We start from the raw sequence: 56,519 nt of genomic DNA, 5'->3' as shown, positions 1-56,519 counted from the left end.
CCGGCCACGTCAGGCAGTCACCGCTCGCCGCCTTGTTGAATGCGGCGTCGCTCTTGTTTCCGGTGGTGGGCACCGGGTTGCCGTCCAGGTAGCCGGACAACCGGCCGGGGCCGGTGCCGCCGACCGGCAGCGCGGTGACCACCCCGGCGATCAACAGGCCGCCCAGCGCGGTCAGCAGCAGGGCGCGCCGGGTGGCCTGCGCCTGCAGGCTGCGCGGCCACCGCAGGCCCGCCGCGAACCGTGGCGGCTTGGCGGCGGGGGCGTCGGCCTCCGGGGCTTCCGGAAGGTCGGTCTCGGGCGCTTGCGACATCGGCTCCATTCTGACAGGAGCGCCTGTGTGGTGTGACAAAAGTTACTGATGTGAGTCCTGGGAGGGTTGTAGGTGGGACGCTCTGCCAGGCGGGCGGAGCCGAAAAAGTAGTGTCAGGGCCGTGATCGACCTGAAGTTGCTCCGGGAAGACCCCGACGCCGTGCGCCGCTCCCAACTCGACCGGGGCGAGGATCCGGCGCTGGTCGACGCCTTGCTGGCGGCCGACGCCACCCGCCGGGCGGCGATTTCGTCCGCCGACGCGTTGCGCGCGGAACAGAAGTCCGCCAGCAAGAGCGTGGGCTCCGCGTCCGCCGAGGAGCGACCGGCCAGGCTGGCACGCGCCAAGGAACTGGCCGAGCGGGTGAAGGCCGCCGAGGCTGAGCAGGCCGAGGCCGAGGCGGCGTTCACCGCGGCGCACATGGCGATCTCCAACATCGTGATCGAGGGCGTGCCCGCCGGCGGCGAAGACGACTACCGCGTCCTGGACGTGGTGGGCGAACCCGCTGACCTGAAGAACCCGAAGGACCACCTCGAGCTCGGCGAATCACTGGGCCTCATCGACATGCAGCGCGGCGCGAAGGTGTCCGGCTCGCGCTTCTATTTTCTGACCGGGCATGGTGCCTTGCTGCAGCTGGGGCTGCTGCAGCTGGCCTTGCGCCTGGCCGTCGAGAACGGCTTCATCCCGATGATTCCGCCGGTGTTGGTGCGCCCCGAGGTCATGGCCGGCACCGGATTCCTCGGCGCCCACGCCGACGAGATCTATCGAGTCGAGGCCGACGATCTCTACCTCGTCGGCACCTCCGAGGTGCCGCTGGCCGGCTATCACGCCGACGAGATTCTCGACCTGTCCGGTGGGCCGCTGCGGTACGCGGGCTGGTCGTCGTGCTTCCGGCGCGAGGCGGGCAGCTACGGCAAGGACACCCGGGGCATCATCCGGGTGCACCAGTTCGACAAGGTCGAGGGGTTCGTCTACTGCAAGCCGGGCGACGCGGAGGCCGAACACGAACGGCTGCTGGGCTGGCAGCGCGAGATGCTGGCCCGCATCGAGGTCCCGTATCGCGTAATCGACGTCGCCGCAGGCGATCTCGGATCGTCGGCCGCGCGCAAATTCGACTGTGAGGCTTGGATTCCCACGCAGGGCGCCTACCGCGAGCTGACGTCGACGTCGAACTGCACCACGTTTCAGGCGCGCCGGCTTTCCACGCGCTACCGCGACGACAACGGCAAGCCGCAGACCGCCGCCACCCTCAACGGCACGCTGGGGACCACCCGGTGGTTGGTGGCGATCCTGGAAAACCACCAGCAGCCCGACGGCAGCGTGCGGGTGCCCGACGCGCTGGTGCCCTACGTGGGAGCCGAGCTGCTCGAGCCCACCAACCGCTAGGGCGTCCTGGCGATTGCCCGCCCCGGCGTGTGCCCGAAGGCCCGGCGGTAGGTGTCGATGAAGGCACTCGCTGTGGCCCAACCACATTCGGACGCCACCGAGGTGACGTCGCGGCGCTCGGCGAGCAGCACCAGTGCGCGTTGCAACCGGAGCTGGGTGCGCCATTGCGGAAAGGTCATCGCCAGCTCGTCGCGGAACAGGCGGCTCAGGGTGCGTTGGCCGATGCCGATCCGACGGCCGATCTGCTGCAACGTCAACGGGTCACGCAGGTTGTCGGCGATCAACGCGCACGCGTCCCGGAGCCGGCCGTCGACCGGCGTCGGAAGCCACAGTGGCTCACCGGGAATGGCCGTCTGCACCTGGTCATGCAGCACCTCGAGCATCCGGTGGTGCGCGTCGGTGTCGGTTCCGTCGGCCCGTGAGCACGCGATGATGAGTTCCCGCATCAACGGGTTGACCGCCAGCACCGCCGGCGCCGCGGGGCCGCGACGGTAGCGGCGGGGGTCCAGCGCGACGCCGTGAAACTGCGTGTGGCCGTGGAACGTGTGTTCATGCCAGCAACCCGCCGGTATCCAGATCGCCCGATTCGCCGGTGTGATCCAGGTGCCCGCCGGGGTAGTGACCGAGACCGCGCCCGAAGACGGATAGACGATTTGGTGCAAGGGGTGTCGGTGCCGCTCGATCCGTGCTCCCGGCGCCAGGGCCTGCGACGAGGTCGCCGGCCCGTGATGGCTTATTCCCGACATAACACGGCAGAATATCGAAAGCGCGCAGGGCCCGCGGCGGCCTAGCGTGGCCGTCATGGCGATGAATCTCTTGCACCGGCGCCGGTGCAGCTCGGCGGGCTGGGAGAAGGCGGTGGCCGAGCAGCTGCTGCCGTGGGCACTGGACGGAGTCGAATTGGGTTCCCGCACTTTGGAAATCGGACCGGGGTACGGAGCGACGACGCGCGCCTTGCTGGACAGGGCCAGTTCGCTCACCGCCGTCGAGGTCGATGCCGCGATGGCCGAGCGTTTGCAGCGCCGCTACGGCGACCGGGCCCGCATCATCCACGGCGACGGCACCGCCACCGGGCTGCCCCACGACCACTTCAGCTCGGTGGTGTGCTTCACGATGCTGCACCACGTTCCAAGCACCGAATTGCAGGACCGGCTTTTCACCGAGGCGTTCCGGGTGCTGCAACCGGGCGGGACCTTCGCCGGTAGCGACGGCGTCCCGTCACTGACCTTCCGGCTGCTCCACGTCGCCGACACTTACAACCCGATCGCGCCGGAGGATCTGAGCGCGCGGTTGCTCAAGGCGGGCTTCGCGGACGTGCGGGTCGAGACGTCCGGGGGGCGGCAGCGGTGGCGCGCCGGCAAACCGACCTGAGCGCGAACGGCCGCCCGCGGGCTAATCAGTGACCGATGCCGGCGAAGGTGGGGCTGCCGGGCTCGAGCGGCACCCGGGCGGCACGTGCGGTGAAGCTGATCGCGTGGTACCAGCCGCACAGCATCGTGAGGTCGAGAATCTCGGATTCGCCGAACTCGCCGCGCAGCGCCGCCCACAGGGCGTCGTCGATGTCGCGACGGTCGCAGAGCGAGTCCACGGCCCGCACGAGGAGGCGATCCCGTTCGGCCGTCCAGCAGGAATCGTCGGCGCCGCCGTGGGTCAAGGAGCCGACCTGCTCGCGATCGAGGCCCGCCTTCTCTGCGAAAAACGCGACGTGCACGCCCCATTCGTACTCACAGCCGCAGCGAGCGCAGGTGCGGTCGATCACGATCTCGCGATCACGCAGCGACAGCGACAACGAGCGGCTCAGCTCGTAGCCGCCCCAGAGCGTCATGGCCTCGACCATGGGCATGTTGCGCACCAGGGTGCGAAACAGGGCGATCGGCGGAACGTTCGGCGGCATCATCTTCTGAAGTTGTGCCGCCACGGCGTCCTCGTACGGCGGTTCGAGGGCACCGATGCGAGGCGTTACTATTTCCGTAACCATGGACAAGGAAGCTACGTTACGAAATCCGAAACGTCAATCGGCGGCTCGGCCGGGTCGGCCGGTGCGGGGGTCGACAACCGGGCGCCCGCTCATGGCGGCCCTCGATCTGCTCGGCCGGCGCTGGTCGTTGCGGATCCTGTGGGAGCTTCGCGATGGGCCCCTGGGGGCGCGGGCTTTGCGGGAGCGCTGCGACGGCATGTCCCCCAGCGTTTTGTATGACCGGCTCGGCGAACTGACGGACGCGGGCCTGGTGCTCCAGCGCGCCGACCAGTGCTACGAGCTCAGTGAGGCCGGCCTTTCGCTGGGCGAGGCCCTCGATCCGCTGGACCGGTGGGCCCGCCGCTGGGCGAAGGGGAGCTAGGCGTCCACCGTTTGGCGGGCCTGCTCGTGCCGGCGCTGCCGCTCGATGGTGGCGAAGTAGAAGGCGAACGCGAACGCGAAGCTGGTGAACAGGCTGGAGACGAAGTACAGCCACGGGTGTTTGAGCCCGCGGCGGTAGCCGTCCACGACCGTAAACAGCGGCAGCAGAACCACATTCGCGATCGTGTAGTCCTGGCTCGCGGAGTCCGCGGCCGGATTGGTGAACATCAGCCTGATGTATTCGGCCCAGCTCCCGTGCTCGCCCCAGAGCGGGTTGGTGGATCCGTGCGAGTACTCCTGCACGTAGGTGACGTTGAAGTACCAGCCCAACGCGACCGAAGCGATGCCGACGACGTAATACACGCATTCCAGCGGGGAAAACAACGGTCCGCCGGCCGGGCGGGCGAAGACCTTCGGGTTGGCGGCGACGATCCAGCCGATGACACTGAGCCCGAGAACTGCATGCACAAGAAGCGAGACCATGGCCGCAGTCTGACCCGGCGTCCAAAGTTTTGTCAATACTGACAAAAGCGGGGTGGGGTACCTTACTTGCATGGTCAGGCCGGCGCAGACGGCGCGCAGCGAGCGCACCCGTGAGGCGTTGCGCCAGGCCGCCATGGTGCGCTTCCTGGCCCAGGGGGTCGAGGACACCTCGGCCGAACAGATCGCTGCCGACGCCGGAGTCTCGCTGCGCACCTTCTATCGCCACTTCAGCTCCAAGCACGATCTGCTGTTTGCCGACTACACCGGACTGAACTGGTTTCGCGCGGCGCTGGACGCCAGACCTGCCGACGAACCGGTCATCGATTCCGTTCAGTCGGCCATCTTCGCGTTCCCCTATGACGTTGAGGCGGTTGCGAAAATCGCCGCAATGCGCGGCGGTGAGTTGGACCAGGACCGCATCCATCGCCACATCCGCGACGTCCAGGCCGACCTCGCCGACGCGATCGAGGCGCAACTGGAGAGGCGTAGCTGCAAGGCGCAACGGAAGCCCGACGCGCGGTTACGGATCACGGTGACCGCCCGTTGCATCGCCGCCGCGGTATTCGGCGCGATGGAGGCCTGGATGGTTGGCGAGGAGCGATCCCTCGGGGAGCTGGCGCGAATGTCGCATGTCGCGCTGGAATCGCTGCGGGAGGGCATCTCCGGTACCTGGGTCACCACAGTTTCGTCATAATTGACAAAACTTTGGCCGCATGCCAGCCTGCTGTGCGGGAGGTCATATGTCTGATTACGACGCGATAGTTATCGGTGCCGGGCACAACGGCTTGGCGGCGGCGGTGCTGCTGCAGAAGGCGGGATTGCGCACGGTGTGCCTGGATTCCAAGCTGTACGCCGGCGGAATGGCATCCACGGTGGAGCTGTTCGACGGGTACCGGTTCGAGATCGCCGGATCGGTGCAGTTCCCCACCTCGACGGTGGTCGTCGAGGAGCTCGGCCTGGACACCTTGCCGACGATCGACCTCGACGTGATGTCGGTGGCGGTGCGCGGCGTCGGCGACGACCCGCTGATTCAGTACAGCGACCCCATCAAGCTGTTCACCCACCTCAACGAGGTGCACGGGGCGGACGCGGTCAACGGGATGGCGGGGCTGATGGCGTGGAGCCAGGCGCCCACCAGGGCGCTGGGCCGGTTCGAGGCGGGAACCCAACCCAAGACCTACGACGAGATGTATGCCTGCGCCACAAACGAATTCGAACGCTCGGCGATCGACGACATGTTGTTCGGTTCGGTCACCGACGTGTTGGACCGCTACCTTCCCGACCGGGAGAAGCACGGGGCGCTGCGCGGCTCGATGACCGTGCTGGCCGTCAACACCCTCTATCGCGGGCCCGCCACACCGGGCAGCGCGGCCGCGCTGGCCTTCGGGCTGGGTGTTCCCGACGGGGACACCATGCAGATGAAGAAGCTGCGCGGCGGCATCGGTGCGCTCACCTCGCACCTGGGCGAGCTGCTGGAAAGCCACGGCGGCGAGGTCCGCCTGCGGAGCAAGGTGACCGAGATCCTGGTCGACGAGGGGCGGGTGAGCGGGGTGCGCACCGAGGGCGGTGACACCTTGACCGCCCCGATCGTGGTCTCCGGTATTGCGCCCGACATCACCCTCAACGAACTGATCGACCCGGCGCTGCTGCCCGGCGACATCCGGGAGCGCTACGCCCGGACCGACCATCGCGGCAGCTATCTGCAGATGCACTTCGCGCTGGAGGAGGCCCCGCAGTTCGCCGCGCCCTACGAGGCGCTCAACGACCCGGCCATGCAGGCATCGATCGGCCTGTTCTGCACGCCGGAGGAAGTCCAGCAGCAGTGGGAGGACTGCCGCCGCGGAATCGTCCCGGCCGACCCGACGGTGGTGTTGCAGATTCCCACGCAGAACGACCCGGACCTGGCGCCGGCGGGCAAGCACGCCGCCTCTGCCTTCGCCTTGTGGTTCCCGATCGAAGGCGGCGCCGACTACGGCGACGCGAAGGTCGAAATGGGTCAGCGGGTGATCGACAAGATCACCCGGCTGGCGCCGAACTTCGAGCGCAGCATCATCCGGCACACCACCTTCACGCCCAAGCACATGGGCGTGATGTTCGGCGCCCCCGGCGGCGATTACTGCCATGGTTTGCTGAACCCCAATCAGATCGGGCCGAATCGGCCGGGCCCCAGGGGTTTTCGCGGTCAAACCATCCCGATCGAGGGTCTGTATCTCGGCAGCGCGGGTTGCCACGGCGGGCCGGGCATCACGTTCATCCCCGGCTACAACGCGGCCCGGCAGGCGCTCGAAGAACGCACGGGCTGATCTTCGAGCCGCCGGGCGGGTGGCACGTCGTTCCAAGCGGCGCGCCGCGACGCGGGCTACGCTACCGGGGAACCTCAGCACCACCGGTGTTTGGCGGGTCCCCCGGGTGAGCACGCTTTCTCCACGCACCGCCGTCGGTGCCACGTACGGGAGGCAGCGGTGCGGATCGGGCCATTGGAAGTCTCAACGGTCAAGGACTGGGCGCCTGCGCCCGGCGCCCTGTTCTCGTGGCACCCATCGCCAGCGGCCCGCGCCAAGGCCCTCGCGGCGCCGGCCAGCCCGATTCCCCCCAGCTACGTCCAGGCCCGGCACCTGCGCAGCTTGCGCGAACAAGCCGCCCGCGGCCTGGATCACTCCCGGCTGCTGATCGCTTCGGTCGAGGTCTCGGGGCGCTGCGACCTGCGCGCCATGACGTACGTCATCAACGCGCATCTGCGCCGGCACGACACCTACCGCAGCTGGTTCGAATACTTCGACGCCGACCACATCGTGCGGCACACCATCCCCGACCCGGCGGACATCGAGCTGGCACTCACCGAGCACGGCGAGCTGTCCAGCGCCCAACTGCAGGACCACGTCGTGGCCACACCCGACTCGCTGCAGTGGGATTGCTTCCGCTTCGGCGTGATTCAGCGGCCCGACCGCTTCACCTTCTATGCCAGCATCGATCACCTGCACGCCGACGGACAATTCGTCGGGATGGGACTCATGGAGTTCCAGACGATGTACGCGGAGCTGACCGGTGGCAACCCGCCGGTGGAGCTGCCGCCGGCCGGCAGCTACGCCGACCACTGCGTCCGGCAGCGGGAGTACACCTCCGCGCTGACCGAAGGCTCGGCGGAGGTGCGCGCCTGGGCCGACTTCGCCGAACGCAACGACGGGACGTTCCCGCCGTTCCCGCTCCCCCTCGGGGACCAGTCGGTGCCCTATGGCGGCGACCTGCTGGGCCTGACCTTGCTCGACGAGGAACAGACGCATCGATTCGAGGCTGCCTGCGTCGGGGCGGGCGCCCGTTTCGTGGGCGGCATGTTCGCCTGCCTCGCGCTGGCGGTGCACGAATTGACCGGCGCCGAAACCTATTTCGGCATAACCCCGAGAGACACGCGCAGCACGCAGGACGACTTCACGACGCAGGGCTGGTTCACCGGCCAGATCCCGGTCACCGTTCCCGTCGCCGGACTGCCCTTCAACCACATCGCCCGAAGCGCCCAGGAGTCCTTCGATGCGGGCGCGGACCTCGCAAGGGTGCCATTCGAGCGGGTCGTCGAATTGGTGCCGTCGCTGCGCAGGCCCCCGCCGCTGTTCAACTTGGTGAATTTCTTTGACGCCCAAGCTAACCCGCTATCGCTGATGACCCAACTGTTCGAGGGCCTGACCGTGGGCGCGCACAGCGACGGCAGGGTCACCTACCCGTTGAGCACCATGGTGGGGCGGTTCGACGAGACCGCGGCCAGCGTGTTGTTCCCCAGCCAACCGGTGGCCCGAAATTCCGTGACCCGATACCTGGATGCCCTAAAATCCGTGTGCGTCCGCATCGCCGACGGCGGCGCGGCCGAGCGTGCAGGTAACGCTGCCCAGCGCCACCGGCAGGCCGCCTACTAACGCCAACAAGAATCCGGTTCTCAAATGGCACTAGCGAACACCCGCCGGGAGGACGCCCCGGGCATCTTCCCCCGGCTCGGGCGCCTGATAGGGCGACGGCCGTGGCTGGTCATCGGTCTCTGGATCGCACTCGCGGGTGCCCTATCGCTGACTGCGCCCTCGCTGGAGGAGATCTCCCAGCGACACCCCGTAGCGATCCTGCCAACCGATGCCCCGGTGCTGGCCGCGACCCGAAACATGAACGCCGCGTTCGGCGAAGCCGGGTTGCAGAGCATCGCGGTGGTGGTGCTCAGCGACACCAAGGGGCTGACACCCGCCGACGAAGACACCTACCGCAAACTCGTCGAAACTCTCCGCCGCGACCCCCAAAGCGTGGCGATGCTGCAAGATTTCGTCAGCACGCCACCGCTGCGTGAGCTGATGACCAGCAAGGACCACCAGGCCTGGATGCTGCCCGTCGGGCTGCCCGGCGACCTCGGCTCACCGCAATCCAAACAGGCGTACGCGCGGGTCGCCGACACCGTGAAGCAAACCGTGGCGGGATCCACGCTGACGGCCAACCTGACCGGCCCCGCGGCTACGGTTGCCGACCTCAACCTCACCGGCCAGCGCGACCGCGCGCGCATCGAATTGGCGATCGTCGTGCTGTTGTTCGTCATCCTGCTGGTGATCTACCGCAACCCGGTCACAATGGTGCTGCCGCTGTTGACGATCGGGATGTCGGCGGTGGTGGCCCAGCGGTTGGTGGCCCTGGTCGCGTCGGCGGGACTGGGCATCGCCAACCAGACCGTCATCTTCATGAGCGGGATGATGGTCGGCGCCGGAACGGATTACGCGGTCTTCCTGATCAGCCGATATCACGACTACGTGCGTCAGGGCGTGGACTCCGATCAGGCGGTGGTCAAGGCGCTGGCGTCCATCGGCAAAGTGATCGCGGCGTCGGCGGCGACCGTCGCGGTCACGTTCCTCGGGATGATCTTCACCCGGTTGGGAATCCTGCGGACGGTCGGGCCGGTGCTGGGCATCTCGGTGGCCGTCGTCTTCTTCGCCGCGATCACCTTGCTGCCGGCGCTGTTGGTGCTCGCCGGGCGCCGGGGCTGGATCGCACCCCGCAGCGACCTCAGCCGGCGCTTCTGGCGGCGATCAGGCGCCAATATCGTGCGCAGGCCCAAGACCCACCTGCTGGCCAGCGCGCTGGTGCTGGTGATCCTGGCCGGCTGCGCGGGCCTGGCCCGCTACAACTACGACGATCGCAAGGCCCTGCCCGGCAGCGTCGAAAGCTCGATCGGATACGCCGCGCTGGACAAACACTTCTCGACCAACCTGATCATCCCGGAGTACCTGTTCATCTCCTCGCCGCATGACCTGCGCAGCGCGAGGGCCCTCGCCGACCTCGAACAGATGGCACAGCGCGTCAGCCAGGTGCCGGGCGTCGCGATGGTCCGGGGCATCACCCGGCCCACCGGACAGTCCCTGGAGCAGGCCAAGACGTCATGGCAGGCCGGTGAAGTCGGCGACAAACTGGACGCGGGCTCCAAGCAGATCGTCGACCACACCGGCGATCTGGACCGGTTGGCGGGCGGCGCGAACACGATGGCGGGCAAGCTCGGCGACGTGCGCACCCAGGTCAATCAGGCCGTGACCGCCGTCGGCGGCCTGGTCGACGCCCTGGCGACGCTGCAGAACATCTTCGGGGGTAACCGGGCGCTGGCCGAGCTCGAGGGCGCCGAACGGCTGGTCAACGGGATGCGTTCGCTCGGTGACGCCATCGGCGCCAACGCCAATTTCGTTGCCAACAACTCCGATTGGGCCAACCCCGTCCTGGGTGCACTCGACAACAGCCCGATGTGCAGCGCGGAGCCCGCCTGCGTCAACGCGCGCGAGGAACTGCAGCGGCTGGTGACCGCGCGCGACGACGGAACGCTGGGCAAGATATCGGAACTGGCGCGGGAGCTGCGGGCGACCGAGGCCGTACACACGCTCGCGGCAACGGTTTCCGGGTTGCGCCGGGCGCTGTCGACCGTCATCGGTGCGATGGGGTCCCTGGGGATGGGCAGCCCGGGCGGCATGCGGGCCAAGATCACCTTCTTGCAGCAGGGGACCAACACGCTGGCGGACGGCAGCAGGCAGTTGGCCGACGGCGTGCAGCAATTGGTCGACCAGGTCAAGAAGATGGGTTTCGGGCTGGGGGAGGCGTCGGCGTTCTTGCTGTCGATGAAGAAGGAGGCGACGACGCCGGCGATGGCGGGTTTCTACATTCCCGCACAAGCGCTGTCGTACGCCACCGGTGAGGGCGGCAAACCGGCGCAATTGCCGGGCGGAATGCAGGACTTGATGGGCGGAATGACCACCGACCAGTTGAAAAGGCTTGCCGGCGCGTTTGTTTCACCCGACGGACACGCGATGCGATACCTGATTCAGACCGCGCTGAATCCGTTCAGTACCGCGGCGATGGATCAGGTGGACGCGATCGCGGCCGCAGCGCAAGGCGCCCAACCGAATACCACGCTGGCCGACGCCAAGATCTCGGTGGTGGGGCTGCCCGTGGTGCTCAAGGAGACGCGCGATTACTCCGATCACGATCTGGTCTTCATCATCGCGATGACGATCTGCGTGGTGCTGCTCATTCTCATTGCACTGCTGCGCGCGGTCGTTGCCCCGTTGTACCTGATCGGCACGGTGATCGTGTCGTACATGTCGGCCCTCGGCATCGGCGTCATCGTGTTTCAGTTCGTCCTCGGTGAGCAGATGCATTGGAGTGTCCCGGGATTGACGTTCGTCATATTGGTCGCGGTGGGCGCCGATTACAACATGCTGCTCATTTCCCGGCTGCGGGACGAATCCGCGTCGGGAATTCGTTCCGGGGTCGTCCGGACCGTGTCGTCCACGGGCGGTGTGATCACGGCGGCGGGCCTCATCATGGCCGCCTCGATGTACGGCCTGGTATTCGCCAGCCTGTCGACGGTGATTCAGGCCGGCTTCGTTCTCGGGACGGGCCTGCTGCTGGATACGTTCTTGCTGCGCACGGTGACCGTGCCGGCAATCGCCGTGCTGGTCGGGCGGGCGAACTGGTGGTGGCCGTCCGGCTGGGCGTCCGTGAGCTTGCCGCTGCGCCGCCGCCGGCCTCTCGGACGCAAGCCGCTGCTGCCCGATGAAGAGAAGTCACCGGCGTCGATACCGCCAGAGCTGATTGGCTTTTCGCCGCGCGACGGGCTGCGGCTCTAGCGCCTACTTCTTGGCTTTGACGACCACGCGGACGACCTTGCGCAGCACGCCGCCCTTGCCGAGCCCGGGGCCGGGGGTCAGGGTTCGGGCCAGGCTGGCGACGGCCAGGGAGTCGGTTGCCAGGCCGATGCCGGCGCGGGCGCCGCGGATGGGCCAGGAGACGGCCGAGAAGATCGTCGGGATGTGGGTGATGCCGTTGACGATGTGGACCGGATTGTGCGCCGGGCCCGGGTCGTAGGCACGGTCCACCATCGGGCGCAGCACCGCGTCGATCGGTCCCACCGCCTCGCGCGGCATCCCCGCGCCGTCGACCAACGCGCGGGCCAGCGGCAGCTCGGAGTTTCGGATGAAATAGGTCGTGGAGGTGCCGCCCAGGTCGTTGGTGGTCCTCCTGACGTCCCACGGCGCGACGCGGGCCGGGTCCGAGAACGCGGTGGCGCTGTGACCGTAATATCCGCCCGCCGCAATCGCATTCAGGTCGGCCAGTAGATTGCCGGGATGGTTGGGCGGGTCGGAGAAGGGATCGTACTGGCCCACGATATTGACCGTGTCGTATTGGCTCTCCACGGGAGCGGGGACGGTGTAGTCGATGATCGGCACGTGCGTCCCGGGCCCGAACACCTTGTAGAGGAGGTTGTCGGGGTTACCGGCCTTGATGAAGGTGAGCTGACCGGGCGGCGGCGCGGTCGGGTCGTGGGCCAGGCGCGCCTGCTCGCGGTCCAGCGCCAGCGAGCCCTGGGACAGGCCGGCCACCGAGATGGGCCCGCCGGTGCTGCGGATCGCGGCGTCGAGGTTGTTGGCGCCGGTGTCCACGGAGCTGTTGACGGTCGGCGAGTTGAGGCCGGTGACCGGCCAGAAGCTCCCCGGGTAGGGGACCACACGGCGCACGGCCGCGGGACTGTAATAGTTCGCGTCGATCTGCGGCTGCATCGCGGGGTCGAAGTGATACAGCGACCTCAGCGGCCCGTACGGGGACGGGGCCGTGCCGGGCACTATCAGGGCGGTGTCGGCGGCGGCACTACCGGCGTCGAAAAGGATTGCGCACGTGAATGTTCCAACGGTGATCGCCGAGGTGAGCAGTTTGTTCACGAACTCTCCTCACGGCCTACCGAAAGAGCTATAGCAGGGATGCTACCGCGCACCGAGGCTGGTCAGGCCGAGCACGAGCATGAGACAACCCGCGGCGGCCACCAACGCGGCGATGTCGCGGGGCCCGCGGGAGCGCAACCAACTCTGCAGCCGGGCCATGACGGCGCGCGTCTGATGGGGCGCCGCGAGATACCCGATCAGCGGCAGCTCCGCCACGGTGAAGGCCACCAGATTGAAGGCCACCAGCGCCTGAACCTGCGCCAGAGGCGCGGCGTGCGAGGCGAGGATGGCGGCCATCGAGCCCAGGTAGTTCGCCGACGGCAAGGCCGCGCCCATGCCGCTAACCGCTGCGACACCTAAAGAATCGCGCCGCAAGAAGATGCGGGCACGGTCGGCAAGTCGACGGCGACCGGTCGGCGCCGGCCGCTCCAGCAGCGCAACGCCGGCGCCGACCGGCCCGACGGTCGCCTCGGCCGGGCGGGCACGGCCGCGTGCCGAAACGCCGGTGGCCAACGTGGCGGCGATCAGCAAAGCGACCAGCCCCGAAGCGATCTGCACTTGAGCCACGCTGAGGTGGCCGACCGCAGGCGCCGTCCGTAGCAGGAAGAGCACGATCAGGCCCACGCCGACGCCCATCGTGAAGCCGCCGCACAAGAACGCCAGCAGCTGCATAAGCGGGCGCCGCCGACTGAGCAGCAGGACAACCAGGCCGAGGCGTATCGGTTCGAAAATCACCGAGCCGGCCAATACCAGGACGGTGATCCACATGCTGGGCAACCGTACCGCACCCGGCCCCGGCGCGGCGCCCAAACTCGCCCGGACAAGCCGGTACCCGCTGACCACGTCAGAGGGATGGCGAATGTCGTCGGGTGCCGTTCAGGCGGGCGTAACCCAAACGTCACGCGCACACGGGATGTCGCAGGGCGGACCCCGCCCAAAGCGGATATGCTGAAGATTCCCGCAGCACCACTTGCGGCTGGAGAGATCCTGGGCGGCTGGTCCTGCCGGTCCGGCGGCGCCATTGTTGGTGCCCATCAAGGGGTTTCGTGTAGAAGCGTGAACACGCCTGGCCGCGGGATGACTGCGGGGCGCCCTGGCGGGCTCGGCTCCGTGGTGACAGCGCGGATGGCAGGTCGCCTGAGCATCGCCCGGCGGGCGCGCGGCCACGCCGAGCCGAATAGCGCGGAGGTGCAGGGTATTCAGTGTTCGGCATAACAACGCTTCGAGACTGGACACCGCAGGCGCGCTCCGTCATCTGTTGGCACGCTTCACCCGCAACAAAGGCCAAAGCGGAAGCGGCGCCGTCCAGTATGGTTCCGCCCAGTTACCAGCAAACCCAACACCTCCGGCGCTACAGCGATCACGCGGCGCGGGGTCTGGACATGTCCCGCCTGATGATCTTCACCTGGGAGGTCCCGGGCCGCTGTGACGTCCGCGCCATGAATTACGCGATCAATGCGCACATTCGCCGGCACGACACCTACCACAGCTGGTTCGAGTACCGCGACGCGCAACACATCGTCCGCCACACCATCGCGAACCCCGACGACATCGAACTCGTCCCGGTCGAGCACGGGGCGCTGACGCCCCGGGAATTGCGCGACCACATTTCGACCCCGCATCCGCTGCAATGGGATTGTTTCTTCTTCGGAGTGGTGCAAAGCGATGATCACTTCACCTTCTACGCGAGCATCGCCCACCTCTGCGTCGACCCGATGATCGTCGGCGTGCTCTTCACGGAGATCCACCTGATGTACGCCACTCTGATCGGGGGCGGCGCACCCGTCGAACTCCCGGAGGCCGGGCGCTACGGCGACTACTGCGTGCAGCAATGGAACGAGATGGCCGCGTTGACCGCGGACTCCCCCGAGGTGCGGGCGTGGATCGACTTCGCCGCCGCCAACGATGGAACCCTGCCGTACTTCCCGCTGCCACTCGGCGACCTGACGGTGCCGTATGCCGGCAAGCTCGTCACCGAGACGTTGCTGGACGAGCGGCAGACGGAACGGTTCGAGCGGGCCTGCGTCGCCGCGGGTGCTCGCTTCAGCGGCGGTGTGTTCGGCTGCGCGGGCCTCGCGCACCGTGAATTGACCGGCGCCGACACGTTTTCCGCGGTAACGACCACGGACACTCGAAGGACGCCAACGGAATTGATGACGACGGGCTGGTTCACCGGCCTGGTTCCGGTCACCGTCGACGTCGACGCCGGGCTTTTCGAGCGCGCGGCGAACTCCGCGCAGGCGTCGTTCGATTCAGGCATCGAGTTGGCCGCCGTTCCGTTCGACCGGGTGCTGGAGTTGGCGCCCCCTGCGGCGGGTCTGGGCCGGCCCCGGCCCGGCAACTTCGTGATGTCGTTTTTGGACGCCAGCATCGCCCCGCTGTCCTCGGTCGCGAACTCCGACTTGAACTTCCGGATCTACGACGAGGGCAGGGTATCCCACCAAGTCTCGCTCTGGGTCATCCGGCTACAACACGAGACCAAGGTGACGGTCCTGTTTCCCGACAACCCCATCGCTCGCGAATCGGTGGGCCGGTACATCGACGCGTTGAAGTCGGCGTATCTCCGGGTTGCCGACGGCAGACGCGGCCACGTCCTCGCGCACTCGCGGCTAACCGCGCTGACTTAGCAGCTCGTCCAGGAGCGCGGTGAACTCCTCGGGCCGCGCCGGTGTGAAGGCCGGACTGGGCGAGATGCCCGGCACGTCCAGCGTGATCAGCGTCGACTTGAACGGCCGGCTCACGTCCAGCGGCAGCCAGCGGCGCAAGTCCGAGCTGCCCCAGATCCGGAAGCGATGCGTGAGCAGGCCCAGCCCCTCGGCCTTGTACCCGCGAACCGCGTTCAGCGCGATGACTTTGGACGTGCCGGAGGGAAAGTGGTAGCGGCGCAGCGTGATCGCCGCACGATCCAGCTGAACCAGGCCGTCGTCGTAACACTGGCCGTGGGCGCCGGTCATGCCCGTGAACTTCTCAGTTCGTGGCCCCGCGCCGTCAGGCAGCGACCGTCGTCCAACCGCCAGTGCCAGCCATGCAGGTTGCAGGTCAGCGTGTTGCCCTCCACCACACCGAATTTCGACAGGTCCGCCTTGAGGTGGGGGCATCGGCGCTGAATCTCCCAGCCGTCCAGCGTGACCGACGAAGAATCGTCATGCGTCTCGGCGAACCAGCCATCGGCGTAGGCGATTCGCTCGTCGGTGAGGCATTTGAAGAAGGTGTACAGGTACTCGTTATAGCCGCCGACGCGCCACGCCCTGAATCGGGTGGACAAGAAGATCGTGTTCACCCAATCCGGTTCCCGGTCGCGCAACACGGTGCGGACCAACTCCGGCGCTATGGCGAACCCGTAGCGGACCTTCTCATCGGGAATGCGTTCGCGCACAGTGCGTTTAGGGAAGTCCAGAATGACGGTCTCGGGTCCGATCACGAGCTCGACCGGATAACCGATACCGTCGCAGATCTCGTCGCTTTGCGACATGATCGGTTCGAACAGCGCACGCAGCGGCTCCAGCAGCGGTTCCCCGGTGGGCGGGGCCCACCGCGACTTCTCGGCGGCCAGCACGGGCGCCATGCGCTCGGCGTAGTCGGCGATGTAGGCCTGCTTCCCGGTGGTGAAGATCGCTTCGACCTGGTCGTCGGGCAGCGGGTGGCTCAGCGAGTTCAGGGTGGTTCCGGTGAAGTCCGCGGTCGAGCCGGGGATCATCAGCAGGCCGCCGTCGTTACCGTGGCTGCGCATCTGGTCGAGGAACACCATCTGGTCCGGGAAGATGTTGGCCGGATCGCCGTGGTCGTCGTTGAGGTCGCGCAGCTCGGGGTCCAGGAAGCACGGCGGACCGGCCGATGGGATGACCCACGTCGCGCCCACCTGGGCGATGTACTGCCGGGCGCGGTCCATCTGCCGCTGCCGCTTCTGGACGCCGAACGACTCCTTGGCGCGGGCCGGCATGTCGTAGACCATCGGGTACCAGATGGCGCCGGAGTACTGCAGCATGTGCACGTCGATGTGGCCGAACGCCGATGCCAACATGTCGAGGTCGACCGGTCGGGCGTCGTTCATGTTGAAAGCCGTTGTGACGCCGTCGGAAACCACCAGTGCCGAGTCGCCGAGCGGCCCGTCGGCCGGCGCTCGCAGCGCGATGATCATGACGTCGAGCTCGCCCTTCGGGCCGCTGACGCGGTGTTTGACCGAGTTGCTGGTCTCGAAGAACCGGTAGAAACCCAGCTCCTGCAACGCATTTCGGAGGTCAGGCACCGGGAAATCCGGCAGCAGCACCATCGCGTCCTTGTTGACGTGCTCCGCCAGGTTCTTGGCGTCGAAGTGGTCCTTGTGCAGGTGCGACACGTACAGGTAGTCGCAGTCGCCCAGCCTGTCCCAGTCGAGCCGGCTGTTGTCCGGGAACGGGAACCAGGACGCGAAGTACGCGGGATTGACCCACGGGTCGCAGAGGATGCTGCCCGCTGGGGTCTCGATCAGAAATCCGGCGTGACCGACGCTGGTGACGTGCACAAACACCTTCCTGGGCCGCCGCAAGGACCTTTACCGCCCGCGGCCGGCTAACGACTTTTCAGCCCCCGAGCTTAGCGCGAGCCGGCATCATCGGCGTCCCACGTCACCGGCCTGCCGGCGGCAAACCGGCCGACCACCTCCGGCGGCGGCACGGGGGCCGCGGGGAAGCTCACGGGGGGCCTCCTTTTCGGCAGTTCGGGTCACTCACAGCCAGGAGCATTAGGCTGATCAGCTGTGGAACCGGTATACGGGACTGTCATCCAACTCGCCCGCCTGGTGTGGCGCCTTCAGGGCCTCAAGATCACCGTCTCGGGCGTCGAAAACCTGCCCAAAACCGGCGGCGCGGTCATCGCCATCAACCACACCGGCTACCTCGACTTCACCTTCGCGGGTCTGCCCGCCTACCAGCAAGGACTGGGTCGCAAGGTGCGGTTCATGGCGAAGCAGGAGGTGTTCGACCACAAGATCACCGGCCCGATCATGCGCAGCCTGCGGCACATCTCGGTGAACCGGCAGGATGGGGCCGCGTCCTACGAGGAGGCGGTCAGGAATCTCAAGGACGGCGAGCTGGTCGGCGTCTATCCGGAGGCAACCATCAGCCGCAGCTTCGAGATCAAGGAGTTCAAATCGGGCGCCGCCCGGATGGCCGTCGAGGCCGGGGTGCCGATCGTTCCGGTGATCGTCTGGGGCGCGCAGCGCATCTGGACCAAGGGGCACCCCAAGAAGCTGATGCGCCCGAAGGTGCCGATCACGGTGCTCGTCGGCGAGCCGATCGAACCGACGCTGGGTGTCGAGGAACTCAAGGGCCTGCTGCACTCGCGGATGCAACACCTGTTGGAGCAGGCCCAGGAGATGTACGGGCCGCACCCGGCGGGTGAGTTCTGGGTGCCGCGCCGGCTGGGCGGCAGTGCCCCGTCGCTGGCCGAAGCCGCCCAGATGGACGCCGAGGAGGCCGCCGCTCGCGCTGCTCGCCGGGCTCGATCCACGGGAGCTCCGGAGTAGCGAACGATGGTGGAGCCGATCTTCCGCACGCTCGAGGTTCTGGCTCGGCTGGTGGTGCTGGCCACCGCCACTCAGATCTCCTACGGCGGCGAGGAGAACATCCCGGACTCCGGCGGCGCCGTGATCGCGATCAACCACACCAGCTACGTCGACTTCCTGCCCGCCGCCCTGGCCGTGCACAGGCGCGGACGCCGGCTGCGGTTCATGATCAAGGCCGAGATGCAGCAGGTGCGGATCGTCAACTTTTTGATCAAGCACACCCGAACGATCCCGGTGGACCGCGGCGCCGGGGCCGGCGCCTACGCCGTGGCCGTGCAGCGGCTCCGCGAGGGCGAGCTGGTCGGGGTGTATCCGGAGGCCACCATCAGCCGCAGCTTCGAGCTCAAGGAATTCAAGACCGGCGCCGCCCGCATGGCCATCGAAGCCGACGTCCCGATCATCCCGGTGATCGTCTGGGGCGCCCACCGCATCTGGACCAAGGATCACCCACGCAACCTGGGCCGCGCCAAGGTGCCGATTAAAGTGCAAGCAGGCGCGCCAGTGCCGGCCGCCGGAGACATCGCGCGGACCGACGCCGCCCTGCGCGAGTCGATGACCGCACTGCTACACCACGTCCAAGAGGACTATCCGCACGAACCCGGCGCGTACTGGACGCCGCGCCGGCTCGGCGGCGGGGCACCGACCATGGCGGAGGCCGCCCGGATGGAGGCGGACGAGGCCGCGGCCCGGGCCGCGGGTCGTAGTGGACGGCCGTCGCGGTAGGCGAAGGAGAAGACATGCCCGAGGGGTTCTACCGGCTGTGCGAGTGGGTCGTGCCGCCGATGGTCGCGATGCAGGGAACCAAGTTCACCTTTCGCGGCCTGGAAAACATCCCCGAGCGGGGCGGCGCCCTGCTGGCCCAAAACCACACCAGCTACCTGGACTGGCTGCCAACGCTGCTCGCGGTGCGCGAACGCGGCCGGCGGGCGTACTTCATGATCAAGGCCGAGATGGCCGACGTGAAGGCGGTCAACTACGTGATCAACCACGCCAGGCTGATCCCGGTGGACCGCAGGACCGGCCATGACGCGCTCGAGGTCGCGGTGCAGCGCCTACGCCAGGGCGAGCTCATCGGGATGCATCCCGAAGCCACGATCAGCCGGAGTTTCGAGCTGCGCGAGTTCAAGAGCGGCGCGGCCCGCATGGCGCTGGACGCCCAGGTGCCGATCGTCCCGACGATCGTCTGGGGCGCTCACCGGATCTGGCCCAAGGATCATCCGAAGAAATTGTGGCGCAACAAGGTTCCGATCACCGTCGCCGCGGGTCGACCGCTGCAGCCGCACGGCACGCCCGAACAGCTCAACGCGGCGCTGCGCCAGGCGATGAACGCGTTGCTGTACCAGGTGCAGGACGAATACCCCCACCCGGAAGGCGAATACTGGGTCCCGCGGCGCCTGGGCGGCACCGCGCCCAGCCAGGAGGATTCACGGGCGATCCGTCTGTCGGAGCTGCAGGCGCGGATGCAGAAGTACGGCACCGACGGCGTGACCCGGCCCGGACAGGACCAGAGCGGAGTGCATTGACCACACCGGCGAGCTGCGAACGCGGAACCGTCCAGATGACTGCACAGTGACTCAGCCGGCGCTCATCGCCTGCGACGTCGACGGCACCCTGTTCGACGACAACGAAACCATCACCCCGCGCACCCGCGATGCCGTGCGCGCCGCCGTCGATGCCGGTGCGACGTTCGTCGTGGCGACCGGCCGCCCGCCGCGGTGGATCCGCCCCGTCGTCGACGCGCTCGGCTTCGCGCCGATCGCGGTGTGCGCCAACGGCGCCGTCGTCTACGACCCGGCCACCGACCGGGTGGTGTCGACGCGGACGTTGCCCGTCGACACGCTGGCCGAGCTGGCGGAGCTCGCGACGCGTGTCATCCCGGGCGCCGGCCTGGCCGTCGAGCGAATCGGCGAACGCGCCCACGACACGGCAACCCCCCAATTCATCAGCTCGCCGGGCTACGAGCACGCGTGGTTGAACCCGGACAACACCGAGGTGTCGATCGAGGACCTGCTCAGCGCGCCCGCAATCAAGTTGCTCATCCGCAAGAGTGGGGCCCGCAGCGCCGACATGGCCGCCGCGCTGGCCCGGCATGTCGGCATCGAGGGCGATATCACCTACTCCACCAACAACGGCCTCGTGGAGATCGTGCCGCTCGGCACCAGCAAGGCCACCGGCGTGGACGAGATCGCCAGGCCGTTGCAGATCTCCAGCGGCGAGGTGCTGGCTTTCGGCGACATGCCCAATGACCTGCCGATGCTGCGCTGGGCCGGTCACGGCGTGGCGATGGGCAACGCGCATCCCGACGTGCTGGCCGCGGCGGACGAGGTGACCGCCGTCAACAACGACGACGGGGTGGGCCGGGTGCTGGAGCGCTGGTGGCTAGGTGGCTGACGGGTGCGCCGGTAACGAGAAGTGTTCGGGCGGCACGGTGGGGCCGCTCGGCGATTGCGTCGAGAGCGGCGTGGTGATGCCCTCCGCGACCTCGGTCACGTTGCCGGTGAGGCGCTCGTAGTTCAGCGTCCCATGCTGAAAATTCTGCGTAATCTGCAGCGGCTCTTGAAGTTCCGCGCTGGTCGGCAAGCCGAGCGGTCCGCGTTCGTAGCTCAGTGACGCCCAGGCGTCGTAGATCGCGCCGGTGACGGGCTGCGGGCCGGTTTCCGGCGACCAGTACATCGCACCGCGGGCGAACGTGACGTACCGCGCGTCGCCCTCCGCGCTGTCCTCGGGGGACGTCGGCGCGCCCAGCACGCTGTTCATCCCGCCCATCGCCTGCCAGTGGTCGTAGATAGCACCGCCCTGCAGGGCCTTGATCAATTCCTCGGGCGGATCGTTGAAATGCGCAGCGACGTCGCGCACCTCGTCCATCAGCGCGTAGGCGGCGTTGCCCGGGCAATCGGTATTGCCGACGTCGCGGTGCGTGAAGATCGTGGGCAGCGTCGCGACGGAACCGGCCGGGAAGGTGGTGTAGTGGCTACCCGCCGACTCCAGCGACACGGTGCCCTTGGGGTCGACGCCGTCCAGGCCCAACCGCCAGCCGAGCAACCGGCCCAGGGTGCGCAGCTGGATCGGCGTCGGCGGTACGTCGTCGAAGTTGCCGATCATCGCCACGCCCCAGGTGTTGCGGTTGAATCCGCCGGTGTGGAAGGCCTCGACCGCTTTGGTCAGGCCGCCGGCGCTGCCCTCGAACACCTGGCCGTACTTGTCGACCAGGGCGTTGTAGGCGATGTCGCACCAGCCCAAGGTCTTGCTGTGATAGGTGTAGATGGCCTTGACGATGCCGGCCGATTCCAGCGGTGAGTAGTCGTTGCTGCCCGCGGTGTGGTGCACGACGGCGGCGCGAATTCCGTTGTCGTACTGCGGACTACCGCATCGCAGCGACTCGTCGGCGCCCCACTCCGCCCTGCTGATGATGGCGGGGGCCTGGCCGGGCATCAACACCCCCGACGGCGGCGTCCACTGTGCCTTCGCCGGCGCTTGCGGCGGGGAGATGAGGATGGCGGAGATGTTCTGCCCGAAGGGTTGTTCCCGGGACGCCGGTTTGTAGCCCAGGCCGGTGTCGGTGGGCGGTGCGGACGGCGCTCCGCCGCCGGCGGTTGGTGGCCCCAGGGTCAGCGGCGCATCGATCGGACGGGTGACCGCGATCTCCACCGTGGTGGTGGTGCCCACGAACACCGGGTCGGTCCCGCGCGGTCCCTCGAGCGATCCGGCCGCCGCCGCCCCGTCAGGCGCCGCCGTCTCGTACTCGGTTTGGTACCAGGGCCCCCACGAACCGTCCGGCCGCCTGGCCCGCACGCGGGTCGAGGTGCCCGCCAGGTCGCCCGTGAGCGCGACCAGGGAGAAGGGGGTCTCCTGGCTGATCTGGCGAACCGTGACGCCGCCGCCCAACCCGACGAGCGGCTGTTCGGTCAGCTGGGTGTCATGGGCCGGTGGCGAGCTGGCGGTGCCGTGGTCGCGCGCCGCGTCCGCCACCCAGGAGACGATGACGACGGTCGCCGCGATGGCGGTGAGCAACGTCGTCGGCCCACGACTACGAGACACCAGGCGATGTTACTTGTGTTTCTAATGTTAATGATGAGACGACACGACCACCGGCGCGGCTAATCTGCCAGCGAAATTCGACGGCACCGCAGAAGAACTCTGCGGTGCCGTCTGGTTGGAGGGTTCCCCGAAGGTCTAGACGGGGGGCAGGACCGGTGCCGCGCCCGCGGCAGCCGGCAACGCCCCGGCAGCGCCCGCGGCGGCCGGCAAGGCCCCCGCGGCGGCACCCGGGAGCGCACCGGCAGCACCCGGCAGCGCACCGGCGGCCGCCGGCAGGGCGCCCGCGGCGGCCGGAAGAGCACCCGCAGCGCCCGGCAGGGCACCCGCGGCGCCCGGGAGCGCACCGGCGGCGCCTGGCAGCGCACCGGCTGCACCCGCCCCGCCGTGCAGACCCTGCGTGATCGCCGGCATCACCAAGCCCTTGAGCAAGTCGATGGCCTGACCGGCGCCAAGCTGGTTGGCGGCCTGCATCACGTCGTTGACCAGGCCACCGCCGCCGCCGCTGCTGGAGCTTCCGCCGCCGCCGCCGAGGCCGGTGCCGCCGCCAATCGGTGAACCGTTACCGAAGGACGAAGGGTCGCCCAGGATCGGGTAGGTACCGTCGGCGCCCGGGTCCAGGCTGGCCGGTGCCGTGATCGGCACTTCACCGGCGGCCGTCGGACTGCCCACTCCGGGCGCGACCCCGGCCGGGCTGGTCAGCCCGGGGTTGGACAGCGCCGGGTTGAGCCCCGCACCCGGGGTCGCCACCCCGGCGCCCGGGGTGGTCGGCAGCGCGCCTGGCGCGGTCAGACCCGGCGTCGTGGGCGCCAGGCCCGGGCTGGTCAGAGCCGGGCTCGTCAGACCCGGACTGGTCAGGCCAGGGCTCGTCAGGCCGGGGCTGGTCAACCCCGGGCTCGTCAGACCCGGACTGGTCAGGCCCGGGCTGGTGAGTCCCGGAGTCCCGAGGCCCGGAGTGCCCAGGCCGGGGCTGGCCAGGCCCGGAGTGCTGGTCGCACCCCCGCTCAGCGCTGGCACCGGGGGCAGGTTGATCCCGAATTGCGACAGCCCCTGCGACAGCGCGCCCATCAGCTCGCCAGGCAGGTCGGTCATCACGGCCGCCTGCTTGAAGTCGTGGTGCTCAGGCGGCTTGCTGCCGGCCGTCGATTCGTAGACAAGGAAGTATGCGCAAGGACTCGCCACTGCCAGGGCGGCGACCGCGCTCATGGCTGTCGAAAGCTTGCGTCGGCGTCGATTCGGCACGGAAGTCTCCTCAATCTGACCAATCGTCAACTGTGTTGTGTCAGTGCGGCCTTACCGGTTCCTAGCTGGCGACAACCACACAGAGTCGATGGTACGAGTGAGATTGCTGTGACTAGAGTGGTGATATTGAATCGTGAGGTAATTGCGACCCGGACCGTGATCGCCGGGCTCAGGGGCCAGGAAAACCCGCGACGCGACCGATCGCGGACTCCCTGGCCTCGCCAAATGGGTTAGGCCCACGCGGTCGGATACCCTAAGCAACCGATGACCGCTCGCTTTGACCTCTTTGTCGTCGGCTCCGGATTCTTCGGCCTGACCATTGCCGAGCGCGTGGCTACCCAACTCGGGAAGCGCGTGCTCGTGGTGGAACGCCGCCCACACATCGGCGGCAACGCCTATTCCGAGCCCGAGCCACAGACGGGCATCGAGGTCCACAAGTACGGCGCCCACCTGTTCCACACCTCCAACAAGAGGGTGTGGGACTACGTGCGGCAGTTCACCGACTTCACCGACTACCGGCACCGGGTGTTCGCGATGCACAACGGGCAGGCCTACCAGTTCCCGATGGGCCTCGGCCTGGTGTCGCAGTTCTTCGGCAAGTACTTCACCCCGGACGAGGCGCGCCGGCTCATCGCCGAGCAGGCCGCCGAGATCAAAACCGAGGACGCGCAAAACCTCGAAGAGAAGGCGATCTCACTGATCGGGCGACCGCTGTACGAGGCGTTCGTCAAGGGCTACACCGCCAAGCAGTGGCAGACCGATCCCAAGGAACTGCCCGCCGCCAACATCACCCGGCTGCCGGTGCGCTACACCTTCGACAACCGGTACTTTTCCGACACCTACGAGGGCCTGCCGGCCGACGGATACACCGCGTGGCTGCAGAACATGGCCGCCGACGACCGCATCGAGGTCAGGCTGAACACCGACTGGTTCGACGTGCGCGACCGGCTGCGCGCGGAGAACCCCGACGCCCCGGTCGTCTACACCGGCCCGCTGGACCGCTACTTCGACTACGCCGAAGGCCGGCTGGGTTGGCGCACACTCGATTTCGAGGTCGAGGTGTTGCCGATCGGCGATTTCCAGGGCACCGCGGTGATGAACTACAACGACCTCGACGTCCCGTACACCCGCATCCACGAGTTCCGCCACTTCCACCTCGAGCGCGACTACCCGACCGACAAGACGGTGATCATGCGGGAGTTCTCGCGGTTCGCCGAAGACGACGACGAGCCCTACTATCCGATCAACACCGAGGCCGACCGCGCCCTGCTGGCCGCGTACCGTGCCCGGGCGAAGGCCGAAACCGCGTCGGCGAAAGTGCTCTTCGGCGGGCGGCTCGGCACCTACCAATACCTGGACATGCACATGGCGATTGCCAGCGCATTGAACATGTACGACAACACCCTCGCGCCGCACCTGCGCGAGGGCAAGGCTCTAGTGGAGGAAGGCGCGGGGGGATGACCGCTGTAAGCCTGCTTTCCAGAATCATCCTGCCGCGTCCGGGTGAACCCCTCGACGTGCGCAAGCTGTATCTGGAGGAATCGACCACCAACGCGCGGCGCGCGCACGCGACCAGCCGTACCTCGCTGGAGATCGGCAAAGAGTCCGAGGTGTCGTTCGCCACGTACTTCAACGCGTTCCCGGCCAGCTACTGGCGCCGCTGGTCCATCTGCACGTCGGTGGTACTGCGCGTCGAGCTCACCGGAACCGGACGTGTCGACGTGTACCGGACCAAGGCCACCGGCGTGCGAATCTCGGTGGAGGGCCGCCAATTCATCGGCACCGACGACCAGCCGGCCGTCGTCGAGATCGAGGTTCCGCTCAAGCCGTTCGAGGACGGCGGCTGGATCTGGTTCGACATCACCACCGACACCGCGGTGAACCTGGTGAGCGGTGGCTGGTACGCGACCGAGCCCGCGCCGGGCACGGCCAACATCGCCGTCGGCATCCCCACGTTCAACCGACCCGCCGACTGCGTCAACGCGCTGGCCGACCTCACCGCAGATCCGTTGGTGGACGCGGTGATCGGGGCCGTGATCGTCCCCGACCAGGGCACCCGGAAGGTGCGCGACCACCCGGACTTCCCGGCGGCGGCCGCGGGGCTGGGCAACCGGCTGTCCATCCACAACCAGCCGAACCTCGGCGGCTCGGGCGGTTACAGCAGGGTGATGTACGAGGCGCTGAAAAACACGGACTGCCAACAGATCTTGTTCATGGACGACGACATCCGCATCGAGCCCGACTCGATCCTGCGGGTGCTGGCCCTGCACCGCTTCGCCAAGTCGCCGATGCTGATCGGCGGCCAGATGCTCAACCTGCAGGAGCCCTCGCACCTGCACATCATGGGCGAGGTCGTCAACCAGTCGAACTTCATGTGGACCGCCGCGCCGCACGCCGAATACGACCACGACTTCGCCGAATATCCCTTGAACGACAAGAACGTTCGGAGCGCGCTGCTGCACCGGCGCATCGACGTCGACTTCAACGGCTGGTGGACGTGCATGATCCCGCGCCAGGTCGCCGAGGAGCTGGGCCAGCCGCTGCCGCTGTTCATCAAATGGGATGACGCCGAATACGGCCTGCGCGCCGGCGAGCACGGTTACCCGACCGTCACGCTGCCGGGAGCGGCGATCTGGCACATGGCCTGGAGCGACAAGGACGACGCCATCGACTGGCAGGCCTACTACCACCTGCGTAACCGGCTGGTGGTTGCCGCGATGCACTGGGACGGCGACATCACCGGACTGGTCCGCAGTCACCTCAAGGCAACGCTGAAACACCTTGCCTGCCTTGAATATTCGACCGTCGCGATTCAGAACAGGGCAATCGACGACTTCCTCGCGGGGCCGGAGCACATCTTCTCGATCCTGGAATCCGCGCTGCCCGAGGTGCATCGGCTGCGCAAGGAGTACCCGGACGCGGTGGTGCTGCCCGCCGCGAGCGAACTCCCGCCGCCGGCCAACAAAACCAAGGCGATGAAGCCGCCCGTGAACCCGGTGTCGATCGGTTACCGGCTGGCCCGCGGCATCCTGCACAACGCGACCAAGGCCGACCCCGAAGCCCACCGGCGCCCCGAATTCAACGTGCCGACCCAGGACGCTCGCTGGTTCCGGCTGTGCACGGTCGACGGCGTCACCGTGACGACGGCCGACGGATGCGGCGTGGTCTACCGGCAACGCGACCGGCGCAAGATGTTCCAGCTGCTGTTCGCCTCGCTGCGCCGGCAGCGCCGCCTGGCGAGCCGCTTCGACGAGATGCGCAAGACGTACCGGGACGCGCTGCCGGTGCTGTCCAGCAAGCAGAAATGGGAGACGGCGCTGCTGCCCGCGCACGCCGAGCGAGAGCATGGCTGAATCGGCCTCCCCGCGCGGCGAAGTGGCCGCTCTGGTGGCCGTGCAAGCCGCGGTCGCCGAGCGCCCCGGCGCGCTGACGACGGCGCGCGGCCTATCCCATTTCGGCGAGCACAGCCTCGGCTGGCTGGCCGTGGCGGCGGTCGGTGCGCTACTGGCCCCGAAGCGGCGTTGGGACTGGCTGGCCGCCGGTGCGGGAGCGTTCGCCGCGCATGCCGCCGCCGTGCTGGTTAAGCGGGTGGTGCGGCGCCAACGGCCGCATGACCCGGCCGTCGTGGTGAACGTCGGCACCCCCAGCCAACTGAGCTTCCCGTCGGCCCATGCCACCTCGACGACGGCTGCGGCCATCCTGATGGGCCGAATCACCGGCCTGCCGCTGCCGGCCCTCCTGGTTCCCCCGATGGCCTTGTCGCGGATGCTGCTCGGGGTGCACTATCCCAGCGACGTGGCCTGCGGCATCGTCCTCGGTGCCACCGTCGCGCGAATCACCGTTCGGCTGCAGGGCCGGGCGCGGAAGGTCGGGGCGAATGAGTGAGGACGTGGTGGCCGGGCCCTCGGGCAACGTCGTGGTTGGGGTCGTCAAGGCGATCCGCCCGCGGCAATGGGTGAAGAACGTTCTGGTGCTGGCCGCGCCGCTGGCCGCGTTGGGCGGCCCGGTGCACTACAACTACGCCGACGTGCTGACCAAGGTGTCCGTGGCGTTCGTGGTGTTCTGCCTCGCGGCCTCGTCGATCTACCTGGTCAACGATGTCCGCGACGTCAACGCCGACCGCGAGCACCCCACCAAGAGGTTCCGGCCCATCGCGGCCGGCGTGGTGCCCGAGTGGCTGGCCTACGCCCTGGCGGTGGTTCTCGGGGCGGCGTCACTGGGGCTCGCCTGGTGGCTGACGCCCGACTTGGCGGTGGTGATGGCCGTCTACCTCAGCATGCAGCTGGCGTACTGCTTCGGCCTCAAACACCAAGCGGTCATGGACATTTGCATCGTGTCGTCGGCATATCTGCTGCGGGCCATCGCCGGCGGCGCCGCCACCGGCATCCCGCTGTCGCAATGGTTCCTGCTGTCGGCGGCGTTCGCGTCGTTGTTCATGGTGGCCGGCAAGCGGTACGCCGAGCTGCAGGTGGCCGAGCGCACCGGCGCCGCGATCCGCAAGTCCCTGGAGAGCTACACCAGCACCTACCTGCGGTTCGTCTGGACGATGTCGGCCACCGCGGTGGTGCTCTGCTACGGGCTGTGGGCGTTCGAGCGGGACCGCCACTCGGGATCGTGGTTCGCGGTATCGATGGTCCCGTTCACCATCGCGATCCTGCGCTACGCCGTCGACGTCGACGGCGGCCTGGCCGGCGAGCCCGAAGACATCGCGCTGCGCGACCGGGTGCTGCAGCTGCTTTTCCTCGCGTGGATCGCGACGCTTGGAGCCGCCGTTGCCTTCGGTTAGCCCCGAACTGCAGGCCCTCAAAGCGCGCATGATGCGCAGCCGGCCGGTCACCAGGCGGTTGGGCTGGCCGGTGTTCCCCTACACGATGCTGGTGCGGGTCAGCCTGTGGATCAGCGTGGCGGTGGTCTCCGTCCTGTTCGCCTGGGGCGCTTGGCAGCGGCGCTGGATCGCCGACGACGGGCTGATCGTGTTGCGCACGGTGCGCAACCTGCTCGCCGGCAACGGGCCGGTCTTCAACCAGGGCGAGCGGGTGGAGGCCAACACCTCCACGGCCTGGACCTACCTGATGTACGTCGGCAGCTGGGTGGGCGGGCCGATGCGAATGGAATACGTGGCGCTGGCGCTGGCCCTGACGCTTTCGGTGGTGGGCGTGGCGCTGCTGATGCTGGGGGCCGCGCGGTTGTACGCGCCCAGCCTGCGGGGCCGCAAGGCCGTCATGCTGCCCGCCGGCGCGCTGGTCTACGTCGCGCTGCCGCCCGCGCGTGACTTCGCCACCTCCGGCCTGGAGAGCGGGCTGACGCTGGCCTACCTCGGGTTGCTGTGGTGGATGATGGTCTGCTGGGCGCAGCCCGTACGGAACCGGCCGGATCGCGATGTCTTCATCGGTGCGTTGGCGTTCGTCGCCGGCTTCAGCGTCTTGGTCCGGCCCGAGCTGGCGCTGATGGGCGGGCTGGCGCTGATCATGATGCTGGTCGCGGCGCGGACCTGGCGCCGCCGGGTGCTGGTCGTCGCGGCCGGTGGGTTGCTGCCGGTCGGCTACGAGATCTTCCGCATGGGCTACTACGGCTTGCTGGTGCCCGGGACCGCGCTCGCCAAGGACGCGGCCGGCGACAAGTGGTCCCAAGGCATGACCTACCTGTCGAATTTCGACGCGCCCTACGCCGTGTGGGTGCCGGTGGTCCTCCTCGTGCCCCTGGGGGTGCTGCTGCTCGCGGCGCGCCGCCGGCCGTCGTTCTTGCGGCCCGCCCTCGCGCCCAACTACGGGCGGGTGGCCCGGGCGGTTCAAAGCCCGCCGGCCGTGGTGGCTTTCGTTCTGGTGAGCGGCCTGCTGCAGGCGCTCTACTGGATTCGGCAGGGCGGCGACTTCATGCACGGACGGGTCCTGCTGGCGCCGCTGTTCTGCTTGCTGGCCCCGGTGGCGGTGATCCCGCTCGCCATCCCGGACGGGCAGGACTACTCGCGGGAGACGGGCTACTGGGTGGCCGGCGCGGCCGGCGTGCTCTGGCTGGGTGTGGCCGGTTGGTCACTGTGGGCGGCGAATTCACCGGGCATGGGTGACGACGCCACCCACGTCAGCTACTCCGGAATCGTCGACGAGCGGCGCTTCTACGCGCAGGCGACCGGCCACGCGCATCCGCTCACCGCCGCCGACTACCTGGGGTATCCCCGGATGGCGGCGATCCTGACGGCGCTGGACAACACTCCCGACGGCGCACTGCTGTTGCCGTCGGGCAATTACATCCAGTGGGACCTGGTGCCGATGGCGCAGCCCGGCCCCGACAAGCCGCCCCAAAAACCGCAGCACGCAGTGTTTTTCACCAACCTCGGCATGGTTGGCATGAATGTCGGGCTCGATGTCAGGGTGATCGACCAGATCGGACTGGCGAATCCGCTTGCGCAACACACGGAACGGTTACAGCACGGCCGCATCGGGCACGACAAGAACCTCTTCCCGGATTGGGCGATCGCCGACGGCCCATGGGTCAAGGTGTATCCCGGCATTCCCGGCTATCTGGACCAGCAGTGGGTCGCCGAGGCGGTGTCCGCCCTCAAATGCCCCGAGACCGAGGCGGTGCTGAGTTCGGTACGCGCACCGATGACCCCACACAGATTCCTCTCCAACCTGCTGCATTCCTTCGAATTCACCAAATACCGGATAGACCGGGTGCCGCGCTACGAGCTCGCCAGATGCGGCCTGCCGGTACCCGAAGAGGCCCCGCCGCCGCCTCGCGAGTAAGCCCCGCGCAGAAGAATTTTCGGCCAATCTCAAAATTGCCGCCACGCGCGCCCGGTGAAAAATTGCCAGCAACATCACAATTGGCGCTTAACCAGCTGGCCATGATGCTCAAGCACATGCGAAAACGCGATTTTCGGCGTCGGCGTTTCCCCAGGAAACGCCCGGGTAGAGCGGGCCCACCGACCCCTTCCCGGGCCGCCTCGATGCGACTGGGTGGCGGGAGGTGTGGTTGACTACACGAGCACTGCTGCGCGGAGATCGTATGCAGTACGACCCAAATCATGGACGCGTCCGGATGACGGGCGCGCCGAGAAGGATGAGGAAGCAAGGATGACGCTTGTCGACAGGTTTCGCGGCGCCGTGGCAGGTATGCCGCGGCGGCTCGTGGTGGCGGCCGCTGGCGCGGCGCTGCTCTCGGGCCTGATTGGCGCCGTGGGGGGCTCGGCGACCGCTGGTGCCTTCTCGCGCCCCGGTCTGCCGGTGGAATACCTGCAGGTTCCGTCCGCCGGAATGGGCCGCGATATCAAGGTCCAGTTCCAAAGTGGTGGGGCCAACTCGCCCGCGCTGTACCTGCTCGACGGCATGCGCGCGCAGGACGACTTCAACGGCTGGGACATCAACACCCCGGCGTTCGAGTGGTACAACCAGTCCGGCATCTCGGTCGTCATGCCCGTTGGTGGGCAGTCGAGCTTCTACTCCGACTGGTACAAGCCCGCCTGCGGTAAGGCCGGCTGCACCACCTACAAGTGGGAGACCTTCCTGACCAGCGAGCTGCCGGCGTACCTGTCGGCGCAGAAGCAGGTCAAGTCGACCAGCAACGCCGCTGTCGGTCTGTCGATGGCCGGATCGTCGGCGCTGATCCTTGCCGCCTACCACCCGAACCAGTTCGTCTACGCGGGCTCGCTCTCGGCGCTGCTCGACCCGTCGCAGGGGATGGGACCGTCGCTGATCGGCCTGGCCATGGGTGACGCCGGTGGCTACAAGGCCGCCGACATGTGGGGTCCCAAGGAGGACCCGGCGTGGGCCCGTAACGACCCGTCGCTTCAGGTCGCCAAGCTGGTCGCCAACAACACCCGGATCTGGGTGTACTGCGGTAACGGCAAGCCGTCGGACCTCGGTGGCGACAACCTGCCCGCCAAGTTCCTCGAGGGCTTCGTGCGGACTTCCAACCTGAAGTTCCAGGACGCCTACAACCAGGCCGGTGGCCACAACGCGGTGTGGAACTTCGACGCCAACGGCACCCACGACTGGCCCTACTGGGGCGCGCAGCTGCAGGCGATGAAGCCTGACCTGCAGTCGGCGCTGGGCGCCACCCCGGGCGCCGGGCCGGCCACGGCCGCCGCGGCTGCCGGCAACGGCACCAACGGCCAGGGCACCTAAGCCCACGAACAACGCAACTGGCGGCGGGAACCCTTCGGGGTTTCCGCCGCCAGTGGTTTTGGTGTGTGATTTGTTTCACTACCCCGCGGGCGGGGGAACTACGGCGCTGGCTAGTGTGCTCGTCAGCGACTAGACGATGGAGGGTGACATGAGGGTCGTGCGGGGTGCGTCAGCGCTTCTTCGGGTGTTCTCCGTAGCCGCGTTGGCGATCGGTCTGATCGGTGTGACCGTGACAGGCGGGCCGGCCGGCAAGGCACGGGCCGCCGGTTACGAGAGCCTGATGGTGCCGTCGGCCGCGATGGGCCGCGACATCCCGGTGGCCTTCCTGGGCGGCGGACCGCACGCGGTCTATCTGCTGGACGCCTTCAACGCGGCCCCCGACGTCAGCAACTGGGTCACCGCGGGCAACGCGATGAACACGCTCGGCGGCAAGGGCATCTCGGTGGTGGCGCCCGCGGGCGGAGCCTGGAGCATGTACACCAACTGGGAGCAGGACGGCAGCAAGCAGTGGGACACCTTCCTGTCCAGCGAGCTGCCGAACTGGCTGGCCGCCAACAAGGGCCTGGCGCCCGGTGGCCATGCCGCCGTCGGCGCCTCGCAGGGCGGCTACGGCGCGATGGCGCTCGCCGCCTTCCACCCCGACCGCTTCGGCTTCGCCGGTTCGCTGTCCGGGTTCCTGTACCCGTCGAGCACCAACTACAACGGCGCGATCCTGGCCGGGCTGCAGCAGTTCGGCGGTGTGGACGGCAACGGAATGTGGGGCGCGCCGCAGCTCGGCCGGTGGAAGTGGCACGACCCCTACGTGCACGCGTCGTTGCTGGCGCAGAACAACACCCGCGTGTGGGTCTACAGCCCGACCAACATGGGCGGCGACGACGCCGCCATGATCGGCCAGGCGGGCGCGGCCATGGGCAGCTCCCGCGAGTTCTACCAGCAGTACCGCAGCAACGGCGGGCACAACGGTCACTTCGACTTCCCGGGCGGCGGCGACAACGGGTGGGGCTCCTGGTCGGGGCAGCTCGGGGCCATGTCGGGCGACATCGTCGGCGCGATTCGCTAGCGGCGATCGCAAGCGCGGCGGAGCCGGGCGTAGCGGGTCGCCGCCCGGCTGAGTAGCGGCGATCGCAAGCGCGGCGGAGCCGGGCGTTGGGGGCACCCCGCGGAGCTGAGTAGCGGGTCGCCGCCCGGCTGAGGTAATCCCGCGAGCCGGTACCGTGTAGAGGGTGCAGCAGGGGTCGGGAGGACCGCTTCGCTGCGCTCCACCGACTCTGCTAGCGGGAGAACATGGCCACCAACGCCCGGCGTAAGCGCCACCGAGCCCTCGCCTGGACCGCCGCCTTGGCGATGGCGGGTGTGGTGCTGTTGGTCATCGTGCTGGTGGTCGTCATGCTGCGTGGCCGCGAATCGCCGCCCAGCGCGGTGCCGCCGGGCGTCCTGCCGTCGCCATCCACGACCACCCACCCGCACAAGCCCCGGCCCGCTTCGCAAGACGCGTCGTGCCCCGACGTCCAACTGGTCAACGTCCCCGGCACCTGGGAGTCTGCGCCGCAGGATGATCCGCTCAACCCGATGCAATTCCCGAACGCGCTGCTGCACAAGGTGACCGCGGCGATCACCCAGCAGTTCCCCGCGTCCCGGGTGCAGGAGTACACCACCCCCTACACCGCGCAGTTCCACAACCCGCTCAGCGGCGACACGCAGATGTCGTACAACGAAAGCCGCGCCGAGGGCACCCGCGCGACGGTCCAGGCGATGACCGACATGAACGCCAAGTGCCCGCTGACCAGTTACGTGCTGATGGGCTTCTCGCAGGGCGCGGTGATCGCCGGTGACATCGCCAGCGACATCGGCAACGGCCGCGGACCCGTCGACGACGACCTGGTCCTCGGTGTGACGTTGATCGCCGACGGTCGCCGCCAGCCGGGCGTGGGCAACGACATCGGGCCCAACCCGCCCGGGCAGGGCGCCGAAGTCACACTGCACGAAGTGCCCGTGCTCTCCGGGCTGGGCCTCACCATGACCGGCGCGCGGCCCGGAGGGTTCGGCGCGCTCAACGACAAGACGAACGAGATCTGCGCGCCGGGTGACCTCATCTGCGCCGCCCCGGACGAGGCATTCAGCGTGGCCAACCTGCCCAACACCCTCAACACCCTGGCCGGGGGTGCGGGACAACCCATCCACGCGTTGTACGCGACCACACAGTTCTGGAACCTGGACGGGCAGCCTGCCACCGATTGGACGCTGAACTGGGTCCAAGGGTTGATCACCAACGCGCCCCACCCCAAACATGGATGACCCGGGCGCGGGACACAGCCGTCAGGAGCCCGTTGCCGGTGCGGATCAGCGGTACCTTGTGATTTGGTGTGCTGCGGGCCGCCCCTTAACATTAAGAGGAATTTAAGAGCTATAACACTTTGTTGCGGACCCGATCCTGGTGGAAGCCGGCCTGGGATGAACAGGAGGCTGGCGCCCGCGGCGCCGCGCAAGGACTGGCCCGCGTAGAAATGCAAGCCGTCGGCTTGGCCGACCGAAGGACAACATGCCGGCGTAGCGCCGGCCTGAAACAGGTGTGACAGGAGAGCGGAATGCCGTACCACAACCCGTTCATCGTGAATGGAAAGATCAGGTTCCCCGACAACACCAACCTGGTCAAGCACGTTGAGAAGTGGGCGAGGGTACGCGGCGACAATCTGGCCTACCGTTTCATCGACTACTCCACCGAGCGCGACGGGGTGTACCGCGACATCGTCTGGCGCGACTTCAGCGCCCGCAACAGGGCGGTGGGCGCCCGGCTGCAGCAGGTCACCCAGCCCGGTGACCGCATCGCCATCCTGTGCCCCCAGAACCTGGACTACCTCATCGCCTTCTTCGGCGCGCTGTACGCCGGCCGCATCGCGGTGCCGCTGTTCGACCCGGGCGAGCCGGGCCACGTGGGCCGGCTGCACGCGGTGCTCGACGACTGCACCCCGTCGACCATCCTGACCACCACCGAGGCCGCCGAGGGCGTCCGCAAATTCATCCGCGCGCGGGCGGCCAAGGAACGGCCTCGCGTGATCGCCGTCGACGCGGTGCCCAACGAGGTGGCCTCCACCTGGGTCGAGCCCGAGGCCGACGAGAACACCATCGCCTACCTGCAGTACACCTCCGGCTCCACCCGTACCCCGACCGGCGTGCAGATCACCCACCTGAACCTGCCCACCAACGTGCTGCAGGTGCTCAACGGCCTCGAGGGCAAGGAAGGCGACCGCGGCCTGTCCTGGCTGCCGTTCTTCCACGACATGGGCCTGATCACCGCGCTGCTGTCGCCGGTGCTCGGCTACAACTTCACGTTCATGACCCCGGCCGCGTTCGTGCGCCGGCCCGGCCGCTGGATCCGGGAGATGGCGCGCAAGCCCGAAGACGCCCCGAACTGCGAGGTCGTCACCGTGGCGCCGAACTTCGCCTTCGAGCACGCCGCGGTGCGCGGCGTTCCCAAGGACGGCGAGCCACCGCTGGACCTGAGCAACGTCAAGGCGATCCTGAACGGCAGCGAGCCGGTGTCCCCGGCGTCGATGCGCAAGTTCTACGAGGCGTTCAAGCCCTACGGCCTGCGCGAGACGGCGATCAAGCCGTCCTACGGCCTGGCCGAGGCCACGCTGTTCGTCTCCACCACACCGATGGACGAGGCGCCCACGGTCATCCACGTCGACCGCGACGAGCTCAACAAGCAACGCTTCGTCGAGGTGGCCCCCGATTCGCCCAAGGCCGTCGCCCAGGTTTCCGCCGGCATCATCGGCGTCGACGAGTGGGCCGTCATCGTCGACCCCGACACCGCCAGCGAGCTGCCCGACGGGCAGATCGGCGAGATCTGGTTGCACGGCAACAACATGGGCACCGGCTATTGGGGCAAGGAAGACGAGACCACCGAGACCTTCCGCAACATCCTCAAGTCGCGCATCAGCCAGTCGCACGCCGAGGGCGCACCGGACGACGGCATGTGGGTGCGCACCGGTGACTACGGCACCTACCACAAGGGCCACCTCTATATCGCGGGCCGGATCAAGGACCTCGTCATCATCGACGGCCGCAACCACTACCCGCAGGACCTCGAGTACTCGGCCCAGGAAGCCAGCCGCGCCCTGCGCACCGGCTACGTGGCCGCGTTCTCGGTGCCGGCCAACCAGCTGCCGCAGGTGGTGTTCGACAACCCGCACACCGGCTTGAAGTACGACCCCGACGACAGCTCCGAGCAGCTGGTGATCGTGGCCGAGCGTGCCCCCGGCACGCACAAGCTCGACTACCAGCCGATCGCGGACGAGATCCGGGCGGCCATCGCCGTCCGGCACGGGGTAACCATCCGCGACCTGCTGCTGGTGCAGGCGGGAACGATTCCGCGTACCTCCAGCGGAAAGATCGGGCGTCGCGCGTGCCGCGCCGCCTACCTCGACGGCAGCCTGCGTAGCGGCGTCGGATCGCCGACGGCCTTCGCCGGCGCTAACGACTGAATTCAGGAACCATGGCTGACACAGACGAACCTCAGGAGAACTCGCCCGCAAAGAAGACCGAGCTCACAGTCCCCGAGATGCGCGAGTGGCTGCGCAACTGGGTGGGCCGGGCCGTCGGGAAGTCGCCGGACGACATCGACGAGTCGGTGCCCATGGTCGAGCTCGGCCTGTCGTCGCGCGACGCCGTCGCGATGGCCGCCGACATCGAGGACATGACCGGTGTCACCCTGTCGGTCGCGGTGGCCTTCCAGCACCCGACCATCGAGTCGCTGGCCACCCGGATCATCGAGGGCGAGCCGGAGCTCGACACCTCGGGTGACGACGTTTCCGACTGGACACGCAACGGCCCCGCCGAGCGTGTCGACATCGCGATCGTGGGCCTGTCGACCCGGCTGCCCGGGGACATGAACACCCCCGACGAGACGTGGCAGGCGCTCATAGAGGGCCGCGACGCCATCACCGACCTGCCCGAGGGCCGGTGGGCGGAGTTTCTCGAGGAGCCGCGGCTCGCCGAGCGGATGGCCAAGGCCCGCACCCGCGGTGGCTACCTGAAAGACATCAAGGGGTTCGACTCCGAGTTCTTCGCGGTCGCCAAGACCGAGGCCGACAACATCGACCCGCAGCAGCGGATGGCGCTGGAGCTGACCTGGGAGGCGCTCGAACACGCCCGCATCCCGGCGTCGAGCCTGCGCGGCGGGTCCGTCGGCGTCTACGTCGGTGTCTCCAACAACGACTACAGCTTCCTGGCGGTGTCCGACCCGACCGTCGCGCACCCCTACGCCATCACCGGCACCGCGACGTCGATCATCGCCAACCGGGTCTCCTACTTCTACGACTTCCGCGGTCCGTCGGTCGCCGTCGACACCGCCTGCTCGAGCTCGCTGGTGGCCGCCCACCAGGCGGTCCAGGCGCTGCGCAACGGCGAGTGCGACGTGGCCGTCGCCGGCGGCGTCAACGCGCTGATCACGCCGGTCGTCACCCTCGGCTTCGACGAGATCGGCCAGGTCCTCTCGCCCGACGGCCGGATCAAGTCGTTCTCGTCGGACGCCGACGGCTACACCCGCTCCGAGGGCGGCGGCATGCTGGTGCTCAAGCGCGTCGACGACGCCCGCCGCGACGGCGACCAGATCCTCGCCGTGATCGCGGGCAGCGCGGTCAACCACGACGGCCGGTCCAACGGCCTGATCGCCCCCAACCAGGACGCGCAGGCCGACGTGCTGCGCCGGGCCTATAAGGACGCGGGCATCGATCCCCGCAACGTCGACTACATCGAGGCGCACGGCACCGGCACCGTCCTCGGCGACCCGATCGAGGCCGAGGCGCTGGGCCGCGTCGTCGGCCGGGGCCGCCCCGCCGACCGCCCGGCGCTGCTGGGCGCGGTGAAAACCAATGTGGGCCACCTGGAGTCGGCGGCCGGCGCGGCCAGCATGGCCAAGGTGGTGCTCGCGCTGCAGCACGACAAGCTGCCGCCGTCGATCAACTTCGCCGGCCCCAGCCCCTACATCGACTTCGACGCGATGCGCCTGAAGGTGGTCGACCAGCCCACCGACTGGCCGCGCTACGGCGGCTACGCCCTGGCCGGGGTGTCCAGCTTCGGCTTCGGTGGCGCCAACGCGCACCTGGTGGTGCGCGAGGTCTTGCCCCGTGACGTCATCGAGCGGGAGCCGGAGCCGGCGCCCGAACCGCAGGCGGCCGCGGAAACCGCCGAGGCCCCCACCATGGAGAGCCATGCGCTGCGGTTCGACGATTTCGGCAACATCATCCCGGATGCCGAGGCGCCCGAGGAGGACGACTACGAGCTGCCGGGCGTCACCGACGAGGCGCTGCGGCTCAAGGAGATCGCGCTCGAAGAGCTCGCGGCGAAAGAGGCGGCGGAGCCGACCAAGCCCCTGATCCCGCTCGCCGTGTCGGCGTTCCTGACCTCGCGCAAGAAGGCCGCGGCCGCTGAGCTCGCGGACTGGCTGGAAAGCCCGGAAGGTCAGGCGTCGTCCCTGGAATCGGTCGGCCGGGCGCTGTCGCGGCGCAACCACGGCCGTTCCCGCGCGGTCGTGCTGGCCCACGACCACGAAGAGGCCATCAAGGGTCTGCGCGCCGTGGCCGAGGGCAAGCAGCGGCCGGGCGTGTTCAGCGTCGACGGGCCCGTGACCAACGGGCCGGTCTGGGCGATGGCCGGCTTCGGCGCGCAGCACCGCAAGATGGGGAAGAACCTCTACCTGCGCAACGAGGTGTTCGCGGAGTGGATCGAGAAGGTCGACGCGCTGATCCAGGATGAGCGCGGTTACTCGGTGCTCGAGCTGATCTTGGACGACTCGCACGAGTACGGCATCGAGACGTCCAACGTGGTGATCTTCGCGATCCAGATCGCGCTCGGCGAGTTGCTCAAGCACCACGGCGCCAAGCCCGCCGCGGTGATCGGGCAGTCCCTCGGTGAACCCGCGTCCGCCTACTTCGCCGGCGGGCTGTCGCTGGCCGACGCCGCCCGGGTCATCGCGTCGCGCTCGCACCTGATGGGTGAGGGCGAGGCGATGCTGTTCGGCGAGTACATCCGCTTCATGGCGCTCGTCGAGTACTCCGCCGACGAGCTCAAGACGGTGTTCGCCGACTTCCCGGGCCTGGAGGTGTGCGTCTACGCGGCGCCCACCCAGACGGTCATCGGCGGCCCGCCCGAACAGATCGACGCGATCGTCGCCCGGGCCGAGGCCGAGGGCCGTTTCGCCCGCAAGCTGCAGACCAAGGGCGCCGGCCACACCTCGCAGATGGACCCGCTGCTCGGCGAGTTCTCCGCGGAGTTGCAGGGCATCGAGCCGATGACGCCCAGGGTGGGGATCTTCTCGACGGTGCACGAGGGTACCTACATCAAGCCCGACGGCGAGCCGATCCACGACGTCGCCTACTGGGTCAAGGGGATGCGGCACTCGGTGTACTTCACGCACGGTGTCCGCAACGCCGTGGACAGCGGGTTCACCACCTTTTTGGAGCTGGCGCCCAACCCGGTGGCGCTCATGCAGATCGGCCTGACCACTGCCGCGGCCGGGTTGCACGACGCGCAGCTGATCGCGACGCTGGCCAAGAAGCAGGACGACGTCGAGGCGATGATCGCGGCCATGGCCCAGCTCTACGTCTACGGCCACGACCTGGACATCTGGACGCTGTTCAGCCGGGCGTCCGGTCCCGAGGACTACGCCAACATTCCGCCGACCCGGTTCAAGCGCAAGGAGCACTGGCTGGACGTGCACTTCGCGCATGGCAGCAGCTCGGTGCTCATGCCGGGCAACCACGTCGCGCTGCCGGACGGCCGGCACGTCTGGGAGTACAACCCCCGGGGCCTGACGGACCTGCCCGCGTTGGTGAAAGCCGCTGCGGCGGAGGTCCTTCCGGACGCGCAGCTGGCGGCCGCCGAGCAGCGTGTGGTGCCCGGCGAGGGCGCCCGGCTGGTGACGACGCTGACCCGGCACCCGGGCGGCGCCTCCGTGCAGGTGCACGCTCGCATCGACGAGTCCTTCACGCTGGTCTACGACGCGCTGGTGACCCGGGCCGGCGAGACCGGCGTCGCGTTGCCGGCCGCGGTCGGCGCGGGCGCGGCGATCACGGCCCCGTCCAACGGGGCGGCCGTTGCCGCGCCGGAGGAGTCCGGTGAGGACGCCGGAGCCGAAACCCTGACCGACAGCCTGACCAACCGGTACTTCTCGGCCAGCATGGGCAAGTGGTCGCCGGACTCGGGCGAGACCGTCGCGGAGCGGCTCGGCCTGATCGTCGGCTCGGCCATGGGCTACGAACCCGAGGACCTGCCGTGGGAGGTGCCGCTGATTGAGCTCGGCCTGGACTCGCTGATGGCGGTGCGCATCAAGAACCGCGTCGAGTACGACTTCGACCTGCCGCCGATCCAATTGACGGCGGTCCGCGACGCCAACCTCTACAACATCGAGGAGCTGATCAAGTACGCGGTCGAGCACCGCGACGAGGTCGAGCAGCTGCACGAATACCAGCAGACGCACTCGGCCGAGGAGATCGCGAAGGCCCAGGCGCAGTTGATGAGCGGCGCCTCGCCCGCCACGATCGCAGCGCCCGCGCCCGACCCGCAGGCGGAGCCGGAGACGCAGCCGCCTGCCTCGGACGTGCCGATCCCGCCGCCGCCCACCGACCCGTCCGGGCCGAAGGCGAACGGCGGGCAGCCCGCACCCAACTTGGCCGGCGCCGCGCAAGCGCTCAACCAGGAGGCGGTCAGCAAGGCGCTCAACTCCGACGTGCCGCCGCGCGACGCCGCCGAACGGGTCACGTTCGCGACGTGGGCGATCGTCACCGGCAAGTCCCCGGGCGGCATCTTCAACCCGCTGCCCAAGCTGGACGACGCGCAGGCCGAGAAGATGGCGCAGCGCCTCTCCGAGCGGGCCGATGGGCCGATCACCGCCGAGGACGTGCGGACGTCGGACACCATCGAGGCGCTGGCCGAGAAGGTGCGCAACTACCTCGAGGCCGGCGAACTCGACGGGTTCGTCCGCACCATCCGGGCGCCGCAAAACGATTCGCAGGTACCGGTTTTCGTGTTCCACCCGGCCGGCGGGTCGACGGTGGTCTACGAGCCGCTGCTCAAGCGGTTGCCGCCGGACACCCCGATGTACGGGCTCGAGCGCGTCGAGGGCACCGTGCAGGAACGGGCCGCCCAGTACGTGCCCAAACTGCTGGAGATCAACGGGGACAAGCCGTTCATCCTTGTCGGCTGGTCGTTGGGTGGCGCGTTGGCCTACGCCTGCGCGATCGGGCTCAAGCGGATGGGCGCGAACGTGGCGTTCGTCGGCATGATCGACACGGTCCGCGCCGGCGAGGAGATCCCGCAGACGCGGGAAGAGACCCGCAAGCGCTGGGACCGGTACGCGAAATTCGCCGAGCGCACCTTCAACGTCGAGATCCCCGCGATCCCCTACGAGCAGCTCGAGGAGCTCGACGACGAGGGTCAGGTCAAGTTCGTGCTGGAGATCGTTCAGCAGAGCGGCGTGCAGGTCCCGGGCGGGATCATCGAGCACCAGCGGACGTCCTACCTGGACAACCGCGCCCTGGAGACGGTGCAGATCGAGCCGTACGACGGCCACGTCACGCTCTACATGGCGGATCGCTACCATGACGACGTCATCGAGTTCGAGCCGCGGTATGCCATTCGCCAGCCGGATGGCGGCTGGGGTGAGTACGTGTCTGACCTCGAGGTCGTGCCGATCGGTGGCGAGCACATCCAGGCCATCGACGAGCCGATCATCGCCAAGGTCGGCGCGCACATGACCGAGGCGCTGGGGAACATCGAGGCGGGGCGCCGCCGGAAGAGTGAGGTGGGCAACTAGTGACCGGTGCGGAGCCTTCTCGCGCTCACACGACAGCCGAAAAGCTGGCCGAGCTTCACGTTCGCATGGAGCTGGCCAAGGAGCCCGGCGGTGAGAAGGCCGTCGCCAAGCGCGACAAGAAGGGCATCCCCAGTGCCCGGGCCCGCATCCACGCGCTGGTCGACCCGGGGACCTTCCTCGAGGTCGGCGCGCTGGCCAAGACGCCGAACGACCCGAACGCGCTGTACGGCGACGGGTGCGTCACCGGACACGCCACGATCGACGGCCGGCCCGTCGGGGTGTTCTCCCACGATCAGACGGTGTTCCAGGGCACGGTCGGCGAGATGTTCGGCCGCAAGGTCGCCCGCCTGATGGAGTGGTGCGCGATGATCGGCTGCCCGATCATCGGCATCCAGGACTCGGGTGGAGCACGCATCCAGGACGCGGTCACCTCGCTGGCGTGGTACGCCGAGCTGGGCCGCCGCCACGAGGCGCTGTCGGGGTTGGTGCCGCAGATCTCCCTCATCTTCGGCAAGTGCGCTGGGGGAGCGGTGTATTCGCCGATCCAGGACGACCTCCTGGTCTCGGTGCGTGACCAGGGCTACTTCTTCGTGACCGGTCCCGACGTGATTCGGGAGGTGACCGGCGAGGAGGTCACCCTGGACGAGCTCGGCGGCTCCGACGCGCAGGCCCGCTACGGCAACATCCATCAGGTGGTGGATTCCGAGGCGGAGGCGTTCCAGTACGTGCGGGACTTCCTGTCGTTCCTGCCCTCGAACTGCTTCGACAAGCCGCCGATCGTCAACCCCGGGCTGGAGCCGGAGGTCACGCCGACCGATCTGGAGCTCGACTCGATCGTGCCAGACTCGGACAACATGGCCTACGACATGCACGAGATCCTGCTGCGCATCTTCGACGACGGTGACTTCCTCGAGGTGGCCGCGCAGCACGGGCCGGCCATCATCACCGGATACGCCCGCGTCGACGGGCACCCGGTGGGCGTGATCGCCAACCAGCCCATGTACCTGTCCGGGTCGATCGACAACGAGGCCTCCGACAAGGCGGCCCGGTTCATCCGGTTCTGCGACGCGTTCAACATCCCGCTGGTCTTCGTGGTGGACACCCCCGGGTTCCTGCCGGGCGCCGAGGAGGAGAAGCGGGGCATCATCAAGCGCGGCGGACGGTTCCTCTACTCGGTCGTGGAGGCCGACGTGCCGAAGGTGACCATCACCGTCCGCAAGTCCTACGGCGGCGCGTACGCCGTGATGGGGTCCCGGCAGCTGACAGCCGACTTCAACTTCGCCTGGCCCACCGCGCGCATCGCGGTGATCGGCGGCGAGGGCGCCGCGCAGCTGCTGATGAAGCGGTTCCCCGACCCGACCACCCCCGAGGCGCAGCAGATCAAGAAGGACTTCATCGAGGGCTACAACCTCAACATGGCGATCCCGTGGACGGCCGCCGAACGCGGCTTCATCGACGCGGTCATCGACCCGCACGACACCCGGCTGTTGCTGCGTAAGTCCATGAAGTTGTTGCGGGACAAGCAGTTATGGTTCCGCACGGCGCGAAAGCACGGGCTGATTCCGGTCTAGATCCGCCCCGCGGCGAAGTTTCATTGGCCGCCCGGCACCGTCTCGCCGACCATATGCCGACCGCGAAACTTGATATCGCGTGCGATATCAAATCCGTGGACGAAGTGGTGGTTGCCGCGCGGTGCCCCGCGTGGCGGGCAGCGATCGCTAGCCCTGCAGCGCGCCGTCGACCAGTTCGTCGAACCGCTGCAGCGCCTCGTCGGACTCGGCGTCGATGCCGCGCAACGCGCCGCGATCGGCGAGGTACCGCTGCGCATGCAACCGGGCGACCAGCGCCTTGCGCTCCCCGCCGCGGGTCTCGCGTTCCCAGGCGGCCTGCTCGGTGAGCAACGCGCCCGCGTACACGTCGCCCATGAATTGGGCCAGCGGGAACAGCCGGGCCTCGGCCATGTCACGGTCCAGCTTGGACCACGCGGTGATGGCGGCGTCGAGGTCCTCGATGCGCCCGGCGACCAGCCGCGTGGTGTCGTCGTCGTCCGACACCGACACCGCGTCGCGCAGCCGCGCCAACAACGCCTCGTGCGCGCGGGTCTGCTCGATGCCGCGTCGCACGTCCAGGCACAGGATGTTGTCGGGCCCCTCCCAGATCGTGTTCACCTGCGCGTCGCGCAGCAGCCGGGCCACCGGCCAGGTCTCGATATAGCCGTTGCCGCCGTGGATTTCGATCGCATCGGACGCCGAGGTGATGCCGAGCCGGCACACTTTCAGCTTGGTCACCGGCACCGCGATGCGCTGCCGCATGCCGCGGGGCTGGCGGTGGTTGGCGGCTCCGGTGCCGTCGAAGACCATGGCCTGCGCGGCCTCCACGTCGACGATCATCTCGGCGAGCTTGCGCCGCATCAGCGGCTTGTCGATCAGCGCGCCACCGAACGCGTGCCGTCGGCGGGCGTAGCACAGCGACTCGACCAGGGCGCGGCGCGCGTTGCCGAGCCCGAACAGGGCGATGCCGAGGCGCGCGGCGTTGGTCAGCTCCATCATGCGACCCAAGCCCTTGCCGTCCGACGGGCCCGCCTCGCCGCTGGGCTCCCCGGACAGCAGAAACGCTTCCGCGTCAACGAATTCCACCTCGCCGGAGGCCACCGAGCGGGTGCCGAGCTTGTCCTTGAGGCGGCGCACCCGCACCCCGTTGCGTGACCCGTCGCGCCGGGTGCGCAGCACCAGGAAGTTGGCGACGCCGCGTGTCGAGTCGGGCGCGCCCTCCGGCTTGGCCAGTACGACGAACGCCTCGCCGGCGCAGTTGGAGGCAAACCACTTGAAGCCGTTGAGGATCCAGGAATCCCCGACGCGGGTCGCCGTCGTCTCCAGCGCGCCCAGGTCCGAGCCGCCGGTGCGTTCGGTCAGCAGTTGCGCCGTCTCCCCGGCCCACTCGCCGGAGGCGAATTTGGCCAGCACGTGCTCGCGCACGTCGGCCGGCGCGTAGGCGGCCACCAGCGACTGGACCATGCCGCCGCCGGTGCCCAGCGCGCAGCCCATCCCGATGTCTGCCTGGTTGAGCAGGTAATTCGACGCGAACAGGCCCAGCCCGGAGCTCACCTTGGCGGCGCGGGCGTCGTTGCGCAGCGCCTGCTGGGCGTCGAGGACCGCGCGCTTGGACTGGGTGAACGACGCCGGCATGACGACCTGGCTGACGTCGTGTCCCCACCGGTCGTAGCGTTCCAGCCGGGGCGGGTTGTGGTCGGTCTCCTCCGCCCACCTCGCGACCGGGCCGCCCATCAGTTCGCCCATGCGCACCAGATGCGGCTCCACGACGGCCAGTTCCTCCGGCCGCAGGTAGTACGCCATGGTGAACTGCAGGGTGGGGTCGGTGAGGTACCAGTTGAGGCCCACGGCCCCGCGGTAGTTCTCGGTGCGGTAGCGCTGCCCCTTCTCCTCGGTGGAGAAGGGGAGCCGGTCTACCGCCTCTGCGGCGTAGTCGCTCATGGCTGAGACGCTACGCGCTGGTGAGGAAGACCAGCCGGACCCTGCCGATTTGGATTTCGTCGCCGTTGGCCAGCACCGCGGAATCGACGGGCTCCCGGTTGACGTAGGTCTGATTCATGCTGCCCACGTCGACGACGCGGAATTGGCCGCCGCCGCTTCGGAATTCGGCGTGCCGACGGCTGACGGTGATGTCGTCGAGGTAGATGTCGCTTTCGGGATGGCGCCCGGCGGACGTGACGGGTCGGGTCAAGGCGAACTGTGCACCTGCGTTGGGCCCCCGCTTCACGACGAGCAACGCCGAGCCGGGGGTCGGCGTCGGCGTGTCCTCGACCGCCGCGTCGAATTCGGCGGGAACGGCGGTACCGAGGGCGCCGGTGAGCTCCTCCAGGCTCTCGCCTTGAGCCGGCGGGTGCGGCGTCGACCCCGTCTCGCTCACGCGGCTCGCGGCAGGTCCGGGTTGGCCACCGCCGCTTGCGACGCCGGTCGGTGCGGCGCGGGTGCCCAGCCGACGTAGGTCAGGTACAGGCCGACCAGGGCGAACACGACGCACGCCGCGATCCACCAACCCTGCGCGCCGATCATGTCGTTGGCCAGCGAGGCGAAGAACTTGGGGAACGCCACCAGCAGCAGACCGCGCAGCACGATCAGCCAGCCGAGCAGGGAGACGATGACCGCCGCGGCGCCGCGCCAGCTCTGGTGGGCGGCGACGATGGTCAGGCCGAGCAGCAAGATGAAGGCTCCGGTCACGAAGGTCCACATCGAGTTCGCCTCGAACTGTGACAGCAGCGACTGCATGTCGGAGGAGCGCGCCACCGCCGTCACGTCGATGACGACGAGGAAGGGACCGAGCGCGCGGCAGAAAAAGCGCGTCGAGGCTTGGGACTGTTGGGAAGCGTCCATTGTCGTACCTTTCATCTGACGCCCCTTACGGTGCGACCCCTTTATCGGAGCACTCGACCGCGTCGCAGAGATAGGGACTTTAGGCACTGCCCGCCGAACGAGTGGTTATACCGGTGCGACGAACTCCGATGTGTAGAACTCCGCCGGGCTCTGGGAGTTGGCATTGGCGCGCTCGACAATCACCCATACCCCCGTCGTCCCGGGTCGAATGGTGTCCTGCACGGTCGTTGTGCCATTGCCCGCAGCGTCGATATCCATGCCGGCGAAAGCAGTCCCGGGGTCACCCGGTCCGCAGGTGCTCGACGACGGCCGGGGCATCTGGATCAGCCCGACATCGAGGTGGGTGCCGGGCTCGGGCTCGTCGTACAGGTGCACCTCGGCGACCGCTTTTGACCCGGTGGTACGGATGACCGCCGAGCCGGTGCCGAGCATCGGGCTCGGCACCTTGGGCGCCACCCCGACGCGGCTGAAATCGCAGCGCCGCAAATAGTTGTCCAGCACGACCGTGGTACCTCCGTCGGCGTGGGCCTTGACGCCGAATGTCATCGCCCAGGTGATTACCACCGCGATCAGCGCCGCGCATGTTCGGAGACGTCTCAGCGTGTACATGGGCCCACCCGTTCTTCCCGTGTGAACTGGATCACAGCGGTTAGGTATTAACCCGAGTGCGACAAAATCAAACCTAATTCCGACAATTACTCATTCGTTAATTTGCGCCCGCTATTGGGCGGCTGAGCAATTGCGGAAGAAAAGGCGTTATAACGCTTTTACGGTTTAATGCGGATCGGCCCCGGCGACCACCAGCCGCTGCGCGTCGCGGTGCCCAGTTCGAGCTGTGCGGGATGGGCGTCGGCGATGGTGTCGAACTTGCGCAGCGATCCCCAGTCCCGGCCCCAGTCGTGCGACAGGTAGGTCGACATCACATGGGCCCGCAGCAGCAGATCGGTGATCCCCAGCAGGCCACCGTTGACGCCGTCCTGCCACGTGTCGGTGTCCTGCTTCTTCGCGTTGTAGTCCGGAGTGATGCGGAACCTGGGAATCTCGGTGACGCCGTTGACGTGCAACATCGGCTGCTGGCACGGGAACGCCAGCCCCACCGCCCAGTCCATCAGCACCGGCTGCGTCGAACCGACATACTCCTGCAACGAGCGCAATTCCGGAACCCGGGGCGGGGTGACCGCGATCCAATCGTCCGGGGTCAGGGACAGGTCCTCGGCGACCAGTCGCACGGCGACGGCGTCGGCGGGAATCTGGGACCGCGCGAAGCGCAGGTTGCGCCACACCTTGGGTTGCTCGCCGTAGAGGTCGTAGGGGACCAGCCTGCCGCCCGGCTGCACCACACCACCCGGACCGGGCCTGCCGAATTCCAGCTCGACCGTCTGACCGTTGGTGTGGTGGTGCAGGATGCTGTTGCCGGCGATCGTGCCCGCCGCGGTCACCACCACCAGCGGGTGCCCGTCATCCGCCTTCGGCAGCTGGTACCACGCCGAGGTGAGCCTGCTCTGCTGTTGCGCCCCGGTCGTGTAGCTGCCGGCCAGCGGAACCTGAGCGGGGTTGAGGCCGTACGGCAGCGGCACCGTCGATCCGTTGATGCCGGGCGTCGTGAGCTTGAGCGGCGCGTCCCAGTCGTAGTCGGTGCCCGGCTGCGGCACCGACGTTTCCTTGACCGACTCGGCCAGTGTGCGGTCCGGAACGCCGTTGGGGGTGAATCCCGTCGGGTTCACGCCACCCAGGGGCCCCAACGGGCCGTAATCGCCGGGCAGGGCCGCCATGAAGCCGGCGTTGCTGTCCGGCTCGACGAGCACGTCGTCGGCCAGACCGCAGCCACCACTGAACTCGCGCAAGTTGTCCCAGGCGTTGGAGTAGGTGGGGTACTGACGCACGATGCCGGCCACCATCGACGCCACGAACACCAGCGCCATGAAGCCGGCGGCCAGCGGGATCGGCGCGGCCGTCAGCGCTCGCGCCAGCCGGCCCTCGCCGTGGCTGGTGTCGGCGAAGTGCAACCAGGCCGCATACACCGCGGCGATCACAAAGAGCGCGAAAAAGATTGTGCTGATCGAGATCCCGCCGACCTTGGGCATGCTGCTGTTGAACGGCACGCCATAGCTGGACACGTACCACCAGCCGTTGGTGGTGGCGAAGCAAAGCGCCAGGATGAACAACACCGCCGCGAGGAACGCCATCCGGTTGCGCGACCAGCGCAGCACCTTCGGCGACACCAGCACCGTCGTCAGCGCCGCCATCGCCGCGCCCACCGCCGCGAACAGCCCGAAGTGATGCACCCACTTGGTGGGGGTGAACATCAGGAAGAACATGGTCCCGAAGATCACGCCCATCAAGCGCCACGCCGGCCCGCGGGCCACGCCCGGAACCCGCTTGCGGCGCAACATGATGAACATGGCGGTGAACAGGCACAGCGCGGTGATCAGGAAGCCGAAACGGCGCGACAGCGAGCCGTCGACGGTGGGCAGAATCAGGTAGTAGTAGCGCAGGTTTTCGGTGTACCACGCTTGGCTGGGGCCGATGGCGGTCCGAATCCTGGTGGCTTCCAACACCGTTGACAGCGTCTGATCGGCGAACACCACGGTCAGGATCACCGTGCCGGCGGCCAGCATGGGCGCCACCAGCGGCAGGGTGCCGACCAGCCGATGCCGGCGGACCAGAATGCGCAGGATCGGGCGGCCACCGGCGACCAGCGCGGCCACCGCGATCAATCCGGTGGGCTGGACGCCGAGGGTGAACGCCGCGGTGATGACCGCCAGGGCGGCGGGCGTCAGCCGGCTGTAGCGCATCGAGCGCTCGATCAGCACATACGTGATCAGCGAACCGACGGCGATGATCGGCTCCGGGCGCAGCCCGTTGTCGAACGGCATCCACGCGGTCAGCAGAACCATGCCCGCCGCCCAGTTCGCCGCCTTGCTGCCGGCGACCGCGGGCCCCAGGCGGGGCAGCACCTCACGCGAAAGCAGCAGCCAGCAGACGATTCCCGCGATCAGGTCCGGCAGCCGCATCCACAGGCTGGCATCGCTGACATGGGTCATCAGCGCCAGCAGGTTGTAGTACCAGCCGAACGGGTCCTCCGGGCTGCCGAACCACCGGAAGTAGTTCGACATGTAGCCGGCGTGGTCGGCGACGCGGGCCATCCCCAGGATGTAGCCGTCATCGGACGAGTTCGCCCCGATAACGTGCCAGAGCACGAACCCGGAGATCACCGTGACGTCGGCCAGGGTGAAGGTGCGCCAGTTCGCCGGAATGAGCCGGCGCATCCGGTGGCCGTCCAGTTGGTCGAGGCGCCACAACGCGATCAGCGCGACGATGGTGGACACGATGGCCAGCACCATCGCGGTCAGCTTCAAAGTGGTTGGGGTGGTGGAGAACCGGGTGTCGATCGTGGCCGACAGTTTCAGACCCGGTGGGGCGGGGCCGGTCAGGTCGGTGAACACGCCGACGATCTGCGGCCGCAGGTTCGGGTCGGGGAAGCCGCCGCCGATCGGCCTGCCCGCCGGATCGTTCAGTCCGACGAAGGTGGCGAAGGCGCCGGCTTTCGTCGAGGTGATCTCGATGCGCTGGCATTGCGGCGACATGACCTGGTCGCGAGACGCGCTGGCGATCACCACATTCCGGTCGGTGACGTCGACGCGCTTGGCGTTGACGACGACGAACAACGCGTTCAGCGCGGCGTCCTTGCCCTTCTTGGGCGCGGTGCTCAGCACGACCCCGCCGTCCGGCGGCAGGGCGCCCACCACCGAGCACGGCACGGTTGCCGTCACGTCCACCGGGGTCAGCGAAATCAACGGCGCCGTAACGCTGTTCAGCTGTCCGCCCTGCGGCCAGTTGAGGGTGGCGGTGGTCTGCACGACCGGCAGCAACGGCGTCGCGACCGACAGGGCGAAGCCGATCAGGCCGGCGATGGTCGCGACCCAGCGCGTCACGCGCACGTCTTGACGGGCGGTCGCCTTTTCTTCGCGGTGGTTCACGGTCGTGACGCTCATGGCAGCGCCCGAATCGGTCCCTGCCGGCTCCAGCCGTGCACTGTCATCACACCCTGTTCGATTACGGCGTCCGGCGCCTGGTCAGCCGGCACCAGCCGGAAGTACTGCTCCACGGATCCCCAGTCGCGATACCAGTCGCCGCGAAGATACGTCGAGACCGTCGAGGTGCGCAGCATCGCCTGAGTGACCAGGAACGGGCCGCCGGCCTCGCTCGCCTGCCATCCGTTCGACGACGACGCCGTCTGCTTGTGGTCGGGCAGGATGCGGTATTGCGGAAGTTCGGCCACGCCGAGGTGTTCGGAGAACGGGCGCTGGCAGGGGAAGTTCGCGGCGGTCGCGATGTCCATCAACACGGGCGTGCGCGACCCGATCAGCTGCTGCAGGGTTTCCAGCACCGGCACCCTCGGCGGGGTGAACGCGAACCACTGATCCGAGCTCAGGTTCGGGTCGTAGGCGACGATGCGCGCCACGTTGGCCTCGGGCGGCGCCCAGGTCAGGGGGAACCGCAGGTTGCGCCACGCCGGCTCGGGGCCGATGTCGATCGGCTGCACCTCGGCCAACGGCTGGGTGGTGCCGTCGGGGCGGGTGACCCCCCACTGCAATTTGAGCGACTGCCCGTAGGTGAAGGTGCCGTCCTCTTTGTAGGACCAGATCGCGCCGGATGCCGACACCACGACGATCGGCCGGTCCGGGGTGCGCGGCGGCAGCTGGTACCACGCCGACGTCGCCGTGGCGGCCAGCGAATTCTCGCCGTAACTGCCCATCACCGGGGTGCGGGCCGGGTCGAGCCCGAATGGCAACGCCGCGTGGGAGCCGTTGACGCCGGCGGGGCCTTTCCCGCCGGCGGTGCCCGCCGAGTCGCTCATGGCGGCGTTGGGCTTGTTGGGCGACGCATCCGAGTTCACCACGCCGGGCTTGGTCACCACCGGGTACGACCGCAGGTCGTCGCCGACGCCGTCGGGCTTGAAGCCAACCGGGTTGACCCCGCCGAGCGGGCCGTCGGGACCGAAAGCCTGCCCGGGCGCCGGCGTCAGCATGCCGGCGTTGGGGTCGGGCTCGGCAAGGACGTCGTCGGCCATGGCGCAGCTCGTCGGGGACAGGCCGGCAGCGATGGACGCGAGGTTGGCCTTGCCGGTGGTGTAGAGCGGGTAGCGGAACACCGCGCCTTTGGTCAGTGAGGCGACTTCGCCGACCACCATGATGCTCGCGACCACCAGCAGCGGTGTCGACGCCAGCACCCGGTTGCGCCGGTTGTCCTTGACTTCGGTGTGGCCCGCGTAGTCCATACGGAAGTGCTGCCACGCGGCCAGCAGCCCGGTGAGAATGGACAACGTCAGGAACATCGACGTCACCGGGTGGCTGGCGATCACCGGCTGGATGTCGTACCAGGGCACCCCGTAGTTGCCGACGTAGAACCAGCCGTTGACGCCCGAGGTCGCCACCGCGACGACGAACAGCAGCGCCGTGACGTACAGCGTCAGGTTGCGGCGGTTGTGCAGGCCGATCCGCGAAAGCGCGAACGCGGTGACCGCGCCCAGCGCCCCGGTCAGTCCGGCGAACGCGCCGAACTGCACCGCCCACTTCGTCGGGGTGAACGTCAGGAGCAGCAGTCCGATGGCGGCGGTACCGATCAGCCGCCAGGCCGGGCCGCTGGCCACCCCGGGCACCCGTCCCCGCCGCAGCAGGATGACCAGCATCCCGAACACGCACAGCAGCAGCACCAGCACCGCGAACCGTCTCGCCATGGACCCGTCGGGATTGGACTCCACCGTGAGGAAGTAGTAGCGAAGCCAGTCCTGGTACCACGCGATCGTCGGCCCGACCTTGTACTTAATGCGCGCCGACTCGGCGACGTTGGCCAGCGTCTGACCGTGGAAGACCACGATGGTGATCAGGGACAGCGACGCCGCCAGCACCGCCAGCGGAGCAAGCAGCCCGTCGGTGGCCCGGCGCCGCCGGATCGTCCGGGCGATGGCCCGCGAACCGGTCAGCAGCGCGGCGACGGCGATCAGGCCCTGCGGCGCCAGCGTCGCGGTGAGCATCGCGACGAAGATCGCGACCGCGGCCGGGGCCAGGCGTTGCAGCGCGATCGCCCGCTCCACCAGCATCCAGGTGACCAGCACGCCCAGGGCGATCAGCGGCTCGGGCCGCAGCCCGTTGTTGAACGGCAGCCAGGCGGCCAGGAACACCGCGCCCGCCGTGAACACCGCCACCCGGTTCGCCGCCAGGCCGCCCCTGCCGGGGCCCAGCCTCCGCAGGATCCAGTGGCTGATCACCAACCAACACGCGATCCCGGCCAGCGTGGCCGGCAACCGCATCCACACTCCGGCGGTGCTCACCGACGCCAGCTTGGACAGCACCCCGAGGTACCAGTCGAACGGCGCGTCCGTCGTGCCGAAGTAGCGGTAGTAATCGACGATGTAGCCGGCCTTCGGGGAGACGCGGGCGATCGTGAGGTTGTAGCCGTCGTCCGACGAGGTGGCGCCGATGACGTGCCAGACCAGCAGCGTCGCGATGACTCCGACGTCGGCGATCCAGGTGGCGAGCCCAACGCGGCGCCAGGAACTCCACCGCGCCCGGGGCCGGTACCGGGAGAGCCACGCGATCGGCGACTGCCAATTGACCAGCGTGCCGCCGCCGCGGCTGCGACGGTCGAGGGCGGCGAGCGCGATCACGGCGGTCAGAACGGCCAGGGCACCCACGGCCATCACGAGCTGTTTGAGGGCGGTCGGGGCGGTGATGAAGCGGGTGTCGATGTCGATGCGGGCCGACAGCCCCGGCTGGGCGGGCACCTTCAGGTCCGTGAAGATGCCACCCACCTGGGGCTTCTTCTCCGACGCCAGGACACCCGAGGCGCCGGGCATGCCCACGAACTCGGCGCCCGCCGCACCCGCGTTGGCCCAGGCGTGCAGCACGCTGCAGGCGCCGCCGGCGACCGCCGCCCGCGGCGCCGCCGCGGCCACGGTGTCGCGGAACGCCACGACCACCAGGTCTTTGTTGGCCCGCACGAACAGCCCGTCCTTGCCGGCGTCGATCCCGCCGGCGGGCAGGGTCGACACCACCAGACCGCCGTCGGCGGGCAGGGTCGCGATCGCCGCGCATGGGATGGAGATGTCGAGCGCGCGCGGCGCCCCGGACACCAGGGGTGCGGTGATCTGGGTGACGTGCCCGTCCGCGATGCCCTGCGGCCACAGCACCGTCGCGGTGGTCTGCTTGACCGGAAGCAACGGGACGAGCGCGCACAGCAGCAGTCCCACGATGCCCGCGACGGCGGCCACCAACCGTGGGATCCGCTGCGATCGCTGATTACCGTCGTGGGGCACGAGGCTCGATCGTAAGCGAAGCCGCTTTGTCCGCTGAGGACGCGGGGCCGCGCGGGGCCGCGCGGCGTCAGCTGCGGAGCCGGGCGGCCAGGGTGTTCAGGCCCGGCCCCTCGAGGTCGGCGAGCGCCGCCGGGCGACCGGACATCGCCATCAGCAGCGCCTCGCCCGGGCCGGTGACGTCGGGCCCGCGTCCGTGTTCCCAATCGAGGTCGGTGGCGCGCAGGCGCAGCCCCCGGATCCGGCGTCCGGCCCCGAGCCTGGGGTTGCCCGGCACCAGCTCGAGCACGCGCCCGAGCCGATCGGCGGGGACGACGCGGGGCCGGTTCAGCGCGCGACGGATGTCTTGGTGATGGATGGTGCCGTCGACGAGCGCGATCATTCCGCCGAAACCCGCTGTCAGCCCGCGCGGTTGGAGATGGGCTCGCAGAAAGTCGAGGAGCTGTTGAGCGCTGAGGTCGGCGAACTCGTCGACGCCCACCTGGTTGGCCCGGACGACCCAGCCTTTCGCGAGGCGCTTCACCAGGCCCAGCGGGCCGAGCTCTTCGTAGCTGATCGTATGCGCGACAACGTCTTTGACCGTCCAGCGCGAGCACAGGCTGGGCGCCTCCCACTGCTGCGGTGTCAGGGTGGCCAGGAATTCGGCCAGGTCGGCCCGCTCGTCGTGGGCCAGGCTCATCAGGGTGGGCGTCATGTCGGGTCCTCGAGGGGCAGCAGGCGGGCGTAGCGGCCGAGGTACAGCGGCCAGCCCGCATCGCCGTCCACGCCTTCCGCGACGGATTGCCAGCCGGGACCATGACGATCCAGGTGCCGGTGTTCGAGGTCGACCCGGGTGCGCGAGCCGGACTCGGCGGTGAACCGCACTTCGACCTCGCTGGTTTTCGACGGGTCGGATTCCACTTGCCAGGTGGGGCCGATGTCCCAGCTGAACACCAGCCGGTGCGGCGGCTCGTAGGCCAGGATCCGCGCCCAGCGGCAGACGCTGCCGTCGACGCCACGGTCGTAGATGTGCCCGCCGACCCGCGGCTCGACGACGGTCTCCGCGATCGGGACCCCGAGCAGGTTGTGCTCCTGCGGTTTGAAGTCGCCGAATCGTTCGGTGAACACCGCGAAAGCCCGCGCGATCGGGGCGTTGACGACGACGGTGTGGGTGATGTTCGGAATCCGTTGAGTCACAGGCTTTCTCCTTCGCTCTCGTCGACCCTCTGCGCGTAGCCGGCCAGCGCTTGGGTCCAGAACCGGTCCAGCTCTGCGCGCAACGCCCCGAGCCCGGCGGGGTCGAGCTGATACACGCGGCGAGTCCCGGCGGCGCGGTCACGCACCAGGCCCGCGGACTTGAGCACTTTGAGGTGCTGCGAGACGGCCGGCCTGCTGACGGGCAGGTCTCGGGCCAGGTCGCCCACCGCCGAGGGGCCGTGCGCGAGGCGTTCTACGATGGCCCGCCGCGTCCCGTCGGCCAGGGCCAGCCACGCGGCGCCGCTTTGGTAAGTGGCCACGAACGGTAAGCATAGACTTACCGATAAGGGCCGGACAAGACCTGCTGGACGCCTCCGGAGTGCTAGCTCTTGCGCAGCGGCGCGGGGCTCCACAGACCGCTGCGCGTGGCCGTCCCCAGCTGCAGGCGGGCGGGCTGCGCGCCGGGGTAATAGGGCGTCAACCGTTGCAGGGAACCCCAGTCGCGCGACCAGTCGTCCTTCAGATAGGTCGCCATCGTGGTCGCCTTCAGCAGCAGCTCGGTGACGCCGAGCGGGCCGCCGCCGTTGTTGTCCATCACCGGCGAGTTGGCCTCGGCGCCGAAACGGTCCGGCAGGATGCGCCATTTCGGCGTCTCGTCGACGCCGTTTTGGTGGCCGAACGGGCGCTGGCAGGGGAACGCCAGGCCGACCAACCAGTCCAGGAACACGGGGTCCTTCGAGCCGACGACGTCCTGCAGCGTGCGCAGCTGCGGGATGCGCGGCGGGGTCAGGGCGATCCAGTGCTGCGGCGCCAGGTCCTCGTCGTCGGCGACCAACCGGATCTGGGTGGCGTTGCGGGGGATGGCCGACAGCGGCAGGCGCAAGTTGCGCCACGCCGGGGAGGCGCCCACGTCGGAGAGTTGGAACGACCCGCCGGGGTGCCCGCTGGCCGCCTGGTCATCGGTCGCCCACTGGACCTGTACCTCGCGGGGGTCGAAGCGGCCGGCCGCGCTCACCACCAGCAGCGGCCGGGCGTTGTCGCGGGTGGGCAGCCGGTACCAACCCGACCGCAGATGGGCGGGCAGTTGGATGCCCGACCGCCAGCTGCCGAGCACCGGTGTCCGCGCCGGGTCGAGGTTGTAGGGCAACTGGGCGACCGAGCCGTTGATCCCCGGTGCCGGGGTGGTGCCGCCCTCGGTGCCCGCCTCGGCGCCGGTGACCAGCCTGTCGTCGTTGATGAAGCTACGGTCGCCCGGGCGTTCCATCACCGGGTCGGCGCGGACGTCGGCGGGAATGCCGTTGGGGGTGAAGGCCTCCGACAGGCCCGCGCCCAGCGCGTCGGCCACCGTGGCGCTCACCGGCGCCAGCGCGCCGGCGTTGGGATCCTGTTCCACCAGCACGTCCTCGGCCAGTCCGCAGGACTTGCCGGTGAGGGCCTCCAGGTTGGAGCGGCCCACCGACCAGGCCGGGTACTGGGCGGTCATCGCCAGGGTCAGCGACGCCACCTCGAACACGACCAGCAGCCACGTCGCAATTGCCAACGGGGACTGGACGATTCCCGCGATTCGCGCACCCAGGCGGGTTTTCGGTGCGCCGTTTTCCGGATCGACGAAATGGAACCACGCGGCCAGCAGCAGCACCACGACCGTCAGCCCGAGCAGCGCGGTGGCGAAGGCGTAGTGCCATGCCGGGAACGAATTCGACCACGGCACACCGAAATTGGAGACATACCACCAGCCGTTGACGCTGGCGAAGGACAGGGCCATCAGGAACAGCACCGCGGCGGCGAACATGGTGCGGTTGCGTCGCGACCGCATCGCGAGGGAGGTCACGGCGACGGCGGCGAGCGCGCCCAGCGGTCCGGCCAGCCCCGCGAACACCCCGTAGTGGTGGGTCCACTTGGTGGGGGTGAACATCATCGCGATGAACGAGATGATCGTGATCCCGACGATGCGGCGGCTCGGTCCGGCGGCCGTGCCCGGAATTCGGCCCTTGCGCAACGACATTGCGACCGTGATCGCGAGCGCCAGGACCAGGGCCAGCACGGCGAAGCGGCGGGCGACCGAGCCGTCGGGGCTGGCCATGAACAGCCGCTCGTAGCGGATGTGTTCGTCGAACCAGCTCAGGCTCGGGCCGACGGCCCGCTTG

Annotated in this window: 42 protein-coding genes and 1 pseudogene; 23 read left to right on the top strand and 20 right to left on the bottom strand. The window is 68.6% G+C overall.

All coding sequences use genetic code 11. The features are described 5' to 3' along the window. A pseudogene (locus A5681_RS12110) lies at window positions 1–319 on the bottom strand (hypothetical protein); the annotation flags it as partial. Window positions 320–431: 112 nt separating this feature from the next. Here A5681_RS12110 and serS point away from each other — a divergent pair. After that, on the top strand, window positions 432–1,694 hold the full coding sequence (gene serS / locus A5681_RS12105) for a serine--tRNA ligase (RefSeq protein ID WP_067274335.1): 1,263 nt from the start codon (window positions 432–434) through the stop codon (window positions 1,692–1,694). Here serS and A5681_RS12100 read toward each other — a convergent pair. Continuing rightward, window positions 1,691–2,440, bottom strand: coding sequence for an AraC family transcriptional regulator (locus tag A5681_RS12100; protein WP_067274330.1), 750 nt, complete (start codon window positions 2,438–2,440; stop codon window positions 1,691–1,693). The genes serS and A5681_RS12100 overlap by 4 nt on opposite strands. 55 nt (window positions 2,441–2,495) lie before the next feature. On the opposite strand from A5681_RS12100, the gene A5681_RS12095 reads away from it, so the two are divergent. Further along, entirely contained in the window at window positions 2,496–3,065 is a 570-nt protein-coding gene (locus tag A5681_RS12095) for a class I SAM-dependent methyltransferase (protein WP_067274347.1), read from the top strand. Between the two features lie 25 nt (window positions 3,066–3,090). Here the strand turns inward: A5681_RS12095 and A5681_RS12090 are convergent, their stop codons facing one another. Next, window positions 3,091–3,612 (bottom strand): carboxymuconolactone decarboxylase family protein, encoded by a 522-nt coding sequence (locus A5681_RS12090; protein ID WP_197498581.1) that lies wholly within the window; start codon window positions 3,610–3,612, stop codon window positions 3,091–3,093. A gap of 121 nt (window positions 3,613–3,733) precedes the next feature. Between A5681_RS12090 and A5681_RS12085 the strand changes: the two genes are divergently transcribed. After that, window positions 3,734–4,033 (top strand): winged helix-turn-helix transcriptional regulator, encoded by a 300-nt coding sequence (locus tag A5681_RS12085; protein WP_231996294.1) that lies wholly within the window; start codon window positions 3,734–3,736, stop codon window positions 4,031–4,033. On the opposite strand, the gene A5681_RS12080 is transcribed toward A5681_RS12085, so the two are convergent. Beyond that, window positions 4,030–4,515: a DUF2834 domain-containing protein gene (locus A5681_RS12080; protein ID WP_067274320.1), complete on the bottom strand. Its 486-nt coding sequence runs from the start codon at window positions 4,513–4,515 to the stop codon at window positions 4,030–4,032. The two genes, A5681_RS12085 and A5681_RS12080, sit on opposite strands and share 4 nt — an antisense overlap. 70 nt (window positions 4,516–4,585) lie before the next feature. Between A5681_RS12080 and A5681_RS12075 the strand changes: the two genes are divergently transcribed. The 4 genes from A5681_RS12075 to A5681_RS12060 all read left to right on the top strand — a co-directional run bounded on the left by A5681_RS12075 (window position 4,586) and on the right by A5681_RS12060 (window position 11,645). Continuing rightward, window positions 4,586–5,209 (top strand): TetR/AcrR family transcriptional regulator, encoded by a 624-nt coding sequence (locus tag A5681_RS12075; RefSeq protein ID WP_067274316.1) that lies wholly within the window; start codon window positions 4,586–4,588, stop codon window positions 5,207–5,209. 46 nt (window positions 5,210–5,255) lie between these two features. Next, on the top strand, window positions 5,256–6,818 hold the full coding sequence (locus tag A5681_RS12070) for a phytoene desaturase family protein (protein WP_067274311.1): 1,563 nt from the start codon (window positions 5,256–5,258) through the stop codon (window positions 6,816–6,818). A gap of 159 nt (window positions 6,819–6,977) precedes the next feature. After that, window positions 6,978–8,420, top strand: a complete 1,443-nt coding sequence (locus A5681_RS12065; RefSeq protein ID WP_067274307.1) for a condensation domain-containing protein — start codon at window positions 6,978–6,980, stop codon at window positions 8,418–8,420. A gap of 24 nt (window positions 8,421–8,444) precedes the next feature. Further along, on the top strand, window positions 8,445–11,645 hold the full coding sequence (locus A5681_RS12060; protein WP_082968327.1) for an RND family transporter: 3,201 nt from the start codon (window positions 8,445–8,447) through the stop codon (window positions 11,643–11,645). Between the two features lie 3 nt (window positions 11,646–11,648). Here A5681_RS12060 and A5681_RS12055 read toward each other — a convergent pair whose 3' ends face one another. Both A5681_RS12055 and A5681_RS12050 read right to left on the bottom strand, forming a co-directional pair. Continuing rightward, window positions 11,649–12,734, bottom strand: a complete 1,086-nt coding sequence (locus tag A5681_RS12055) for a PE-PPE domain-containing protein (RefSeq protein WP_067274302.1) — start codon at window positions 12,732–12,734, stop codon at window positions 11,649–11,651. Between the two features lie 42 nt (window positions 12,735–12,776). Beyond that, complete coding sequence (locus A5681_RS12050) at window positions 12,777–13,502, bottom strand: GAP family protein (RefSeq protein ID WP_067274298.1); 726 nt, start codon at window positions 13,500–13,502, stop codon at window positions 12,777–12,779. 434 nt (window positions 13,503–13,936) lie between these two features. Between A5681_RS12050 and A5681_RS12045 the strand changes: the two genes are divergently transcribed. Next, entirely contained in the window at window positions 13,937–15,361 is a 1,425-nt protein-coding gene (locus tag A5681_RS12045; RefSeq protein WP_067274294.1) for a condensation domain-containing protein, read from the top strand. On the opposite strand, the gene A5681_RS12040 is transcribed toward A5681_RS12045, so the two are convergent. Together A5681_RS12040 and A5681_RS12035 are read right to left on the bottom strand one after the other, a co-directional pair. Then, complete coding sequence (locus A5681_RS12040) at window positions 15,344–15,688, bottom strand: hypothetical protein (RefSeq protein WP_067274291.1); 345 nt, start codon at window positions 15,686–15,688, stop codon at window positions 15,344–15,346. The genes A5681_RS12045 and A5681_RS12040 overlap by 18 nt on opposite strands. Further along, window positions 15,685–17,235 carry an MBL fold metallo-hydrolase gene (locus A5681_RS12035; protein ID WP_067274343.1) on the bottom strand — a complete coding sequence of 517 codons (1,551 nt, stop codon included), beginning with the start codon at window positions 17,233–17,235 and terminating at the stop codon, window positions 15,685–15,687. Before A5681_RS12035 ends, A5681_RS12040 begins: the two co-directional genes overlap by 4 nt. 234 nt (window positions 17,236–17,469) lie before the next feature. Between A5681_RS12035 and A5681_RS12030 the strand changes: the two genes are divergently transcribed. From A5681_RS12030 to A5681_RS12015, 4 genes are read left to right on the top strand one after another with little or no spacing between them, the layout of a single operon-like run. After that, complete coding sequence (locus A5681_RS12030; protein ID WP_067274287.1) at window positions 17,470–18,237, top strand: lysophospholipid acyltransferase family protein; 768 nt, start codon at window positions 17,470–17,472, stop codon at window positions 18,235–18,237. A 6-nt stretch (window positions 18,238–18,243) separates the two neighbouring features. Next, a complete protein-coding gene (locus A5681_RS12025; protein ID WP_067274284.1) occupies window positions 18,244–18,999 on the top strand; it encodes a lysophospholipid acyltransferase family protein in 756 nt (251 codons plus the stop codon). Between the two features lie 14 nt (window positions 19,000–19,013). After that, entirely contained in the window at window positions 19,014–19,799 is a 786-nt protein-coding gene (locus A5681_RS12020) for a lysophospholipid acyltransferase family protein (protein ID WP_067274281.1), read from the top strand. 46 nt (window positions 19,800–19,845) lie between these two features. Beyond that, window positions 19,846–20,667, top strand: coding sequence for a Cof-type HAD-IIB family hydrolase (locus tag A5681_RS12015; RefSeq protein WP_067274277.1), 822 nt, complete (start codon window positions 19,846–19,848; stop codon window positions 20,665–20,667). On the opposite strand, the gene A5681_RS12010 is transcribed toward A5681_RS12015, so the two are convergent. Continuing rightward, the gene (locus A5681_RS12010; protein WP_197498582.1) at window positions 20,656–22,317 is read right to left on the bottom strand and encodes an LGFP repeat-containing protein; all 1,662 of its coding nucleotides are present in this window, start codon (window positions 22,315–22,317) and stop codon (window positions 20,656–20,658) included. The genes A5681_RS12015 and A5681_RS12010 overlap by 12 nt on opposite strands. Before the next feature lie 132 nt (window positions 22,318–22,449). Then, window positions 22,450–23,553, bottom strand: coding sequence for a PirG (locus A5681_RS12005; protein WP_197498580.1), 1,104 nt, complete (start codon window positions 23,551–23,553; stop codon window positions 22,450–22,452). A 264-nt stretch (window positions 23,554–23,817) separates the two neighbouring features. On the opposite strand from A5681_RS12005, the gene glf reads away from it, so the two are divergent. From glf to A5681_RS11950, 11 genes are all read left to right on the top strand, one after another. Continuing rightward, window positions 23,818–25,014: a UDP-galactopyranose mutase gene (gene glf, locus A5681_RS12000; RefSeq protein ID WP_067274266.1), complete on the top strand. Its 1,197-nt coding sequence runs from the start codon at window positions 23,818–23,820 to the stop codon at window positions 25,012–25,014. Beyond that, window positions 25,011–26,906, top strand: a complete 1,896-nt coding sequence (locus A5681_RS11995) for a glycosyltransferase (protein ID WP_067274263.1) — start codon at window positions 25,011–25,013, stop codon at window positions 26,904–26,906. Before glf ends, A5681_RS11995 begins: the two co-directional genes overlap by 4 nt. Continuing rightward, entirely contained in the window at window positions 26,899–27,438 is a 540-nt protein-coding gene (locus A5681_RS11990) for a phosphatase PAP2 family protein (RefSeq protein WP_067274259.1), read from the top strand. The genes A5681_RS11995 and A5681_RS11990 overlap by 8 nt, the downstream gene beginning before the upstream one ends. After that, window positions 27,431–28,339 (top strand): decaprenyl-phosphate phosphoribosyltransferase, encoded by a 909-nt coding sequence (locus A5681_RS11985; RefSeq protein WP_067274255.1) that lies wholly within the window; start codon window positions 27,431–27,433, stop codon window positions 28,337–28,339. Before A5681_RS11990 ends, A5681_RS11985 begins: the two co-directional genes overlap by 8 nt. Then, window positions 28,326–30,296 carry a terminal beta-(1->2)-arabinofuranosyltransferase gene (aftB, locus tag A5681_RS11980; RefSeq protein WP_269454951.1) on the top strand — a complete coding sequence of 657 codons (1,971 nt, stop codon included), beginning with the start codon at window positions 28,326–28,328 and terminating at the stop codon, window positions 30,294–30,296. Before A5681_RS11985 ends, aftB begins: the two co-directional genes overlap by 14 nt. 330 nt (window positions 30,297–30,626) lie before the next feature. After that, window positions 30,627–31,676: a diacylglycerol acyltransferase/mycolyltransferase Ag85A gene (ag85A, locus tag A5681_RS11975; protein WP_067274248.1), complete on the top strand. Its 1,050-nt coding sequence runs from the start codon at window positions 30,627–30,629 to the stop codon at window positions 31,674–31,676. A gap of 157 nt (window positions 31,677–31,833) precedes the next feature. Next, window positions 31,834–32,736 (top strand): esterase family protein, encoded by a 903-nt coding sequence (locus A5681_RS11970; RefSeq protein WP_067274338.1) that lies wholly within the window; start codon window positions 31,834–31,836, stop codon window positions 32,734–32,736. Window positions 32,737–32,960: 224 nt separating this feature from the next. Further along, window positions 32,961–33,971: a cutinase family protein gene (locus A5681_RS11965; protein WP_067274245.1), complete on the top strand. Its 1,011-nt coding sequence runs from the start codon at window positions 32,961–32,963 to the stop codon at window positions 33,969–33,971. A 290-nt stretch (window positions 33,972–34,261) separates the two neighbouring features. Continuing rightward, entirely contained in the window at window positions 34,262–36,160 is a 1,899-nt protein-coding gene (fadD32, locus tag A5681_RS11960) for a long-chain-fatty-acid--AMP ligase FadD32 (RefSeq protein WP_067274242.1), read from the top strand. 11 nt (window positions 36,161–36,171) lie between these two features. Beyond that, window positions 36,172–41,490, top strand: a complete 5,319-nt coding sequence (pks13, locus tag A5681_RS11955; protein ID WP_067274239.1) for a polyketide synthase Pks13 — start codon at window positions 36,172–36,174, stop codon at window positions 41,488–41,490. Between the two features lie 65 nt (window positions 41,491–41,555). After that, a complete protein-coding gene (locus A5681_RS11950) occupies window positions 41,556–43,061 on the top strand; it encodes an acyl-CoA carboxylase subunit beta (RefSeq protein WP_231996295.1) in 1,506 nt (501 codons plus the stop codon). Between the two features lie 147 nt (window positions 43,062–43,208). On the opposite strand, the gene A5681_RS11945 is transcribed toward A5681_RS11950, so the two are convergent. From A5681_RS11945 to A5681_RS11900, 10 genes are all read right to left on the bottom strand, one after another. Beyond that, window positions 43,209–44,981 (bottom strand): acyl-CoA dehydrogenase family protein, encoded by a 1,773-nt coding sequence (locus A5681_RS11945; RefSeq protein ID WP_067274232.1) that lies wholly within the window; start codon window positions 44,979–44,981, stop codon window positions 43,209–43,211. 10 nt (window positions 44,982–44,991) lie between these two features. Next, window positions 44,992–45,417 (bottom strand): FHA domain-containing protein, encoded by a 426-nt coding sequence (locus A5681_RS11940; protein WP_067274230.1) that lies wholly within the window; start codon window positions 45,415–45,417, stop codon window positions 44,992–44,994. Next, the gene (locus tag A5681_RS11935; RefSeq protein WP_067274228.1) at window positions 45,414–45,881 is read right to left on the bottom strand and encodes a hypothetical protein; all 468 of its coding nucleotides are present in this window, start codon (window positions 45,879–45,881) and stop codon (window positions 45,414–45,416) included. The genes A5681_RS11940 and A5681_RS11935 overlap by 4 nt, the downstream gene beginning before the upstream one ends. 105 nt (window positions 45,882–45,986) lie before the next feature. After that, the gene (locus A5681_RS11930; protein ID WP_067274224.1) at window positions 45,987–46,490 is read right to left on the bottom strand and encodes a hypothetical protein; all 504 of its coding nucleotides are present in this window, start codon (window positions 46,488–46,490) and stop codon (window positions 45,987–45,989) included. A 158-nt stretch (window positions 46,491–46,648) separates the two neighbouring features. Next, window positions 46,649–49,876 (bottom strand): arabinosyltransferase EmbB, encoded by a 3,228-nt coding sequence (gene embB / locus A5681_RS11925; protein ID WP_067274222.1) that lies wholly within the window; start codon window positions 49,874–49,876, stop codon window positions 46,649–46,651. Then, window positions 49,873–53,199, bottom strand: a complete 3,327-nt coding sequence (locus A5681_RS11920) for an arabinosyltransferase domain-containing protein (protein ID WP_067274220.1) — start codon at window positions 53,197–53,199, stop codon at window positions 49,873–49,875. Before A5681_RS11920 ends, embB begins: the two co-directional genes overlap by 4 nt. 67 nt (window positions 53,200–53,266) lie before the next feature. Next, on the bottom strand, window positions 53,267–53,890 hold the full coding sequence (locus A5681_RS11915; RefSeq protein WP_067274216.1) for a maleylpyruvate isomerase family mycothiol-dependent enzyme: 624 nt from the start codon (window positions 53,888–53,890) through the stop codon (window positions 53,267–53,269). Further along, window positions 53,887–54,372 carry an SRPBCC family protein gene (locus tag A5681_RS11910; protein ID WP_067274213.1) on the bottom strand — a complete coding sequence of 162 codons (486 nt, stop codon included), beginning with the start codon at window positions 54,370–54,372 and terminating at the stop codon, window positions 53,887–53,889. The genes A5681_RS11915 and A5681_RS11910 overlap by 4 nt, the downstream gene beginning before the upstream one ends. Next, complete coding sequence (locus A5681_RS11905) at window positions 54,369–54,692, bottom strand: ArsR/SmtB family transcription factor (protein ID WP_067274210.1); 324 nt, start codon at window positions 54,690–54,692, stop codon at window positions 54,369–54,371. The genes A5681_RS11910 and A5681_RS11905 overlap by 4 nt, the downstream gene beginning before the upstream one ends. A 62-nt stretch (window positions 54,693–54,754) precedes the next feature. Continuing rightward, window positions 54,755–56,519: arabinosyltransferase C-terminal domain-containing protein (locus A5681_RS11900; RefSeq protein WP_197498579.1), on the bottom strand; the 1,765-nt coding region annotated here is incomplete at its 5' end.

Origin of the sequence: Mycobacterium scrofulaceum (assembly GCF_001667885.1) — a bacterium.
Classification (GTDB): domain Bacteria; phylum Actinomycetota; class Actinomycetes; order Mycobacteriales; family Mycobacteriaceae; genus Mycobacterium; species Mycobacterium scrofulaceum_C.
This window is presented reverse-complemented; position numbering and strand designations above follow the sequence as displayed.

Coding starts and splice junctions, on each gene's coding strand:
- fadD32 (WP_067274242.1), top strand. CDS start 34,262: ATGCCGTACCACAACCCGTTCATCGTGAATGGAAAGATCAGGTTCCCC.
- A5681_RS12020 (WP_067274281.1), top strand. CDS start 19,014: ATGCCCGAGGGGTTCTACCGGCTGTGCGAGTGGGTCGTGCCGCCGATG.
- embB (WP_067274222.1), bottom strand. CDS start 49,876: ATGAGCGTCACGACCGTGAACCACCGCGAAGAAAAGGCGACCGCCCGT.
- A5681_RS12060 (WP_082968327.1), top strand. CDS start 8,445: ATGGCACTAGCGAACACCCGCCGGGAGGACGCCCCGGGCATCTTCCCC.
- A5681_RS11915 (WP_067274216.1), bottom strand. CDS start 53,890: ATGACGCCCACCCTGATGAGCCTGGCCCACGACGAGCGGGCCGACCTG.
- A5681_RS12095 (WP_067274347.1), top strand. CDS start 2,496: ATGGCGATGAATCTCTTGCACCGGCGCCGGTGCAGCTCGGCGGGCTGG.
- A5681_RS12100 (WP_067274330.1), bottom strand. CDS start 2,440: ATGTCGGGAATAAGCCATCACGGGCCGGCGACCTCGTCGCAGGCCCTG.
- A5681_RS12050 (WP_067274298.1), bottom strand. CDS start 13,502: ATGTGGATCACCGTCCTGGTATTGGCCGGCTCGGTGATTTTCGAACCG.
- A5681_RS11995 (WP_067274263.1), top strand. CDS start 25,011: ATGACCGCTGTAAGCCTGCTTTCCAGAATCATCCTGCCGCGTCCGGGT.
- glf (WP_067274266.1), top strand. CDS start 23,818: ATGACCGCTCGCTTTGACCTCTTTGTCGTCGGCTCCGGATTCTTCGGC.
- A5681_RS12080 (WP_067274320.1), bottom strand. CDS start 4,515: ATGGTCTCGCTTCTTGTGCATGCAGTTCTCGGGCTCAGTGTCATCGGC.
- A5681_RS12040 (WP_067274291.1), bottom strand. CDS start 15,688: ATGACCGGCGCCCACGGCCAGTGTTACGACGACGGCCTGGTTCAGCTG.
- A5681_RS12025 (WP_067274284.1), top strand. CDS start 18,244: ATGGTGGAGCCGATCTTCCGCACGCTCGAGGTTCTGGCTCGGCTGGTG.
- A5681_RS11985 (WP_067274255.1), top strand. CDS start 27,431: ATGAGTGAGGACGTGGTGGCCGGGCCCTCGGGCAACGTCGTGGTTGGG.
- A5681_RS11965 (WP_067274245.1), top strand. CDS start 32,961: ATGGCCACCAACGCCCGGCGTAAGCGCCACCGAGCCCTCGCCTGGACC.
- pks13 (WP_067274239.1), top strand. CDS start 36,172: ATGGCTGACACAGACGAACCTCAGGAGAACTCGCCCGCAAAGAAGACC.
- A5681_RS11990 (WP_067274259.1), top strand. CDS start 26,899: ATGGCTGAATCGGCCTCCCCGCGCGGCGAAGTGGCCGCTCTGGTGGCC.
- A5681_RS11935 (WP_067274228.1), bottom strand. CDS start 45,881: ATGGACGCTTCCCAACAGTCCCAAGCCTCGACGCGCTTTTTCTGCCGC.
- A5681_RS11930 (WP_067274224.1), bottom strand. CDS start 46,490: ATGTACACGCTGAGACGTCTCCGAACATGCGCGGCGCTGATCGCGGTG.
- A5681_RS12075 (WP_067274316.1), top strand. CDS start 4,586: ATGGTCAGGCCGGCGCAGACGGCGCGCAGCGAGCGCACCCGTGAGGCG.
- ag85A (WP_067274248.1), top strand. CDS start 30,627: ATGACGCTTGTCGACAGGTTTCGCGGCGCCGTGGCAGGTATGCCGCGG.
- A5681_RS12070 (WP_067274311.1), top strand. CDS start 5,256: ATGTCTGATTACGACGCGATAGTTATCGGTGCCGGGCACAACGGCTTG.
- A5681_RS11945 (WP_067274232.1), bottom strand. CDS start 44,981: ATGAGCGACTACGCCGCAGAGGCGGTAGACCGGCTCCCCTTCTCCACC.
- A5681_RS11950 (WP_231996295.1), top strand. CDS start 41,556: ATGGAGCTGGCCAAGGAGCCCGGCGGTGAGAAGGCCGTCGCCAAGCGC.